General features: G+C 44.3%; 63 protein-coding genes (2 of these 63 cut by a window edge). 17 read left to right on the forward strand and 46 right to left on the reverse strand.

The window, feature by feature from the left end; all coding sequences use genetic code 11:
• The 6 genes from ACY8DT_RS02750 to ACY8DT_RS02775 all read right to left on the reverse strand — a co-directional run.
• Positions 1-1,108: the 5' portion of a glutathione ABC transporter substrate-binding protein gene (locus tag ACY8DT_RS02750; RefSeq protein ID WP_462421417.1), read on the reverse strand. Its footprint begins 470 nt before the window's first position; only the first 1,108 of its 1,578 coding nucleotides appear in the window; it begins with the start codon at positions 1,106-1,108; its stop codon lies off the left edge, out of view.
• A gap of 116 nt (positions 1,109-1,224) precedes the next feature.
• A complete protein-coding gene (locus ACY8DT_RS02755; RefSeq protein ID WP_462421418.1) occupies positions 1,225-1,662 on the reverse strand; it encodes an SRPBCC family protein in 438 nt (145 codons plus the stop codon).
• Between the two features lie 8 nt (positions 1,663-1,670).
• Positions 1,671-2,414 carry a hypothetical protein gene (locus ACY8DT_RS02760; protein ID WP_462421419.1) on the reverse strand — a complete coding sequence of 248 codons (744 nt, stop codon included), beginning with the start codon at positions 2,412-2,414 and terminating at the stop codon, positions 1,671-1,673.
• The gene (locus tag ACY8DT_RS02765; protein ID WP_462421420.1) at positions 2,401-3,309 is read right to left on the reverse strand and encodes an ABC transporter ATP-binding protein; all 909 of its coding nucleotides are present in this window, start codon (positions 3,307-3,309) and stop codon (positions 2,401-2,403) included. The genes ACY8DT_RS02760 and ACY8DT_RS02765 overlap by 14 nt, the downstream gene beginning before the upstream one ends.
• Entirely contained in the window at positions 3,309-4,478 is a 1,170-nt protein-coding gene (locus tag ACY8DT_RS02770) for a hypothetical protein (RefSeq protein WP_462421421.1), read from the reverse strand. The genes ACY8DT_RS02765 and ACY8DT_RS02770 overlap by 1 nt, the downstream gene beginning before the upstream one ends.
• A gap of 7 nt (positions 4,479-4,485) precedes the next feature.
• Positions 4,486-5,700 carry a hypothetical protein gene (locus ACY8DT_RS02775; protein ID WP_462421422.1) on the reverse strand — a complete coding sequence of 405 codons (1,215 nt, stop codon included), beginning with the start codon at positions 5,698-5,700 and terminating at the stop codon, positions 4,486-4,488.
• Positions 5,701-5,850: 150 nt separating this feature from the next.
• Between ACY8DT_RS02775 and ACY8DT_RS02780 the strand changes: the two genes are divergently transcribed.
• Complete coding sequence (locus ACY8DT_RS02780) at positions 5,851-6,273, forward strand: GNAT family N-acetyltransferase (protein WP_462421423.1); 423 nt, start codon at positions 5,851-5,853, stop codon at positions 6,271-6,273.
• 222 nt (positions 6,274-6,495) lie between these two features.
• On the forward strand, positions 6,496-7,215 hold the full coding sequence (locus ACY8DT_RS02785) for a YczE/YyaS/YitT family protein (protein ID WP_462422212.1): 720 nt from the start codon (positions 6,496-6,498) through the stop codon (positions 7,213-7,215).
• Between the two features lie 48 nt (positions 7,216-7,263).
• Here the strand turns inward: ACY8DT_RS02785 and ACY8DT_RS02790 are convergent, their stop codons facing one another.
• The 5 genes from ACY8DT_RS02790 to ACY8DT_RS02810 all read right to left on the reverse strand — a co-directional run bounded on the left by ACY8DT_RS02790 (position 7,264) and on the right by ACY8DT_RS02810 (position 11,583).
• Complete coding sequence (locus ACY8DT_RS02790) at positions 7,264-8,160, reverse strand: YitT family protein (protein ID WP_462421424.1); 897 nt, start codon at positions 8,158-8,160, stop codon at positions 7,264-7,266.
• 93 nt (positions 8,161-8,253) lie between these two features.
• Complete coding sequence (locus tag ACY8DT_RS02795) at positions 8,254-9,135, reverse strand: diacylglycerol/lipid kinase family protein (protein WP_462421425.1); 882 nt, start codon at positions 9,133-9,135, stop codon at positions 8,254-8,256.
• Between the two features lie 48 nt (positions 9,136-9,183).
• Entirely contained in the window at positions 9,184-9,561 is a 378-nt protein-coding gene (locus tag ACY8DT_RS02800; RefSeq protein ID WP_462421426.1) for a hypothetical protein, read from the reverse strand.
• Positions 9,562-9,612: 51 nt separating this feature from the next.
• Positions 9,613-11,112: a pyruvate kinase gene (locus tag ACY8DT_RS02805; RefSeq protein ID WP_462421427.1), complete on the reverse strand. Its 1,500-nt coding sequence runs from the start codon at positions 11,110-11,112 to the stop codon at positions 9,613-9,615.
• 54 nt (positions 11,113-11,166) lie between these two features.
• Positions 11,167-11,583, reverse strand: coding sequence for a hypothetical protein (locus ACY8DT_RS02810; RefSeq protein ID WP_462421428.1), 417 nt, complete (start codon positions 11,581-11,583; stop codon positions 11,167-11,169).
• A 130-nt stretch (positions 11,584-11,713) separates the two neighbouring features.
• On the opposite strand from ACY8DT_RS02810, the gene ACY8DT_RS02815 reads away from it, so the two are divergent.
• Positions 11,714-12,109: a VOC family protein gene (locus tag ACY8DT_RS02815; RefSeq protein WP_462421429.1), complete on the forward strand. Its 396-nt coding sequence runs from the start codon at positions 11,714-11,716 to the stop codon at positions 12,107-12,109.
• A gap of 53 nt (positions 12,110-12,162) precedes the next feature.
• On the opposite strand, the gene ACY8DT_RS02820 is transcribed toward ACY8DT_RS02815, so the two are convergent.
• The 3 genes from ACY8DT_RS02820 to ACY8DT_RS02830 all read right to left on the reverse strand — a co-directional run bounded on the left by ACY8DT_RS02820 (position 12,163) and on the right by ACY8DT_RS02830 (position 14,024).
• On the reverse strand, positions 12,163-12,303 hold the full coding sequence (locus ACY8DT_RS02820; RefSeq protein ID WP_462421430.1) for a hypothetical protein: 141 nt from the start codon (positions 12,301-12,303) through the stop codon (positions 12,163-12,165).
• A gap of 391 nt (positions 12,304-12,694) precedes the next feature.
• Positions 12,695-13,483 carry a class I SAM-dependent methyltransferase gene (locus tag ACY8DT_RS02825; RefSeq protein WP_462421431.1) on the reverse strand — a complete coding sequence of 263 codons (789 nt, stop codon included), beginning with the start codon at positions 13,481-13,483 and terminating at the stop codon, positions 12,695-12,697.
• Between the two features lie 76 nt (positions 13,484-13,559).
• Positions 13,560-14,024: a DinB family protein gene (locus ACY8DT_RS02830; protein WP_462421432.1), complete on the reverse strand. Its 465-nt coding sequence runs from the start codon at positions 14,022-14,024 to the stop codon at positions 13,560-13,562.
• An 84-nt stretch (positions 14,025-14,108) separates the two neighbouring features.
• On the opposite strand from ACY8DT_RS02830, the gene ACY8DT_RS02835 reads away from it, so the two are divergent.
• Positions 14,109-14,279 carry a hypothetical protein gene (locus ACY8DT_RS02835; protein ID WP_462421433.1) on the forward strand — a complete coding sequence of 57 codons (171 nt, stop codon included), beginning with the start codon at positions 14,109-14,111 and terminating at the stop codon, positions 14,277-14,279.
• A gap of 73 nt (positions 14,280-14,352) precedes the next feature.
• Positions 14,353-15,831 carry an MDR family MFS transporter gene (locus ACY8DT_RS02840; RefSeq protein WP_462421434.1) on the forward strand — a complete coding sequence of 493 codons (1,479 nt, stop codon included), beginning with the start codon at positions 14,353-14,355 and terminating at the stop codon, positions 15,829-15,831.
• Positions 15,832-15,858: 27 nt separating this feature from the next.
• Here ACY8DT_RS02840 and pepT read toward each other — a convergent pair whose 3' ends face one another.
• Complete coding sequence (pepT, locus tag ACY8DT_RS02845; protein WP_462421435.1) at positions 15,859-17,082, reverse strand: peptidase T; 1,224 nt, start codon at positions 17,080-17,082, stop codon at positions 15,859-15,861.
• A 104-nt stretch (positions 17,083-17,186) separates the two neighbouring features.
• Here pepT and ACY8DT_RS02850 point away from each other — a divergent pair, with 104 nt between their 5' ends.
• A complete protein-coding gene (locus ACY8DT_RS02850) occupies positions 17,187-18,233 on the forward strand; it encodes an LLM class flavin-dependent oxidoreductase (protein ID WP_462421436.1) in 1,047 nt (348 codons plus the stop codon).
• Between the two features lie 80 nt (positions 18,234-18,313).
• Here ACY8DT_RS02850 and ACY8DT_RS02855 read toward each other — a convergent pair whose 3' ends face one another.
• The 3 genes from ACY8DT_RS02855 to ACY8DT_RS02865 form a co-directional block, all read right to left on the reverse strand.
• Entirely contained in the window at positions 18,314-18,514 is a 201-nt protein-coding gene (locus ACY8DT_RS02855) for a hypothetical protein (protein WP_462421437.1), read from the reverse strand.
• A gap of 127 nt (positions 18,515-18,641) precedes the next feature.
• Positions 18,642-18,884 carry a hypothetical protein gene (locus ACY8DT_RS02860; protein ID WP_462421438.1) on the reverse strand — a complete coding sequence of 81 codons (243 nt, stop codon included), beginning with the start codon at positions 18,882-18,884 and terminating at the stop codon, positions 18,642-18,644.
• Between the two features lie 40 nt (positions 18,885-18,924).
• The gene (locus tag ACY8DT_RS02865; RefSeq protein WP_462421439.1) at positions 18,925-19,986 is read right to left on the reverse strand and encodes a D-alanine--D-alanine ligase family protein; all 1,062 of its coding nucleotides are present in this window, start codon (positions 19,984-19,986) and stop codon (positions 18,925-18,927) included.
• Positions 19,987-20,234: 248 nt separating this feature from the next.
• Here ACY8DT_RS02865 and surE point away from each other — a divergent pair, with 248 nt between their 5' ends.
• Positions 20,235-21,017 (forward strand): 5'/3'-nucleotidase SurE, encoded by a 783-nt coding sequence (gene surE, locus ACY8DT_RS02870; RefSeq protein WP_462421440.1) that lies wholly within the window; start codon positions 20,235-20,237, stop codon positions 21,015-21,017.
• Between the two features lie 62 nt (positions 21,018-21,079).
• Here surE and ACY8DT_RS02875 read toward each other — a convergent pair whose 3' ends face one another.
• Both ACY8DT_RS02875 and ACY8DT_RS02880 read right to left on the reverse strand, forming a co-directional pair.
• Complete coding sequence (locus tag ACY8DT_RS02875) at positions 21,080-22,831, reverse strand: L-lactate permease (protein WP_462421441.1); 1,752 nt, start codon at positions 22,829-22,831, stop codon at positions 21,080-21,082.
• Positions 22,832-22,972: 141 nt separating this feature from the next.
• Positions 22,973-23,662 (reverse strand): FadR/GntR family transcriptional regulator, encoded by a 690-nt coding sequence (locus tag ACY8DT_RS02880; protein WP_462421442.1) that lies wholly within the window; start codon positions 23,660-23,662, stop codon positions 22,973-22,975.
• Positions 23,663-23,865: 203 nt separating this feature from the next.
• Here ACY8DT_RS02880 and ACY8DT_RS02885 point away from each other — a divergent pair, with 203 nt between their 5' ends.
• The 6 genes from ACY8DT_RS02885 (at position 23,866) to ACY8DT_RS02910 (ending at position 30,520) form a co-directional block, all read left to right on the forward strand.
• On the forward strand, positions 23,866-25,545 hold the full coding sequence (locus ACY8DT_RS02885) for an ABC transporter ATP-binding protein (RefSeq protein ID WP_462422213.1): 1,680 nt from the start codon (positions 23,866-23,868) through the stop codon (positions 25,543-25,545).
• Positions 25,546-25,585: 40 nt separating this feature from the next.
• Positions 25,586-26,437 (forward strand): prephenate dehydratase, encoded by an 852-nt coding sequence (locus tag ACY8DT_RS02890; RefSeq protein WP_462421443.1) that lies wholly within the window; start codon positions 25,586-25,588, stop codon positions 26,435-26,437.
• A gap of 71 nt (positions 26,438-26,508) precedes the next feature.
• Positions 26,509-27,222 carry a gamma-glutamyl-gamma-aminobutyrate hydrolase family protein gene (locus ACY8DT_RS02895; RefSeq protein ID WP_462421444.1) on the forward strand — a complete coding sequence of 238 codons (714 nt, stop codon included), beginning with the start codon at positions 26,509-26,511 and terminating at the stop codon, positions 27,220-27,222.
• 91 nt (positions 27,223-27,313) lie between these two features.
• A complete protein-coding gene (locus ACY8DT_RS02900) occupies positions 27,314-28,018 on the forward strand; it encodes a gamma-glutamyl-gamma-aminobutyrate hydrolase family protein (RefSeq protein WP_462421445.1) in 705 nt (234 codons plus the stop codon).
• 32 nt (positions 28,019-28,050) lie between these two features.
• Positions 28,051-28,707 (forward strand): ribose 5-phosphate isomerase A, encoded by a 657-nt coding sequence (rpiA, locus tag ACY8DT_RS02905; protein ID WP_462421446.1) that lies wholly within the window; start codon positions 28,051-28,053, stop codon positions 28,705-28,707.
• A gap of 130 nt (positions 28,708-28,837) precedes the next feature.
• A complete protein-coding gene (locus ACY8DT_RS02910) occupies positions 28,838-30,520 on the forward strand; it encodes an ABC transporter substrate-binding protein (protein WP_462421447.1) in 1,683 nt (560 codons plus the stop codon).
• Positions 30,521-30,547: 27 nt separating this feature from the next.
• Here the strand turns inward: ACY8DT_RS02910 and ACY8DT_RS02915 are convergent, their stop codons facing one another.
• Positions 30,548-31,012, reverse strand: coding sequence for a small multi-drug export protein (locus ACY8DT_RS02915; protein WP_462421448.1), 465 nt, complete (start codon positions 31,010-31,012; stop codon positions 30,548-30,550).
• Positions 31,013-31,284: 272 nt separating this feature from the next.
• On the opposite strand from ACY8DT_RS02915, the gene ACY8DT_RS02920 reads away from it, so the two are divergent.
• On the forward strand, positions 31,285-32,190 hold the full coding sequence (locus ACY8DT_RS02920; protein WP_462421449.1) for an acetamidase/formamidase family protein: 906 nt from the start codon (positions 31,285-31,287) through the stop codon (positions 32,188-32,190).
• 338 nt (positions 32,191-32,528) lie between these two features.
• On the opposite strand, the gene ACY8DT_RS02925 is transcribed toward ACY8DT_RS02920, so the two are convergent.
• From ACY8DT_RS02925 to ACY8DT_RS02955, 7 genes are all read right to left on the reverse strand, one after another.
• Complete coding sequence (locus ACY8DT_RS02925; protein ID WP_197272185.1) at positions 32,529-32,864, reverse strand: DUF779 domain-containing protein; 336 nt, start codon at positions 32,862-32,864, stop codon at positions 32,529-32,531.
• Entirely contained in the window at positions 32,865-34,385 is a 1,521-nt protein-coding gene (exaC, locus tag ACY8DT_RS02930) for an acetaldehyde dehydrogenase ExaC (RefSeq protein WP_462421450.1), read from the reverse strand.
• Between the two features lie 145 nt (positions 34,386-34,530).
• Positions 34,531-35,670 (reverse strand): TIGR04053 family radical SAM/SPASM domain-containing protein, encoded by a 1,140-nt coding sequence (locus tag ACY8DT_RS02935; RefSeq protein ID WP_462421451.1) that lies wholly within the window; start codon positions 35,668-35,670, stop codon positions 34,531-34,533.
• 114 nt (positions 35,671-35,784) lie between these two features.
• Positions 35,785-36,627: an aldo/keto reductase gene (locus tag ACY8DT_RS02940; protein WP_462421452.1), complete on the reverse strand. Its 843-nt coding sequence runs from the start codon at positions 36,625-36,627 to the stop codon at positions 35,785-35,787.
• A 110-nt stretch (positions 36,628-36,737) separates the two neighbouring features.
• Positions 36,738-39,746: an efflux RND transporter permease subunit gene (locus ACY8DT_RS02945; RefSeq protein ID WP_462421453.1), complete on the reverse strand. Its 3,009-nt coding sequence runs from the start codon at positions 39,744-39,746 to the stop codon at positions 36,738-36,740.
• Positions 39,747-39,765: 19 nt separating this feature from the next.
• Positions 39,766-39,924, reverse strand: coding sequence for a hypothetical protein (locus tag ACY8DT_RS02950; protein ID WP_462421454.1), 159 nt, complete (start codon positions 39,922-39,924; stop codon positions 39,766-39,768).
• On the reverse strand, positions 39,921-40,514 hold the full coding sequence (locus ACY8DT_RS02955) for a nitroreductase family protein (RefSeq protein ID WP_462421455.1): 594 nt from the start codon (positions 40,512-40,514) through the stop codon (positions 39,921-39,923). Before ACY8DT_RS02955 ends, ACY8DT_RS02950 begins: the two co-directional genes overlap by 4 nt.
• A 128-nt stretch (positions 40,515-40,642) precedes the next feature.
• Between ACY8DT_RS02955 and ACY8DT_RS02960 the strand changes: the two genes are divergently transcribed.
• Positions 40,643-41,560, forward strand: coding sequence for a DMT family transporter (locus tag ACY8DT_RS02960; RefSeq protein WP_462421456.1), 918 nt, complete (start codon positions 40,643-40,645; stop codon positions 41,558-41,560).
• Between the two features lie 192 nt (positions 41,561-41,752).
• Here ACY8DT_RS02960 and ACY8DT_RS02965 read toward each other — a convergent pair whose 3' ends face one another.
• The 13 genes from ACY8DT_RS02965 to ACY8DT_RS03025 all read right to left on the reverse strand — a co-directional run bounded on the left by ACY8DT_RS02965 (position 41,753) and on the right by ACY8DT_RS03025 (position 52,013).
• Entirely contained in the window at positions 41,753-42,574 is an 822-nt protein-coding gene (locus ACY8DT_RS02965; protein ID WP_462421457.1) for a PhnE/PtxC family ABC transporter permease, read from the reverse strand.
• Positions 42,574-43,389, reverse strand: coding sequence for a PhnE/PtxC family ABC transporter permease (locus tag ACY8DT_RS02970; RefSeq protein WP_462421458.1), 816 nt, complete (start codon positions 43,387-43,389; stop codon positions 42,574-42,576). Before ACY8DT_RS02970 ends, ACY8DT_RS02965 begins: the two co-directional genes overlap by 1 nt.
• A 12-nt stretch (positions 43,390-43,401) precedes the next feature.
• Positions 43,402-44,280 (reverse strand): phosphonate ABC transporter ATP-binding protein, encoded by an 879-nt coding sequence (gene phnC / locus ACY8DT_RS02975; protein ID WP_462421459.1) that lies wholly within the window; start codon positions 44,278-44,280, stop codon positions 43,402-43,404.
• Between the two features lie 58 nt (positions 44,281-44,338).
• On the reverse strand, positions 44,339-44,674 hold the full coding sequence (locus tag ACY8DT_RS02980; RefSeq protein WP_462421460.1) for a type 2 periplasmic-binding domain-containing protein: 336 nt from the start codon (positions 44,672-44,674) through the stop codon (positions 44,339-44,341).
• 2 nt (positions 44,675-44,676) lie between these two features.
• Positions 44,677-45,438 carry a PhnD/SsuA/transferrin family substrate-binding protein gene (locus tag ACY8DT_RS02985; protein WP_462421461.1) on the reverse strand — a complete coding sequence of 254 codons (762 nt, stop codon included), beginning with the start codon at positions 45,436-45,438 and terminating at the stop codon, positions 44,677-44,679.
• A gap of 120 nt (positions 45,439-45,558) precedes the next feature.
• Entirely contained in the window at positions 45,559-46,362 is an 804-nt protein-coding gene (locus tag ACY8DT_RS02990; RefSeq protein ID WP_462421462.1) for a PHP domain-containing protein, read from the reverse strand.
• A complete protein-coding gene (locus tag ACY8DT_RS02995; RefSeq protein ID WP_462421463.1) occupies positions 46,359-47,054 on the reverse strand; it encodes a phosphonate C-P lyase system protein PhnL in 696 nt (231 codons plus the stop codon). The genes ACY8DT_RS02990 and ACY8DT_RS02995 overlap by 4 nt, the downstream gene beginning before the upstream one ends.
• Positions 47,055-47,065: 11 nt before the next feature.
• Positions 47,066-48,250 (reverse strand): phosphonate metabolism protein PhnM, encoded by a 1,185-nt coding sequence (gene phnM, locus ACY8DT_RS03000; RefSeq protein WP_462421464.1) that lies wholly within the window; start codon positions 48,248-48,250, stop codon positions 47,066-47,068.
• Positions 48,251-48,261: 11 nt separating this feature from the next.
• The gene (locus ACY8DT_RS03005; RefSeq protein WP_462421465.1) at positions 48,262-49,101 is read right to left on the reverse strand and encodes an ATP-binding cassette domain-containing protein; all 840 of its coding nucleotides are present in this window, start codon (positions 49,099-49,101) and stop codon (positions 48,262-48,264) included.
• Positions 49,091-49,936 carry an alpha-D-ribose 1-methylphosphonate 5-phosphate C-P-lyase PhnJ gene (locus ACY8DT_RS03010; RefSeq protein ID WP_462421466.1) on the reverse strand — a complete coding sequence of 282 codons (846 nt, stop codon included), beginning with the start codon at positions 49,934-49,936 and terminating at the stop codon, positions 49,091-49,093. The genes ACY8DT_RS03005 and ACY8DT_RS03010 overlap by 11 nt, the downstream gene beginning before the upstream one ends.
• Positions 49,936-51,021 carry a carbon-phosphorus lyase complex subunit PhnI gene (locus ACY8DT_RS03015; protein ID WP_462421467.1) on the reverse strand — a complete coding sequence of 362 codons (1,086 nt, stop codon included), beginning with the start codon at positions 51,019-51,021 and terminating at the stop codon, positions 49,936-49,938. The genes ACY8DT_RS03010 and ACY8DT_RS03015 overlap by 1 nt, the downstream gene beginning before the upstream one ends.
• Positions 51,022-51,582 (reverse strand): phosphonate C-P lyase system protein PhnH, encoded by a 561-nt coding sequence (phnH, locus tag ACY8DT_RS03020; RefSeq protein WP_462421468.1) that lies wholly within the window; start codon positions 51,580-51,582, stop codon positions 51,022-51,024.
• An 11-nt stretch (positions 51,583-51,593) separates the two neighbouring features.
• Positions 51,594-52,013 (reverse strand): phosphonate C-P lyase system protein PhnG, encoded by a 420-nt coding sequence (locus tag ACY8DT_RS03025; protein ID WP_462421469.1) that lies wholly within the window; start codon positions 52,011-52,013, stop codon positions 51,594-51,596.
• A 254-nt stretch (positions 52,014-52,267) separates the two neighbouring features.
• Here ACY8DT_RS03025 and ACY8DT_RS03030 point away from each other — a divergent pair, with 254 nt between their 5' ends.
• Together ACY8DT_RS03030 and ACY8DT_RS03035 are read left to right on the forward strand one after the other, a co-directional pair.
• Entirely contained in the window at positions 52,268-52,525 is a 258-nt protein-coding gene (locus ACY8DT_RS03030; protein ID WP_097040224.1) for a UPF0175 family protein, read from the forward strand.
• Positions 52,518-53,015, forward strand: a complete 498-nt coding sequence (locus tag ACY8DT_RS03035; RefSeq protein WP_462421470.1) for a PIN domain-containing protein — start codon at positions 52,518-52,520, stop codon at positions 53,013-53,015. The genes ACY8DT_RS03030 and ACY8DT_RS03035 overlap by 8 nt, the downstream gene beginning before the upstream one ends.
• Before the next feature lie 120 nt (positions 53,016-53,135).
• On the opposite strand, the gene ACY8DT_RS03040 is transcribed toward ACY8DT_RS03035, so the two are convergent.
• The 5 genes from ACY8DT_RS03040 to ACY8DT_RS03060 all read right to left on the reverse strand — a co-directional run.
• The gene (locus ACY8DT_RS03040) at positions 53,136-53,870 is read right to left on the reverse strand and encodes a GntR family transcriptional regulator (RefSeq protein WP_462421471.1); all 735 of its coding nucleotides are present in this window, start codon (positions 53,868-53,870) and stop codon (positions 53,136-53,138) included.
• Between the two features lie 69 nt (positions 53,871-53,939).
• Positions 53,940-54,512 (reverse strand): TetR/AcrR family transcriptional regulator, encoded by a 573-nt coding sequence (locus tag ACY8DT_RS03045; protein ID WP_462421472.1) that lies wholly within the window; start codon positions 54,510-54,512, stop codon positions 53,940-53,942.
• 349 nt (positions 54,513-54,861) lie between these two features.
• A complete protein-coding gene (locus ACY8DT_RS03050; RefSeq protein WP_462421473.1) occupies positions 54,862-56,307 on the reverse strand; it encodes an aminobutyraldehyde dehydrogenase in 1,446 nt (481 codons plus the stop codon).
• A gap of 14 nt (positions 56,308-56,321) precedes the next feature.
• The gene (locus tag ACY8DT_RS03055; RefSeq protein ID WP_462421474.1) at positions 56,322-57,374 is read right to left on the reverse strand and encodes a zinc-dependent alcohol dehydrogenase family protein; all 1,053 of its coding nucleotides are present in this window, start codon (positions 57,372-57,374) and stop codon (positions 56,322-56,324) included.
• 21 nt (positions 57,375-57,395) lie between these two features.
• A protein-coding gene (locus ACY8DT_RS03060) for an MFS transporter (RefSeq protein WP_462421475.1) crosses the window boundary here: on the reverse strand, positions 57,396-57,671 show its 3' portion. It continues 966 nt past the right edge of the window; only the last 276 of its 1,242 coding nucleotides appear in the window; its start codon lies beyond the right edge, outside the window; the stop codon is at positions 57,396-57,398.

The following is a 57,671-nucleotide window of genomic DNA, read 5'->3' on the forward strand; positions in this document are numbered from 1 at the left end:
CAGAGAAACCGTCACCATATCCCGCTTCCTCGAGTAATTCCTTTGCTGCTTCAACATCATACTCGACCGGATCGATATTATCACTGTAACCGTTCACCGTCGGGTTCAACGGTGTTGTCGCCACTTCCGGTATCCCTTCAAGCATTTCATTGATGATATCTTCTTTGTTGATCGCCATCGCAATCGCACGTCTGACATCGGCATCATCAAATGGTTCAACTTCAGTATTGAAGCCCATATAAGTCATATTCGAGCTTTCATTCTGTTCCACATATGTCCCGTCCGTGCCGTCAATCTGTTCAACATCACTCGGATTTACCGGGTAGATCAAGTCTGCATCACCTGTCGATAATTCAGCGATTCTCGTCGCATCTTCCGGTACCGCCTTGAAGGTCACCTCGGACGGGCTTGCCGCCTCTCCCCAGTAGTCATCATTTCTGATCAATGTAACGTGGTCTCCTTCAACGACTTCTTCAAATTTGAAGAACCCTGTACCTAGCGGTTTTTTGTGAACTTCTGTCAACGGATCGCCGCCCTCTTCCATCTGAGCATAATCAGCATCGATGACTTCTTTACTGATCATATGTCCGCCCGGGTGTGCAAGATGTGCAGGCAGCGCCGCAAATGGTTCATTCGTATGTATTTCAACAGTGTAGTCATCGATGATTTCCACTTCTGAAATCTCTGTGAATAAAAATTCTAAAGGCGCGCCGACTTCCTCGTCCCGGACACGGTCCAGGTTGGCCTTGACGACTTCGGCATTGAATTCACTGCCGTCATGGAACGTCACACCTTCCCTCAAAGTAAATTCCCAAGTCGTGTCCTCAATCTGTTCGTAAGACTCCGCAAGACCGGGTTCCAGTTCGAGGTCTTGATTCAGTTTTACAAGTGTCTCGTATATGTTCGTCATGACATATACGGAATAGCCGTCATTCGCTGCATGCGGATCGAGCGAACTCGGCAATGCCTGCAGACTGAAAGTGATCTCTTCGTCGGTTGTTCCCTCAGTTGCCGTACCCTCTTCAGTCGATTCCTCAACGTCGCTGTCATCTGCACAGGCTGCCAGCAGCATCAACATTCCAAATAACAAAATATGTAATATTTTCATAAATATCCTCCTCACAATGATATTATACATAGTAATTGACTAGGAATAAAGAAGATTATTCATTATTTTTGTTAAAATGAAAAAACAAGCCATTATTATGACTTGTTTTTCCGGTATCATTTTTCCATATGATCGATAAGTTTATTCAGCTCGCGGTTCATGACGATATTTACAACCGGCTTCATCGTTGTCACCAGAACTTTTGCTCCCATCTTACTGTTGCGGAGTTCTGAACGGACTGAAATGTCCACACCGCCATTATTCGGAACGACAGTGAACTGTGTCACCACATCTCCCTGCTTCAGTCTTGAGCGGACAGTGATTCTTCTGTCTGACTGATACTCAATGATTTCACTGCGGAAACGGTATGTTTTCCCTTTGACATTCAAAGTTGTACGGAATTTAGTGCCTTCGTTCCTTTTTTCAGTTGTATTATATTCAATATCATCCAGTATGCTGAAGATTTCCTGCAGTTTGGCATCATCGTTTACAAATTCAAATACTCTTTCAGGTGTTGCTTCGACATTTTCTTTTTGGTAATTATAAATTTCCATTACTGCACTCACTCTTTCTTAATTGTTATCGGATACTCTGTAATAATCATATCACCTTCATTTAAAGTGACAAGCAATTCCTCAATGTCCATCGTTTCTTCTTCGAGCAGGGGTTCATTAACGAGATAAGATGATGTCGATGAATAATTGACGTAAACGTCCTTCTCACCATCAGCACGCTGCACAGGCAGATGATCCATGACAAGCGTATATTCCCCGGACTCCAGATGTCTCCCGACTTCATGAATGCCTGCCGGGATGATAAACTGCTCATTGCCAACGGCATTCATCACCCCCTCTTCAGAGGGGACGAGCTCGATTTCAGCATCCCTCGATTTATAATCAAGCTGCATGCCTTCCGTCAGATCAAGGGTAATCTGTTCTGTGAAATAGCCCATGGCTATTTCAACGATACGTATCCCCTCTGAGTCATACGTGACCAACGCTCCCGCACTCGTATCCCCCCGGCCGATTTCATATCTGCCCTCTTCGATGTCTTCACCGATGTCATAACTGCCGGAGGAAATCATTATCGCCTCTCCAGTGCTTTCAGCGGTTCTTTCTACGGTCGTATTCAGAAAATGGAACCGGTCTTCCATACCTTCGTTTAGAAGTTTATTGTCATTCTTATACAGTCCGGCTGCCGCTTCATCGACTTCCAAAGCTTCGCCGTCATATTTCTCAGGCATGATGCCTGAAAACCCGCACCCTGAGAGAAATAATGCCATGACCAGTATACTAATTCGTCTCATAGGACTGCTCCCCTTTGTAAATGCGCAGATAATGCTCATTCGTACCGAGCGGTCCGAGACTGACGGAACGACTGCTTAAATCACGGAGTATATTGATCATTTCATTGACAGTTTCCCTGTCCAGTCCTGAAGTCGGGATGCAGATACGGTCGTTGTTCAGGTAGACCGTCCCTTCCGGCAGTGCACCAAGGTCCTTCAATTCTTCTTTATGAATGAATCCCTTGATGTATTCATCGGTTTCCTTTTCACGATTATAAGTATAATAAACGTCCTTCTGATTCAAAAAGAAGATCTCATCCGCATATTCATCCAGGTTATCAAGTAAGTGGCTTGCCACAATGATGATCTTGCCTTCCTCCTTTATTTCCTTAAGGATATTGCTGACAAGCTCGACATTCACCGGATCCAGCCCGTTCATGATTTCATCCATGAACATCACTTTCGTGTCCGCTGCGATCATCATCGCAAAGCACAACCTCTGTCTCATGCCGAGTGAATATGTCTTCACTTTGTTTTTCACATAACTGTCCATATTCAGACGGGTGATGATGTCATCTATGCTCTTTTTATCTTTATTCCAGATATCACGATACATTTCGATATGCTCATAACCGTTGAAATCTTCATAGAGCTCAGCCTGATCCGGGAAAAATGTCACAATTTTATGCAGTGCCTTAATATCTTCAGAAGTATTCTTATATTCCCTGCCGTCTATCGTAATACTGCCCTCGTGGATCGGGATGAAACGGATGATCGCATTGAAAAGCGTCGTCTTTCCCGTCCCGTTCGGTGCAACCAGGCCAATGATGGACTCGTCTTCGATATTAAAGTTCACTTCGTCCAAAACAGTATGGTCGCCATATTTGATCGTTAAATTTCTGACATCAAGTGCCATTAATTTTTCCTCCTTTCAAGCTTGCCTGTCCGTGTCGGTATCAATTTGAATATGAAATGGAAGATGATTTCCAAAATGATATATAAGATGATGAAGTTTATTATGATTCTCGGCACACTGATATTTTCCGAAATCGCATACTCTCCGCTGATGAGCGGCTGAATCTGCAAATACGTCAGCGGATTCCATTCCGCCATGGCCGGAAACTGAAGCAGTATGACCGGTATATAAAATACTGCTATGACCAGAGTGATCGTCAGATAGATGTTTCTGAATACGAAGCTCAGCCCCGTGGACAGTTTGACGATGATATAGCTCAGTATCATTGAGAGCAGGATGACCAGCAGTGAATATTCCAGTATGCTGATGTACTCCGCATTATCCCCGCCGAGTATGGATACAGGATAACGGATTGATCCCGAATCGCTGGATAATGTATTGATCCAGTAGGAAATAAAGACTCCCGCTATGACTGCAAGCCATATCAGCATCCAGGAAATAAGCGTCCTTATCCGCCACTGTGCACCCCAGGACAGCGGTATCCCCTGCGTAATACTCCAGTGATGTTCCTGGTCTCTTGAAAATCGGTCGGCCCCCAGTATCGCTGCAATAATAAATGTTACGACACCGGAAATCAGATTCACCAGATTGAACAGAACAAGCGACGGCGACATCGGGTTCCAATCGATATCCACGTTTTCTTCCTTAAGATAATTCAAAAACTGCAGATCATCCTCCAGCTCTTCTTCAGGCGGTACGAAACTGAGCAGCAGTTCCTGCGAATTAAAATCATCCGCCTCATAAAATGACAGCTGATTTTCGGTCATGGTAATGCCCTGCTCGACATAGTCTGCGACAATATCCTCCAGCCCATCGACTGTGTTGCCTTCTTTCTGATTCAATATGTAACGCTGATTTCCGAGTATTTCCTGCTGTTCGGCAAGCTTGTCATAAATTTCCTGTCCTGTTTCCGTCTCGAAATCCTCATCCGGTATGACATTGAAGATCCCGAATGTCTGATCATACTGTTCACGCGTCTCTTCGAGCGGCAGTTCTATCGAACGATTTTGATAAAGCGTCGAGAAGCTCGCTATAAATAAAAACAGTGCGATGAGAAGGATACGTACTTTCCAGTCCCTCAATATTTTCAATAAATCCCATTTAAACATACGCACATCATCCCACCGCCCTTTCAAATTTCTGACGGTCCATCCAGAAGATGATTACATATGAAATGATTTCTATGACGAGAATCGTTACTGCAAGTACGATCAATCCGTTCATAAACGTAAATTGAGCCGACATCGTCAAGTAGTTCTGCACACCGTTCAAAATAGTGCCAAACTCGAAATAGTTCTGTGGAAATATATGAGCAGGCAGTCCCAGTAACGTATCTTCGCTGCCCCCTGAATATATTCTGTTGAACGCCACCAGTAAAAATCCGATGATCATGACAACGATGTCATGCCTGAATACGAGTGAGAGCACTGCGTTTATGCGGATGAATAAATAGATTAAGATCACTGTCAGCACACCTGACTGAATTAAAAATGTGCTTAAAGGAATATCAAAGAAGTTCGTTTCCTCTCCGCGGTATCCATCCTGATAAGCGTATTGCGTCACATCCAGAGAGAGCGGACCAAAACCGTACAATAATCCCGTCACCAATATGAATAATGTAACCAGAGCAGCTGTCACAGCTGTCATGATCAAAAACACCGTGACCGACTGATAAAATATGTATTTTCTGAAGCCCAGCGGCTGGCCGGACTTTATCGTCCTGTGCTTTCTGTCGTCGGTCAAAATTTCACTTGCGACAAATATAGTAAGAAATAAAATGATCAAAGGACCGAATCCTGTAAAAAATGAATGCAGCTGTTGGAACGCACTTTTATTGTTGTAAATATGAGTATTCACACTGTCCAGTTCACCAAGTGCGGTCATCTGCTGAAACATCGCCACCCGTTCAAATTCTTTCATCTGAAAATCCCCGGCATATTTATCATCAAGATATTCAGTGACATTCTCCATCAGAAATGACGGCGTCTGAGATGTCTGCAGATCGACAAGCCGGTTAATATCCCCTTCATTGATCGATTTCAAAAAAGAATAATTCATTTCATAATTCCGTTTGGCCAAAGAGTATGTATCCACACCTGTAAAAGAATTGACCGCGATATCCCCTGCACCCAGACGTGATTCCTTCTGACCATATTCAGCATATGTTTCAAGTTCAATCTGATATTTGTCGACGGTCAGGATATTTTCATTATTGGAAACTGCCAGGCCTGAGTAAAGAACAATGCCAATTACAGACAAAATCAACATCAGCCTGTTCTTTTTATTGCGTACAATCTTTTTCGCAGTCTCCTTAAATATTGCTAAAAACATCAGCATCCCCCAAAGTAAATATAAATTTTCAATTTTCAATCAAAATTACACATATCAACTCAATTATAGAAAACGTTTTCTGAAAATACAATTACTTCTTTCATTTTTCGAACGATTACATTAAGATAGTATTACTGGGAGGAGATTGCGATGATTCAATTATCGACGGATAAATCTATATCTAAAGAATCTTTAATAGAGTTTTTTGAACCTAAAAGAATTAAAAAATATGAAAACCGTTATGATGATCTGCATCATGCTATTAAAAATTCAGATTATGTCGTCACTGCATGGGATGATGGCAGACTGATCGGTATTCTCCGCTCCTCAGGTGATCATACATTCACCCAATACGTTAATAATTTCCTGATTCATGATGATTACGTTTCCAGAGGTATCGCTTCCAAAATGTTGGATTTATATATACAGGAAGCAGAGGATGTAGAAGACATCTACGTCATTTCCGGCAAAAAAGTGACTAAATCCTTCACCATCAACTGGTTTCATCATAAAGGCTTTGAACAAATCATTTCTTTGGACGATTTTCATGTATTTCGAAGAAGTAAGAAATAAACCCTGCTCACCTGTTGCCATTACCCGGAACAGGAGAGCGGGGGTTACATAGATGCCGTTAAATTAGAGATAGAACTCAAGCCATCTGCACTCCGGATGACCTCGGAATATCACAGCCTCTACTGAGATTGAACCACACAGCTTCAAAGCAAAAAAAATCCAACATATCTGCTTCCATGATAAAATTACATACATATTGTTTTAAGCAGAAGGAGAATGACTATCAAACATGTAAATATGACCGCTAAGCGAATTTTCTTGTATGTTCTTGGCTTATTTGTGCTCTCGCTTGGTGTCAGTTTTTCAATAGAAGCGAACCTCGGTGTCTCACCTGTTTCCTCATTGGCCTATGCATTTACATTATCTTTCGGTCTGTCCATCGGACTGACGACGATAATCGCCAATATACTATTCATTATCATTCAGATTATTTTAAGCAGAAAATTCAATTTAAGAGAAGCATCTGTTCAATTATTGATTACATTCTTTTTTGGTTTTTTTATGGATTTGACTTTATTCCTCGTACAGCTCTTACCCGCGGCTGAAACGATGATGATGCGATGGATATTTTTGATCATCAGCCTGTTTGTCATTTCACTCGGCCTGCTCGCTTACTTCAATGCGAAATTCCCCTTGATGCCATATGATGAATTGACCCATGTCATCAGTGAAAGGTTCAACATGCAGTTCAGTAAGGCTAAAATCACCAGTGATATGCTGAATATCATCATCGCAGGACTAATCAGCATCATTTTCATCCGATCACTTGGATCAATCGGTGTCGGTACACTGGCTGCTGCATATTTTGTCGGTAAAATCGTCGGATGGCTGATGAAGCATTATCAGAAATACTTAATCGAATGGATCAACAAAGATCAGGATGAAATTGCTAAAAAAGACCTGATCGAACAAAAATTATTTGAAGACGGAAGTGATAAGTAGATTAAACGTAAAAAAGACAGGCTGAACGTGAGCCTGCCTTTTTCCATATTATATAAAATAATTCCCGAGCACACTGTTCACATCGTGGACGACGACAAATGCATTCTCATCATATCTCTTGATCAGTCGTTTCAACCTTGTCAGCTGTGATTTATTGATGACGACATATAGAATATCTTTATCCCTTTTGGAATAAAATCCTCTGCCATCCATGATCGTTACACCGCGTCTGATTTCCGTGTTGATCATTTTACCCAGCACTTCCGGTTTCTCGGAAATGATCGTGATCGCCTTCTTCGGGTTCATACCCTCTATGATGAAGTCCATCACTTTAGTTGCAACATACAGCGCGATGATTGTCAGAAGCCCCTGTTCGAGTGTCAGCACCGTCAGCACACCGATGGTCACGACGATGACGTCGAAGAACAGCAGTGCATAAGAGACGTTGACATCAAAAAATTTATTCGCCATGCGTGCTAAAATCGTTGTTCCTGCCGTTGTCGCACCGATGCGGATGATCAGTCCGATCCCGAGCCCGATGAACAGGCCGCCAAACACGGTATTGACCAGAATTTCGCCTGATTGGACCTGCCAGTCTTCAGTGATCCATAACATCAGCGAGGTCATCGGAATCGTAAGTATCGTATAGTACATCGCGCGTTTTCCTAAAAATTTAAACCCGACAATCAATATGAAGAAGTTGAGCACCAGGTTACTCGCTGCTGTCGAGATTCCGAATGCATAGTAGAGGATGATGGAAATACCGATGAAGCCGCCCTCACCAAGATTGCCGGCAATCATGAACGAGTTGACCCCTATTGCAAATAAAAATGAACCCACAATAATTGTCACGAAGTTAATTAAAGTCTGCATCGTAATCTTTGGATTCAAAGAAATCTTCCTTTTTTCAAAATTCGTCTTCCTGAGTTTCTTTCTGATCTTCATCGATATGCCTCCTCATTATTAGTAATCACCGGTATAGCATATAGTCTTTAGTATAATATTTCAACACAGTAAGTATAAGTTTAATTATTCTTACTAATTGCTTTGATCAAGTAAAGTGATTCCACTTTCCATGACTGACAATTCCGCATCAGTATAATCATGAAGATCGCCGTCAACATTCATATCTTTCAAGCCGATTGCAGTGACCTCCGCCTTTTTTGATGTTAAATAGGTCACTTTAGGGTGATGCGAAATTTTGCCGGCCACAGCCAGAAATATAATATTTAATGCTTCAACAAGATTGACCGGTTCGATGTTGATGATATGCAGAAGGCCGTCATCCGGCTTTGCGTTTTTTATCAGGCGGGTCAAGCTGCCGACAGAAGGCACTGTAGATACCAATGTTAAGACTGAAGAATTTTCAAATTCCACGCCATCCGTTTTAATCCTCACCTTGTATTTTTTTAGATTGAGCAGCATATTGACCCCGGCCAGGAGGTACGCAAACCGCCCCATCTTACTTTTTATGCCTGAATCGACTTTCGCAAACGCTGTCATGAATGAACCGAATGCCACTAAATAACTCGCATATGTCTCATTAAACTTTATCATATCTGCTGAAATTGTCTTTTCTGTATTCAGCTCCGCAATCGCATTCGAGGTCTTCAGAGGGATGCCATGAACACGTGCAACGTCATTGACAGTACCGGTGGGAATAACTGCTATCGGTATTTGCAGATTTTCCAGATTCAAACCTTCAATCACTTCACCGATCGTGCCGTCTCCCCCGGCAATTATCAAAATATCTTGTTCGCGGGCATATTGACGTGTGATATTCACTGCACCACTTTCCGGTGTATGTTTAATCATCACTTCATAATTTTCGCCATTCAGTCTATGGATCAGCTGTTCTTCAATTGAACCATTTTTACGCTGTCCGGCTTTTTTATTGATAATCACCAGAGCTTTCTTCATGTTATCCCTCCTCTCGTAACTGCTTTTATAATAAATATCTACCAAATCTCACAGGTATGTATGGAAAATAACAAGAAGTCGATTAGAATGGTCAGATTCGCCGACTTGCTCGTTTTCAGGCAGCCGATTCCGAGCATCTCCCATTTTCGGGATGACTTGCTCGTTTCCAGGCAGCCGATTCCGAGCATCTCCCATTTTCGGGATGACTTGCTCGTTTCCAGGCAGCCGATTCCGAGCATCTTCCATTTTCAGGCTGACTTGCTCGTTTTCAGGCAACGGATTCCGAGCATATCTCATTTTCAGGCCGACTTGCTCGTTTTCAGGCAGCCGATTCCGAGCATCTCCCATTTTCGGGCCGACTTGCTCGTTTCCAGGCAGCGGATTCCGAGCATATCCCATTTTCGGGCCGACTTGCTCGCAGCACACACGCAAATCCCTTAAAAAAGACACAGTCCTGTCCAGGACCGTGTCTGAATACTATTTAAACTGCTGTTCTGCTATATTCAGTGCCCGCAGCATAGAGGTTTTCTTATGATGGTGGTCTTCAAATTTCTTTAAAATATCATCTACGGCGTTAACACCGCTCACAATATAGTCACCCTTGTTCAGCATGATGCACTCTGCTCTTGAGCCCGCAACAACATCCGAGATTTCTGAACGTGTCGGTATGCCGCTTTTGACAAGTGATTCCAGAACTTGTGTCGCCCATATCACCGGTACATGTGCCGCTTCACATATCCAAAGCATCTCTTCTTGTATTTCACTCAGTCTTTCGTAACCGATTTCCACAGCCAGATCTCCGCGTGCCACCATGACGCCGAACGGTCTTTTCGCACTGCCGTTTGCGATGATTTCAGGTATATTATCAATCGCTTCTGCTGTCTCAATCTTGGCGACAACAGGAAGTCCCGCTTTATCTTCAGTCAGTTCTTTCTCGAGTGCATCTTCAATCGTTTCAATATCTTCGGCTGATTTTATAAATGAAAAAGCGATGACATCTGCATGTGCAGCTGCAAATTTTAAATCTCTATAGTCTTTTTCCGTCAGCACTGAAAGTCTGATATCAAGATCAGGGAAGTTGATCCCCTTCTCCGTTTTCACTTTGACGCCGTTCTCTTTAACGGTTTTCACAGTTTCACAAACGAGTCCGTCATCCCTGATTTCAACGACTTCCGCTTCAATGTGCCCGTCATCGAGTTTAACGAGCTGTCCTTTGTCCACATTGGTCAGAACTTCAGGCACTGTCGTATTGATGGCGATTTCGATGCCGTTCGATAATGTCATCGCTTCCTGGTTGGAGAGCAGGAATTTTTCTCCCACCATTAATTTGGGATTCCGTTTGGATGTGAGTAAGTTCTTGATGCGTATCTTCGGTCCGCTTATATCCATCAGTATCTGACAGTTTCGTCCGCTCTCTTTTGATGCCTCTTTAATGTTGTCGATCATTTTTCGCCACGCACTCTCATCATCATGGGCACAGTTGATGCGTGCCATGTCCATACCCGCTTCCATCAGATTTTTGACCATCTCTTTATCTGAAGCCGCTTCTGACGGCATCGTCACCAATATGTGAGTGTTGCGCTCGTCACTGCCTGCACCAAATATTTCATCTGTATGTTTATTAAGCAGATTATAACGGTTTTCAAATGTGCTCAATGAACGGTAATCGATTGTTTCATCTTCCAGTTCACTTCCTGCGACCAGGCTCAATGTTTTACTCACTGCATTCAAAGTACCCATCACATCGGCTTCCAGACGCCCGAGTGATGACACACCCCAGGGGATCAGCTCCTCCTGAAGATGCCTCATATCTTTCTGTCTGAACGCCATGTAGTTTGCCAAGTTCTGTGCACTGTTCTGATATGGTTTTCGAATGTCATATTTGAGCCAGGAATTATAGAGTTTCTCCCCATCTTCCATAACATCTGCTCTCACCTGTAATATTTCATCCAACACTTTCATTGCCCTGTCCTGCATAATCTAGCCTCCATTTAAAATTTCAAAAATACCCGCTCAAAATTGAGCAGGTAATCAATAGCCGATTTTATACATGTAGTAGATTAACTGAAAATAACCGATGTGAAATATTGTCCATAGGGTCAGCCCTATTCTGTTTTCAAATATTATCACGCTGTGCCCGATTGCCTGTAATATGAAATACAACGCAACCGTAATAAGGAAGATGACGACCGTCACAAATATATACCACGACTGCCTGTATACATAGACCGCTTTTAATAAAATCCCGATGATAATCGAAACGATCAGATGAAGACCGATCTCAGTCAAAGTATTCAACGGTCCGGAATATATAAAATCCACATTCAACAACAAATCCATTAAAGGGATGCCTGACTGAATTTGGATATATGCAAACATCAGCAAAAGCAGCAATCCGGTTATAGTTCCTATAATGCCACCTGAAATTATAATTTTGTCCATTTTCATGTCCCAATTCTTCACGATTTATGACGTAAAACTTCAAACGATTTTACATAAACTTCATTTGTAGTATACCATATAAATACGCATCATATGTCACTGCAGCATGGTGAAATAATCAGATTGGAATGATAGCATGAAGTCACTTTTACCCTTCCTCACATTTAACGGCAATGCGATGGAAGCACTGAATTTCTATAAGGATGTCTTCTATGATTTAGAAGTGGAATATTTACAGGAATACGGTCCGGAGACTCCGGAATTGACAGGAAAAATAATGCAGTCTGTCATATCTGTCAATGGACAGCAGATTATGCTGAACGACAGCAGCCTGCCTGAAGAATTCAATTTTACTCCAAGCATGTCATTTTATGTAGAATGCAGAGATCTGAATGAAATTGAACTGTATTACAGAAAGTTGAAAAGAAATGCGGCGATACTTGTTCCTCTTGACGAATACGGTCCCGGCCGCCAGTTCGCCCATGTCCAGGATCAGTTCGGATTATCCTGGCAGCTCAATTTCAGCAGATAAAATAAAGCCGCCCCTCTTCTTTTCAGGGACGGCTTTATTTTATCACTTTATAATTACAGGCTGATGATGCTTACAAGTCTGCTTGCGAAAGATTTTTTAGCTTTTTTCTTATTATCAAGTTTTGCGTTGTTCATAGCGATTGTCTTATACTCTTTAATTTTTAATTCTGCTGAATAGCGATCTGATGCGAACATTCAATCCACACTCCTTATTTTGAAATTTATTTTACTATTAGATCCCTCGACGACTTATCTTCACTTATTATAATACCAGTAATACCAATGGTTTTCAAGTTTTATGTGATTTTATTCCTAAAGTAATTCAATTTATAATATTTAGATAATTCAATTATATAATGAAATTATTAACCCTAAATTTCATTCGATATCCGTTGCATTCAATTACTTGCTTCATTGTGGATATATATGCAAATTGTTATCGTTTTCATGTATTATTTTCTTATTTTATTAACTTCACTTTGTTTTCCTTTTGGAATAATACTAAAATAAGTAGATAATTAAAACCGTTTTCATTTCTATTTTTCACAATAAAAAAAGAGGCGTCTACTCGCCTCTTCCGGGTTACCTAGTTTTTATTTTTCATAACGATGACGCTCAATTCATGGCGTACTCTGTATTTTTCATCCTTATAATTTTCTTTCAGATGTCTGTTGATTTTCTTAAGGGTTTTTTGTCTGTGCTTCTTTTTAAATTCCACCAGGCTGCGATATGTGCCCAGCCTCCGGATCCATTCTTCACGATCAAATTCAACCCTGTAATTTTTCTTGTATAAATCCTTGATGTCAAAGTTATGGTCCTGCCATTCCTGTATCCACCGGACAGGAAAGTTATTGATCTGCTGCTCTTTTTTATTTGTATGTAATCTGGTTTCCACTTTATATTTTTTTCTGTTATGTTTTATAATATTCATCGTATCTTTGAGCATGCCGGTTCTTTTTTCAATATTGATATCTGCGATGATCAGATAACCATTCGGCTTCAATATTCTCTCAGCTTCTTCAATCGCGCCTGCCCGTTTGAACCAGTGCCATGCACTGAGCACAAAAACAATATCATATGTTTTTGAAGGCAGGCCGGAGTCTTCTGCATGTCTTAAATTAAAATTCACTTTATTATTATCTTTAAATTTTTCTTTGCCGTAGTTGATAAATGTCTCCACAGGCTCGACTGCGTCCACAATACCGCCTTCCGAGCTGAGCAGATCGCTCAAAAATCCCGGACCTGCACCGAAGTCGGCAATTTTGGCACCTTCAAAATCAATTCCCCTGACTTTCAGGCTGGAAAGAAGCTCATCCGGGATGTTTTCACGATTTTTAATATATTCTGCAGCAACACCATCATATATCGCACTCATACTTTTTTCACCTCTACATTATAATAGCACCATTGATATTGTTATCATAATGTAAATGATCCATTAAATTTGTAAATTAATACTGGTTCTCAAGCAATCGCTTCATTTCCTGAATTTTTCCGGCATGAAGACTCTCATGTAGTATCACGAAACCAGCAAGCTCATAGCTTGTCTTCATTCCCATGAACGGTTCCGGCAGATTTTCTTTCAGGCTGTCTTCTGTCAGGCTGCCGTATTCCTCCTGCTGCTGGTCCAGCAATGTTTTAATTTCATCTATGGAAGGCGTCTCATCATTGAAGTCATCAGGACTTGTGCCTGTTCCAAAATGCTCTTTGAAACGTTTCCCGACATCATCATTTTTGCCCAGTAGACGGACAAGTTCACTCTCCATCAGTGCAATGACATGTCCAAACTGCCAGTGCAGATTGTTATTGAAACCTGCAGGAACGATGTCCATCAGATCATCATCAGTATCCTCCAGATGATATTTGATCCATCCTCTGACCGTCTTCAACTGAAATATAAGCAACTCTTTTTGCATAATAATCCCTCTTTCTTTATTATGGTAACAGTATTTATATATATTATACCTTTTTTCAAGTATGAAGCGAGGAGGAGGATTTTTTTGACTAAAACTTTACTGGTTTTAATATTGATGGCCATATTGGTTTTTGCACTTAATTTTATTTTTGGAATGATTCCATTGATTGCCGGATACAGTTTGCCGCTTGCCCTGTTTCTCGGAATCACTTTAGGATTTTTCATTTATACATCGATAGACAACAGGATTGGATAGGTGGAAATGCTTGATTATTTCGGCAATCGGAATATAATTATAGATATTCTATTTGTTTAGGGGATAGGTATCCATGTCATCACAAAATGAACAGAAGCCGGATTACAGATTAATCATCATTCTTCTTTCCGGTGCTTTTGTCGCTTTTTTATCCAACACTTTTTTAAACGTTGCACTGCCGTCGATCAAAGACGAATTCGGTGTGACCACTTCAACCGTACAATGGGTGACGACTGCATACATGCTGGTCTCGGGTATCGTTGTCCCGACGACCGCCTTTTTAATGCAGAAATTCAGCGCCCGTAAATTATTCTTGACTTCCATACTCCTGTTTCTCACAGGAACGATTGTTGCAGGCTTTTCACCGACATTCTCCATTTTAATTGTAGGACGTATGCTGCAGGCTTCCGGATCTGCCATTCTAATGCCGCTTCTTATGAATGTGATGATTACCAGTTTCGCACCTGAGAAACGCGGTACGGCGATGGGTGTGTTCAGTCTGGTCATGTTTTTCGCACCTGCGATCGGGCCGACACTTTCAGGTTTCGTCGTCCAGACATTATCATGGCACTGGCTCTTTTATATGATGATTCCTGTTTTACTTATTGTACTTGCAGTCGGCTACTACCAGCTGCCTGAAGTCGGTAACAAATATAATGCCAAACTGGATATTCCTTCGGTCATACTTTCCACTGTCGGTTTCGGCGGTATCCTTTACGGTTTCAGTGCTGCCGGGAACAGCGGCTGGGTTTCCTTTGATGTCATGCTGACATTGCTGATCGGTATCATTGCCGTTTATATATACGTCATGCGTCAGACGAGAATGGAAAGACCTATGCTCGACTTTAAAGTGTACACATTCCCGATGTACAGACTGTCCGCCATAATCATCGGCGTCAACAACATGGCGCTTTTCTCAGGCATGATTTTAATGCCCATTTTCCTGCAGGAAATCCAGGATGTTTCACCGCTTGAAACAGGACTTTTATTATTGCCGGGCGCCCTTATCATGGGTCTGCTCAGTCCCGTCTCAGGAAAGCTCTTTGATATATTTGGTCCAAGAAGACTTGCAGTCACCGGGCTCGCAATGGCCGCTGTCACAACTTTTTTCTTCAGCCGTCTGGAGATAGATACCGGATTCGGCTATCTGCTCACGATATACGCGATACGTGCAGTCGGTCTGACACTCGTCAACACACCTGTCATGACAAATGGTATGAACGACCTGCCGTCAAGATTGACACCGCACGGCTCATCACTTAACAGTATGCTGCAGCAGGTCAGCGGCGCAGTCGGTACAGCGCTATTAATCACCATCATGCAGAACTGGACGAATTTCAGACTGAGCGGCATCCCGGACCCGACATCGGTACAGATGAATCAGGCAATGCTCGACGGCATCAATCTGTCATTCTTCATCGCATCCGTGCTGTTGTTCATCTCAATGCTGCTGTCCTTCATGCTCAAACGTGTGACGGCAAAACAGTCGATTCAGCCGGGTCTTGCGAGAGGAAGAATCATCGAACCCGGTACACTCAACAAAAAGAAGTAGAATCCAGATCTGGATTCTACTTCTTTTTTATTTCCCTGCAGCTGATTCCGCGATTTTAATGATGACTTGTGCAGCCTTCTCCATATCGTCAGCTGAAGCATATTCAAATTTACCGTGGAAGTTTTCTCCGCCTGTAAACAAGTTCGGTGTCGGCAGCCCTTTATAGGACAACTGGGAACCGTCCGTTCCGCCTCTCACCGGTTTGATATCCGGTGTAATATTCAATGACTCCATCGCACGGCTCGCATCTTCTACGATATGCATTTTCGGTTCAATCTTATTTCTCATATTGTAATATTGATCTTCCATATATAGATCCACACGGTCTGTGCCGTATTTTTCCTGCAGCATCTTCACGTTCGTTTCCATCAATGTTTTTCTTGCTTCAAAATTTTCCTGATCGAAATCACGGATGATGAACTGCGCTTTTGATTTTTCAACATCTCCGTTTACACTGATCAGGTGAATAAAGCCCTCATATCCGGATGTGTGTTCAGGCGTATCCAGCTCATCGAACTTACAGATGAATTCTGCTGCCATTCTGCCCGCGTTGATCATTTTGTCTTTGGCAGTGCCGGGATGGACGCTGTTGCCTGTAAATGTCACCTCTGCTCCTGCTGCGTTGAAACTTTCATACTGCAGCTCACCGATCGGTCCGCCATCGACCGTGTAGGCATATTCAGCTCCGAAAGCTTCCACATCAAATTTGTGCGGCCCCCGCCCTATTTCCTCATCAGGTGTAAATGCAATGCGGATCTTACCATGTTTGATTTCAGGATTGTTCTTCAAGTGCTCCACCGCGGTCACAATTTCAGCGATGCCCGCCTTGTTGTCTGCACCGAGCAGTGTCGTGCCGTCAGTCGTTATCAGTGTATGACCGATATATCTTTTCAGTTCAGGGTATTCATCCGGTGACAGGACAATGTTTTGGACTTCATTCAGAACGATGTCCCCGCCCTCGTATTCAACAACCTGCGGTTTGACATCCGTACCTGTGAAATCAGTTGCAGTATCCACATGTGCCAAAAATCCGATGACCGGAGCATTTTCTGTATTTGCAGGTAATGAAGCAAATAGGTATCCCTGGTCATCCAATGTGATTTCTTCCAGTCCGATTTCTTCCAGCTCTTCTCTTAATGCCTTCAATAAATCCCACTGTTTGTCAGTGGAAGGCGTCGTACTACTTGCCGCATCAGATTGTGTATCATATTTTGCATAACGGACCAGTCTTTCAATCAGTTTATCTTTCATTCAATTTTCACTCCAATTGTCTTTTCTTTTATTTTATCATAAGCAGTATCACTCTCATTTGAATATACACATGTTAAAATGAGGTAAAATAGTGGAGGTAAGTTATGGAACTAGGAATCAACACTTTTGGTGATGCGATATTTGATCCTCAAACAGGTCAGACGATCAGCCACGGCGAAAGACTCAGGAACATGGTTGAAGAAATTGAGATGGCGGATAAAGTCGGCCTCGATATTTTCACAGTGGGTGAACACCACAGAGAAGATTATGCGGTCAGTTCGCCTGATGTTGTGCTTGCTGCTGCAGCTTCCCGGACGAAAAACATACGACTTTCAAGCGGTGTTACGGTACTATCATCCGATGACCCGGTCAGAGTTTACGAACGTTTTTCCACCTTGGATGGTCTTTCGGGCGGACGGGCTGAAATCATGGCCGGACGGGGTTCATTCATCGAATCTTTCCCTTTGTTCGGCTATGACTTGAACGACTATAACGAGTTATTCGACGAGAAACTGGATCTTTTATTGACGCTTCAAAAAGGCGGTAAGATCAATTGGAACGGTAATATGAGAGCATCGCTTCAGAATGTGGAGATTTTTCCGAAGCCGGTCCAGGATGAAATTCCGATCTGGATTGCCAGCGGCGGCACCCCTCAGTCCGCTGCAAGAGCGGCTCAGCTCGGCCTGCCTTTAGTACTGGCCATTATCGGCGGCAGTCCGTTCCAGTTTGCGAGAGTCGTTGATTTTTACAAACAGATGGGCATAAAAGCCGGACACTCTGAAGATAAATTGAAAATCGCAACGAACAGTCACGGATTCGTTTGGGATACGGACCAGGAAGCGAAAGACATGTTCTTCCCGGCAATCTCGCAGTCGATGACGAACATCGGCCGTGAACGCGGCTGGGGAGCGTATTCAAGAGATAATTATGAAAGAATGATCGAACCCGACGGCGCACTTTATATCGGCAGTCCTGAAACAGTCGCTGCCAAGATCATCGATCTTAAAAAACGCATGGGCATCGACCGCTTCACACTCCAGACACCAGTCGGCACAATGCCGCACGAACAGGTTTTGAGGACGATCGAACTGTTCGGGACGAAAGTCGCACCGATTGTCAAAGAAGCAGTCAAAGAAATGGATCGAAAATAATAAAGAACCCGCTCTGAAATGACGGGTTCCCATAAAACTCTGATTGGCACCGCATCAGCGGTGCTTTTTTGATTTCATTACTATTCTTCGACCTTGACCAATACCGCTTTGACCACTTGATATTTCGTCAATTCAACAATCTGTCCGGATTCATTTTCGACAGGAATGAAATCATTCGCAATACCAGAATAATTTCCGCTGATCGGCCCCTTCATGCGCACATTTTTAAATACTTCACCGTTTGACATCATAATATCGTATATGTGTGTTTTCTTTGCCATGATATCCCCTTCCGATTTTGATAAAACGCTTTCACATCTTCACCATTATTTTAACATACAGTCACAAGACTTTTTTCACACTCACGCGGCCTAAATGAAAGATCGCACGACCCATCAAAAATCGGCATCATCGTGCGATTCCCGCTTCCAATTTCGCACGACCCATCAAACATCGGCATCGTCGTGCGATTCCCGCTTCCAATTTCGCACGACTCATCAAACATCGGCATCGTCGTGCGATTCCCGCTTCCAATTTCGCACGACCCATCAAAATCCGGCACCATCGTGCGATTCCCGCTTCCAATTTCGCACGACCCATCAAAATCCGGCACCATCGTGCGATTCCCGCTTCCAATTTCGCACGACTCATCAAACATCGGCACCATCGTGCGATTCTCACATTCTTCAGCCTAACTGAAATCCGTCGTCAGCCCCGCTTCCAGTTCATGTCGTTCAACTGCCAGGCTGATCAGACGGTCAACGAGTTCCCCGTAGCCTATGCCCGATGCTTCAAGCAGCTTCGGATACATGCTGATGCTCGTGAAGCCGGGGAATGTATTCACTTCATTTACAAAAATACGGCCGTCTTCACACAGGAACATGTCCACTCTCGCCATGCCTTCGCAGTCGAGTATCCCGAATGTTTTCAGTGCGACATCCTGCAGATTTTTAAGTGTCTTCTGATTCATCTTCGCGGGAATTTCAAGCGCAGCGCCGTTTTCATCAGTATACTTGGATTCATACGAATAAAAACCATCATCCGGAATGATTTCACCCGGCACCGATACGAACGGATCGGAATTGCCGAGTACGGACACTTCGACCTCACGTCCGACGAGCGCACTTTCGATAATCACTTTCGTGTCGTAGTTGAAAGCAAGCGCGAGCGCCTCTTTGAAACTGTCTTCATCCGTCACTTTGGAAACGCCGACGGATGACCCCTGATTGACCGGCTTGACAAACATCGGCAGGCCGAGCTTCTCTTCCACTTCGGCAAAGTTCACATCATCTTTCTGATGATGCTTGAACAGCACAGACTCCGCAACACCGATTCCTTCCAGCTTCAACAGACGCTTTGTCATATCTTTGTCCATACATACTGCGGAACTTCTGACGTTACACCCGACATACGGAATTTCCGCGAGTTCCAGCAGTCCCTGTACCGTACCGTCTTCACCGAATGTACCATGGAGGACGGGCATGACGACATCCAGTTTCACATCTTCAGGCAGGCCTGAGAGCTGTCTGGAAGGATGGATCGTCAATTTCTTCGCCGCCGCATTTTCACTCAAATCGACAATCTTCTCGTTACCGGCGGCATACAGCCACTCCCCGTCTTTAGATATATGGATCAGTATTATATTATATTTATCTTTATCAAGCACGGTTAAAATACTTTCAGCTGAACGCATTGAAACTTCATGCTCCGTTGATTTTCCACCGTACAGCAGACCGATATTCAATTTTGTCATTTGAACCACTCCCGATTTAAAATATCTCTATATCATCTCATACAAAACTTTTCTCAATAATATTATCACATTACCCGTTTACAGTCGCCGTTTTCTATTATCCTCCGTAAAACAAATGTCCATTTACATTCAAATTTACAATATGTAATTGCAGCTTCATATAAAATTAATAATCATCCTTTACAATGGTCGGTACGGTATATGAATTAATCATCAATTATTGTTTTACAGGAAGGGTGTTATTTATTTTGAAAATACTTATCACCAATGAAGATGGCATATTTTCAGCCGGCGTGATCGCATTAAGCGAACTGCTCAGCCACTTCGGTAAAGTTACGGTCATCTGTCCACAGAACAGTGACTATATCAACAATGTGAAATCGTCACTCAACAGGCCGCTCAGCCTGAAAAAAGTGGAGTATCCGGATGCCATTGATGCTTATACTGTAAATGCTTCACCTTCAGAATGTGTCAAGCTCGGCATTGAGGAAATTACCGACGGCTATCCTGACTTTGTCTTTTCAGGCATCAATCTCGGTGCGAATGTCGGTCGCGATGCTTTTAAATCACCTTCCACAAGAGCGGTAGAAGAAGCTTTCTTACATGATATACCGGCTGCGGCGATCGCAATTGACGAATTCAATGCATGCAATATCAATTTCTCGAAAATAAAAGAAACCATATATGAATTGTTATCATACATGATGTCAAAAAAACTGACCGGCACACCTGTATTCAATATCAACATCCCTAATGATACAAAAGGCGGCATAAAGGGAATAAAAGTGCTGCCGATGGATACAAATGTCTCAAAATACAGATTTAAAAAGCTGATATCCCTCAACTCGGATATATATTATTTTCTAGAAGATACGAAAGACAATTTTCAATACAACAGACGGTCTGATGTATTCTACATACAGCAGAACTACATTACCGTATCCCCGATAGTGATCAGAAACACATGTGAAAATGATCTTGAAAATTATCAGAACTGGTTCGAAGAGCTTCAGCATGAATCCACACATTAAAAAATATGACCGGGCGGACGCCGGTCATATTTTTTAATTTCATTCAGTAATCCAATTCTATATTATTCATTAGTATTCAAGCCGACTTTTCTATAAGAACGCAGTATGAATCCTATTATAACAACCAACATGATTAAAACGATGATCGTTCCGATATTGAAGCCGATACCATTTATCCATACAAAGCCGAGTGCACCGGCAAATACGAGATAAAATGCTGTCGGAATCAGAAGTTTCGCAATAATCGTTCCTTCCTTACCGATCATGCCGACTGCTGCACTCGCAGCGACTACATTATGCACACATATCATGTTGCCTGCAGCACCGCCGACTGCCTGAAGCGAGACGATGATGAGCGGATTCGCATTAATCTGGTCCGCTACTCCAAACTGGAACAGGCCAAACATCATGTTACTGACTGTATTACTTCCTGCTGCGAACGCACCCATGGCTCCGATTGTCGGAGAAATCAGCGGCCAGCTGTCACCAAACAATCCGGCTGCAGCCTGTGCGAGAACGAGCGGCATCGATTCAAGCCCTGCATCATTGATGCCTGAGTTGATGAAGACCTGTACAAGCGGTACAGATACAATCAAGGCGGCCATCGCAGACAATATCGTTTTCCCAGAGACTTTAAAAGCATCGCCCATGCCGCCCATATCGAGCTTATGTATCCATCCTGTCAATATGGCGACGACGATGAACACAACACCCGGTATCATCAGCGGTGTGAAACTGTGTTCTATGCCTGTACCAAGAATGTCATCGAAGGCAACAGACCAGGCTGAAAGCAATGCATTCAGACCAAGTGCTTCGATTCTGGTCACTACAAGGAGCAATGCAACAAGAACATACGGCAGCCATGCTTTGAACATGGAGATTTCCTTTGGAGATCTTGCTTCACTTTTCATATCACTGATCCAGGACGTATCCCAGCTTTTACGCGGTTCAAAATCAAAAGTATCTTTTGGCATCAGGAATCCTTTTCTTGCCAGCGGAACGACAATCGCCAGACCGACAAGTCCACTAATGATCGATGGGAATTCAGGTCCGAGGAAATTTGCAGTAAGCGAAAATGGAATGACAAATGAAAGTCCTGCAAATATCGCAAACGGCCAAACTTTCAAACCTTCAAGAAAGCTTTTATTTTTCCCGAAAAACCTTGTCAGCATCGCAGACATTAACAGTGGGATAAAGAGCCCCACCATGGCATGGAAGATGGAGACCTGACCGCCGACATTGAATATGAATGATGACAATTCCATCCCTTCCCCGTCAAGGAATGAATTGACCACCGGCTGATTTTCAAGGCTGGTGTTCACACCGACAAGGATTGGTGTACCCACCGCACCGTATGATACAGGTGCAGACTGCAGCATCAATGCGATCATTACAGCCGCAAGTGCCGGAAAGCCGAGCGCAATGAGCAGCGGGCCGACTACTGTCGCCGGCGCGCCCCATCCCGCAGCCCCTTCAAGGAATGTCCCGAATAACCATGCAACGATGATCGCCTGAACGCGCCTGTCGGGAGATATGCTCGTGAACGATGCCCTTATGGTATCTACGGCACCACTCTCCTTTAAGACATTAAGCAGCAACACTGCGCCAAATACGATGACACCGACTTCGAGTGCGGTCATCACTCCTTTGATTGATGCTGCCGTAATCTCAACAACACCCATCTGCCAACCGAAAAACGCAACAAGAATGGTGATGATGAAACTGTATAACATTCCTTTCTTTGCTGACCATCTCATGATGACCAGAAAGAAGAATATAGCCAAAATTGGTAAAATACTTAAAAATACCAGCATAATGCCGCCCCCTTCATTTATAAACGCCGAACTTTAGTCATCTGATGACTAGATGAATTATGGTATGTGCCCATTTTATGTAATCGTTTTCTATATGTCAATTGTTTTTTAAAATATTAAGGAATCCCAATACGGGATTCCTTAATATTGTGTCACCAGCAGATCCTCTACTTCCTTCAAGTGTCTATACATGTTGCTGCCGGCCGCTTCCGCGTCTTTGTCTTTTACCGCCTTTAAAATCGATTTATGTTCATCGTAAATTTTCTGTATTGATTTCTTGTTTTCATATAACCATATTCTTCTGGTCTCTTTCATCGTACGGATCATAGTATCCGAGACATCTTCCATCAGATTTATCAGCAGGGGGTTGCCGGTCGCTTCTGCTATCGCCATATGGAAATCATAATCCGCCTGTTCGCCGAGCTCATTATTCTCGACTGCTGTCCGCATTTTCTGAAGCGCATTTTCCATCTTTTCCAAGTCTTTCAATTCCGCTTTTTCACATGCACTCCTTGCGCAGCCTACTTCTATGATCTTCCTGAGATCAAGCAGATTTTCTATATCCGCTTTGGTGATGATTTCGAAGTTCTGTTCGAAACCAAGCGGCATCTGCTGATTGACGAATGATCCATGGCCGTGTTTTACATGAATGACATCGAGCACTTTCAGCCTGTTCAGCGCTTCTCGGATAGATGCCTGTGAAACCCCGTATGAATCGGCCAGTTTTGTAATCGCAGGCAGTTTGTCACCGGGTTTTAATTTTCCCGATTTTATTTCAGCCAGAATGATATCAGATACCTCTTCGTAAATTTTTTTTCTTGAAATACTCACTTAAATCACATCCGGTAGAGTTATTTTGAATTCAATAATAGCATATATTATACGAAATAAATTTCTCCAGTCCATATCAGAGCATTTTTTTATTTCGGTCACCTGCATACTCCAATCTCCGTGCTATAATAATCTTTACACTACATAATGAAAAAGAGGTTATTTCAGTGCGGAGATTCTTTTCTTATTACACACCATATAAGATGTTATTCTTTGTCGATTTTTTCTGTGCAGTTCTCGTCGGTCTCCTGGAACTTGCATTTCCATTGATCGTCAATCTGTTCATAGATGAACTTCTGCCTTCAGGAAACTGGCAGTGGATCATCCTTGCGGCTGCAGGGCTGCTTTTGATCTATGCCTTCAATACTTTCATGCAGTTCATCGTGACATATTGGGGCCACATGCTCGGGACGAATATCGAACGGGACATACGCAATGATCTTTACGCTCATATCCAGAGGCTGTCCCACCGCTTCTTTGATAACACCAAAACGGGGAAATTGCTCACTCGTCTGACTAATGACTTGATGAATGTCGGTGAGATGGCCCATCATGGCCCGGAAGACTTGTTCATTGCTGTCATGACTCTGCTCGGCGCTTTTGGTATCATGTTATCGATACATGCTGAACTTGCTGTAATATCATTCATCATCGTGCCATTCATCCTGATCATTGCGATTTATTTCAATAAAAAGATGACGGTGGCATTCAGGGAATTATTCTCACGTGTATCCGACTTCAACCATATGATCGAAGATAAGATCGGCGGTATCCGCCTGGTACAGGCTTACGCTAATGAAGATCGTGAAATGGACAACTTCAGACGGTTGAATGAAGCGTTCAGAGCGACAAAGTTGAAAGCTTATAAAATTATGGCGCTGAACACTTCATCCACTTATATGCTGATGCGTCTGGTTACCGTATTCATACTGATTGCCGGTGCATACTACACAATGCAGGGCGAGCTGACTTTCGGAGAGTTTGCTGCTTTTATACTGATTTCAAATATTCTTTTCAAGCCGCTTGAAAAAATCAATGCTGTCATCGAACTGTATCCGAACGGCATCGCCGGCTTCAAGCATTTCACTGAAATTTTAAGAGAGGTGCCCGACGTTCAGGAAAAGGAAAACGCAATCCCGTTGTCTGACGTCAGAGGTCATATCGAATATGACAATGTTACGTTCGGATATGAAGAGAAAAAAGTGCTGAACAATATTTCACTGATGGTTCATCCGGGTGAAACGATTGCTTTTGTCGGCCCGAGCGGTGCGGGCAAAACGACGCTCGGGGCACTTTTGCCGAGATTTTATGATGTTTCGGATGGACAGATCAAAATAGACGGCACCGATATCCGTGACTACACCCTGCCTTCGCTCAGGGAGAGCATCGGAACGGTGCAGCAGGATGTCTTTTTATTCTCAGGTACGCTGAGGGATAACGTGGCCTACGGCAAACCGGATGCTACAGACGAAGAAGTTTATGATGCAATAGAAAAAGCACAGTTGAAATCATTGGTCGACGGCTATCCGAGAGGACTCGATACGATTGTCGGAGAACGCGGCGTCAAACTGTCCGGCGGTCAGAAACAGCGCATTTCGATTGCACGCATGTTCCTTAAAAATCCTCCAATCCTTATCCTGGATGAGGCGACAAGTGCACTCGATACCGCAACGGAACTCGAAATTCAAAAAGCACTCAATCTGCTGTCAGAAGGACGTACAACACTGGTCATTGCACACAGGCTGGCAACGATCAAAAATGCAAATCGTATTATGGTTGTGACCAATGATGGTATTGTAGAAAGTGGTACACATGATGAATTATTAAACATCGGCAATGGTGAGTACAAAGCTCTGCATGAAGCTCAATACAGGTTTTCATAAAATAAAACCGTCAGATTTTGTGATTAAAGGAGAGAATTATATGATTATCGGCTATCAAGGTGTTGAAGGCAGCTATTCGACAGTTGCCTGTAAAAATTTCGCAGAGGGAGAAGATTATGAATCCAGAGGTTATCTTACATTTAAATTATTAGTGGAAGCTCTGGAAAATAATGAAGTGGACTATATCGCCCTGCCGGTTGAAAATTCCACAAGCGGACCCATTACAAGAACGATCGACCTGATGAAGTATTTGGAAGTTGAGGCAGTCAGTGAAATCTACGTAAAAATCGATCATGCTTTAATCACTAAAAATCCGATTGAAATGTCGGAAATCACGAAAGTCTATTCACATCCCGAAGCTCTTGAACAGTGCTACACGTATTTGAGTCAATATCCGAATATTGAAGTACTCGAGTTCCAGGACACTGCGGGTGCTGTACAGATGGTCAAAGAATCACCGGATGAAACGATTGCGAGTATCGCAGGCAGCCACGCTGCAAAGTTATACGGCATGTCCGTAATAAGGGAGAACATCAGTGACAATCCGCTCAACACGACCCGGTTTTTATTTTTCAAAAACAGGAATGGCTCTTCATCCGACTTCAAGAATAAAACATCACTGTACATTGAAACGGATCACAGCACAGGTTCTTTGAACGAACTCCTCAGCATTTTCAAGGTAAATGATGTCAACCTCGTTTATCTGATGTCGAGACCCATTCAGAACAAACCCTTTTCCTACGGATTCTTCATCGATGTCGAAAGCGGCATCGATGAAATGGGGCTTCGGAATGCATTGGATAAGATTACATCGAAAGGTGCTTACGTAAATGTACTCGGCAGTTTCGAACGAGGCAGCATACCCTCTTATGACGGTATTGTAGAGAACTGACGGATGGATTAAATCATTCGGTAAAGGGTATCTATCATTATATGAATAACTTTTAAAATGAGGGGAAAATTATGACATTACCTATTATCGGACTGACGACTGAAGTCGTTGACGGCGATCATCATCTTGAACTCCGCTCGACTTTCATCTACTCCATTTCCAGGCTGGGCGGTATTCCACTGCTCCTTCCTAAAGTTGAAAATGATGATGTGATCAAAGGTCAGCTTGAGCATATCGATGCACTTTTTCTGACCGGCGGCAGTGATATCGATCCTTCCACCTACGGTGAGAATCCACATCCGAAACTTGAAAAGGTTGAAGCGGGGCGGGACAAGTATGAACTTGAACTGATCCGTCTCGCACTGGAAAAGGATATACCCATACTTGGCATCTGCCGCGGCAGCCAGCTTTTGAACAGTGTCGCAGGCGGCACGATGTACCAGGATCTGGATTCGGAATATGGAGAAGATCTCATCCAGCATAGACAGACTTCAAACAGAGATTTTCTGAATCATAAGATCGAAGTCATGGAAGGGACGAAACTCCATGAAATCGTCGGCACGACCGAAATGTCGGTGAACAGCTTCCATCACCAGGCCAATCACGATATCGGCGCTTCATTCGAAGTTGCCGCCGTGGCGCCTGACGGGGTCATCGAAGCGATTGAAAGTAAGGAGCATGACTTTGTCATGGGGCTGCAGTTCCATCCGGAAGATGCATTCGAGTTCGACGATTCTTCAAGAAAAATCATGGAAGCATTCATCAACGCTGCTGCAAAAAGGTAAGGCTGAATAATCAGTCTTACCTTTTTATGTTTGTCCACCCGGCGAGATCTGTGCTACCCTTTGTTGTAAATATATATAAAGGGGAATCAGCATGTCTCAGCCAATCATTGGAATCACTACATTTATCTCAAGTAAGGGACTGACGCTGCCGACGACATATATCGATGCAGTCAACGACTCGGACGGCGTACCGATGGTACTTGCCAAAACGTTGGACCCTGGGAAAATAAAGGCCCAGATTGATCGGATTGATGCTTTGCTCCTGACCGGTGGAAATGATATCGAACCTGCCCTCTTCAATGAAGAGCCGCACCAGCAGCTCGGTGAAATAGAACCCGGACGGGATGAATACGAAAGCGGCCTTATAGAACATGCATTGACAAAAGGCATACCTGTACTTGGAATCTGCCGCGGCGCACAGATTTTGAACATTCAGCAGGGCGGCACGATGTATCAGGATATTTACGACCAGATTGACGGTACGGTAAACCAGCATACACAGAAAGCTGCCAGAGATTATCTGGCGCATACAGTCAATATTGAAGACGGGTCTTTATTACATAAGATTGTCGGTGAGACGAAGATCAAGACAAATACTTTCCACCACCAGGCCAACAAAGATGTACCGGATCATTTCATCATCTCCGCCACTTCGCCTGACGGCGTCATTGAGGCAGTGGAAAGCACCACCCACGATTTCGTCATGGGTCTCCAGTGGCATCCGGAAGGCACTTACTTCAATGATGATGCATCAAAGGAAATTTTTCATGCATTGATTGAAGCTGCCAGGAAATAAGTTCAGTTCCATCAACAGAAAGGTGTTGTTTTATGAAGCACGTCCATGATTATTTAAATCAGCACATTCGTAATCAGTCGATCATCGGTATGGGGTCCGGTTCAACGATTGAAGCATATATCCCCGAAGCCGCCGAATATATCCGGCAGCATGATCTTGATGTGACTTTCGTCCCTACTTCCGGGCGGACTGAAAAAATTCTGAATGAATACCGCCTCACCACATCGCTCGAAATCAAAAATATCAACCTGACGATTGACGGGGCCGATCACTTCACACCGTCACTGACAGCAATCAAAGGATACGGCGGCGCGCTGCTCCGGGAGAAACAGATCGGTTATTTTTCAAAAGAGATTATTATCATTGCGAAAGAGGATAAAAAGACGGATTCTTTTGAAGGTCTTAAAATCCCGGTGGAAATCAACCCATTTCTGTTTGAGCTGACCAAAATTCAAATTGAAGAACTGGGAGAAGTCATGATCACAGATCGAACAGACGGCGAGGCGTTCTTTATTACCGATAATGGGAACTATATTGCAGACTGTAGTTTCGACTCCATTACGGCGATTTCATCACTTCACAACAATATAATCAATCTCCCAGGCGTTGTCGAAACCGGTATATTCGACCGTTATATCAGTAAAATCATTTCATTTAACGATTCAGATTTTATCATTTATGATAAATAGCTCTTAATCAGAGACGGCTACGGCCGTCTCTGTTTTTAGATATTGAATATACTGAATATTCGTAATAAATTTTGTAAATCATTTCGACATCCGGTATAATAAAATTACATTGAAACAAGGGGGAAATCAGATGAGTAAAAAGTTTTGGTTCATTCCATTGATGCTGATCTTGATGATTGTAACCGCAGCATGCAGTGATGACAGTAATGTGGATGAACAGGCTGAAGGGGAAAATGTTTCAGAAGGCGGCCAGGGGGGAGACTTGACGATCGGTATGACTAACGAACCGGTCACGATGGACCCGCATACTTCAAACGACATTCCATCCGCTCAGCTCAGAACACAGATCTACGATACGTTAGTCGCACAGGATCTTGAGATGGAAATCGGAGAAGGACTTGCGACGGAATGGGAACAGATTGATGACAATACTTGGAGTTTCAAATTAAAAGAAGATGTCATTTTTCATAACGGCTCTGAATTTACAGGAGATGATGTGAAAGCGACAATCGATCGTCTGCTCGATCCTGCTGTAGGGTCATCAGTAGCGTTCATGTTCGAAATGGTCGAGGAAGTGGAAGTCGTGGATGATCATGAAGTCCATTTCCATACTGAATATCCGTTTGCACCACTGCTCAGTCATCTCGCACACAATACAGCGGGTATCATGAGTAAGGAAGTCATCGATGAAGATTATCAGAACGCACTGGACAATGCGGATTCAGATGTAACATTAGAGGAATATTATGAAATGAGAGAAGAAGGCGGAGATGAATTCGAAGAACTGTCTGAAGAAATTTCTTCAGATCTCGGACAGGTCATTGCTGAAAATCCGGATGGTACAAACCATCTTAAACTTCAAGAACGAAACCCGGGAGAGAATGTCGTCCTTGAAAAATTCGATGATTTCCACGGCGAAGAAAGAAACTTTGATACTGTGACTTACAGAGTCATCCCTGAAAACCAGGCGAGACTCGCAGAACTGGAAACCGGCGGTATCGCTGTCAATGACAGTGTCGATGCTGAAAATATGCAGCGTGTCAGAGATCACGAAGATACGGATATCATTGATCAGCAAGGTCTGTCCATGACATACCTCGCATTCAACTACGAAAAAGAACCTTTTGATGATGAAAATGTAAGACAGGCAATATCACACGCAATCGACCGTGAAAGCATCATCAATGAGATGTTGGACGGCCGCGGTGTACTTGCCTCGACACATATTTCACCGACAGTCATCGGTCACGATGAGTCACAGGATAAGATGGCATATGATCTGGACCAGGCACGTGAATATTTGGAACAGTCCGAACACCCGGATGGTTTCGATGCTACAATCTGGATGTCGGATGACGAAGTGAACAGAGATATCGCACTCTTTATGCAGGACAGACTGGCTGAAATCGACATCAACCTGGAAATCGAACAGTTCGAATTCGGTGCATTTCTGGAAAAAGCGGAACAAGGTGATCATGATATGTTCATGCTGCAGTGGATTACCGTAACCGGCGATCCGGACTACGGTCTCTATCCGATGTTCCATACAGAAAGCCAGGATGGTTCCGGTAATCGTTGGAACTACTCCAACCCTGAACTTGATGAAGTACTTGAAGCAGGCAGACAGGAAAGTGATGAAGGCACACGCGATGAACATTATGCCGAAGCACAGGATATTCTGGTGAATGACCTGCCAATCACCCCGCTCTACTATGGTGAACTTGGACCAGGTGTCAATACTTCACTTGTTGAAGGCGTTGAAATCGATCCTGTCGGTATCATCAGACTTGAGAATGTATCATTTTCAGAATAAATTAAAAAGGGCCGTCAAGGCCCTTTTTTAATTCAAATATTTCTTTAGGAACTGAATATCTTCAAGTCCAAGTAAATCCAGACCGAAATATGCAAGTACTGCGAGTGTCACCGTCCAAATAATTATACTTACAGTGACATAGACTACCGTCTTCATCTTCGCTGCGCCGAAGGATACCGCGGCAAGCGCTGTGACATGCGAACTGAGCAGTATCGGTCCCAGTAATATAAAACCGTAAAACCCGAACTTTTTCCATATACCTTCTGCACGTCTGTTTCTTTTTGATTTTTTATTCCTTATAAACCAGTTTCTGACCTTTTCACTGAAAATCACGACAACCACGATAGTCAGGAAATTCCCAATCACTCCCGCAATTAAAGTCAGAAAAAGATTCATCCCACCTAAAATTCCGAGAGGCACTGCAAATGTCGCTTCAAAAAATGGTACGGCAGCCGCTATTAATATTGTTAGATAAACGACAATTTCAGACATTGTTCAACACTTCTCCCTATTTCCTGTATATATAATAACTATAGCAAGCCCGGTCATCACTCAATTCCATCCGTTTTTTCTGAGTGCCGTCAGAAATTATTCTGGTTTATCCACTCAGACATATTTTTTAATCTTCCAGTATATTTTATATTACCTTGGACGTCTTAGTCCATGATAAGCATTGTTTAATTCTAAAAACTTCAAATTTTCATATTTTAAAGGTATTCTAGATGTATAATATTAAATTTTCAAATACATATTGGAGGGGTATCATGCATCATAATTTAAGCAGAGACAACAAATTTTATGCAATGGACAAGAATAACTCACCTGCAATTTACGTGGACTCCGGAGATACAGTGACACTGGAAGCGCACGACTGTTTCACCGGCCAGATTACAGTTGAAGAAGATACTTCGAGCGGACTGAACTGGGATGAAATCAACCCGGCAACAGGACCCGTCTATGTCAACGGCCTCGAGCCCGGAAATGCTTTGAAAGTCACCATCGAGAAAATTGATATCGGTGACCAGGGCATCGTGGTCACAGGGCCTGAGTCCGGCGTCATGGGTGATGAATTGACTGAGTTTACGAGAAGGATTCTGCCGATAGATAAAGAGAATAACACTGTTGATTTTGACGGTTTTATTATTCCTGTCAATAAAATGATCGGTGTCATCGGTGTAGCGCCTGAGGGTGATCCTGTAAATAACGGCACGCCTGGAGATCACGGCGGCAACATGGATTCCATTAAAATAACAGAAGGCGCAACTTTGTACCTTCCGGCTTTCCACGAAGGCGGATTATTTGGACTCGGTGATGTGCACGGTGCCATGGGCGACGGTGAAATCGGTGTGTCCGGTCTCGAAGTGGAATCCGAAGTGACAGTCAAATTGGAAGTCGTTGAAGATATCGATATCTCACATCCACTGCTCGTCAATGATGAAGGTGCATTCATGAACGTCTCCGATGAAGACTTGAATATCGCCGTCGATCAGAGCGTTAAAGAAATGATCAAGTTCCTGCAGCCATATACCGGTAAAAACTTGAATGAAATGGCGAAGCTTATGAGCCTTACCGGCCACACACAAGTCAACCAGGTTGTCGACCCTAAGAAAACCGGGAGATATTTCGTACCCAAATTTGTCCTGGACCATTTTGAAGTACCGTTATACTGATAATCAACTCCCTGCAGGAACTCGTGAGTGCTGCGAATACCTATTAAACTCCCTGCAGGAACTCGTGCGCGTTGGATTTCTATTACATGTTCGCGATGTGAACGAGCATGCGTTGAAGCTCTATTACATGTTCGCGTTGTGAACGAGCACGCGTTGGAGCTCTATTACACGTTCGCGATGACAACGAGCATGCGTTGGAGCTCTATCACATGTTCGCGTTGTGAACGAGCACGCTTTGGATCTCTATTACATGTTCGCGATGTGAACGAGCATGCGCTGAAATCAAAAACCTGCAGCTTCTCCTTACAAAAGGAAGCTGCAGGTTTTTATTTACATATTTACTTAGGTTCACTCCGGATATGGAATCTGACACCGCGTGGGCCTTCCACACTGAACATGCCGCCATTGCCTTCGACTACATCTACTGTCAACTTGGTGTGTTTCCAGTATTCGTATTGCTGGTGGTGCATGTAGAACTCAACGCCTTCTATTTCTCCAAGCTTCACATCAGCCGGACCAATTATAATCATATCCTTTTTCAAACACATCGGACTGGAACCGTCACAGCATCCTCCGGACTGGTGGAAGACAAGTTCGCCGTGCTCTTCCTTCAGCTCTTTGATCAAATCTTTGGCAGATTGAGTGGCATCGACAGATTTGTTATCCGTCACCATTTAGAAAAATCCTTTAGCTGTCTCACTATAGCTGATCAGCAGGTTTTTCGTCTGCTGGTAATGACTTAACATCATCTTATGGTTCTCTCTTCCGATACCACTCATTTTATATCCGCCAAATGCAGCATGTGCCGGGTAATCATGATACGTATTCACCCATACACGTCCTGCCTGAATGCCACGCCCAAAGCGGTATGCTTTGTTCTGTGACCTCGTCCATACGCCTGCACCCAGTCCGTACATTGTGTCATTTGCGATTTCCAGAGCTTCGTCGTCATCTTTATAAGTTGCGACTGCAAGCACCGGCCCGAAAATCTCTTCCTGGAAGATTCTCATCTTATTCGTGCCTTTGAAGATTGTCGGCTCGATATAGTAGCCCTCGCCGATATCGCCGTCCATCTCTATGACATTGCCGCCTGTTAAAATTTCAGCGCCTTCTTTTTTACCGATATCAAGATATGAAGTGATCTTTTCTTTCTGTTCCTGTGAAGTCTGTGCACCCATCATCGTATCCACATCCAGCGGGTTGCCGACTTTGATCTGCTCAACTCTCTTTATGACTCTTTCCATGAATTCATCATAAATATCTTCATGGACCAGTGCACGTGACGGACATGTACATACTTCACCCTGGTTCAGAGCAAACATGACAAGCCCTTCGATCGCCTTGTCCAGATAACCGTCATCTTCGTCCATCACATCTTTAGCGAAGATGTTCGGCGACTTGCCGCCTAGCTCCAATGTGACTGGAATGATGTTCTGACTCGCATTCTGCATGATGATGCGTCCTGTCGTCGTTTCACCCGTAAATGCAATCTTGTTGATATCCTGGTGCGTTGCAAGTGCCTGACCCGCTTCTGCCCCAAAACCGTTCACTATATTCAGAACGCCTTTAGGTACAATGTCCTGCACGAGTTCCATGAAATGCAGAATCGTTGTCGGTGTCTGTTCAGCCGGTTTCAACACTATGGAGTTGCCTGCTGCAAGCGCCGGTGCAATCTTCCACGAAGCCATCAATAACGGGAAGTTCCATGGAATGATCTGTCCGACCACGCCGAGCGGTTCATGGAAATGGTACGCAACAGTATCTTCATCAATTTGCGAAATACCGCCTTCCTGCGCACGGATGACGCCTGCAAAATATCTGAAGTGATCCACGACAAGCGGCAGGTCCGCATTCAGCGTTTCCCGTACAGCTTTGCCGTTTTCAAACGTTTCAAGCACCGCCAGCTCTTCCAGATGTTCTTCAACCTTATCAGCAATTTTAAGCAGCACGAGACTTCTTTCAGTCGGTGAGGTTTTCCCCCATTCGACCTGTGCCTTGTGTGCAGCTTTGACCGCGTTATCCACATCCGCCTGTTTTGAGCGCGGCACTTTTGATACGACTTTTCCGGTCACCGGTGATTTATTGTCAAAAAACTCACCGTCTGCCGGATCCACCCATTCTCCCCCGATATAGTTCTGGTACTTCTCTTTAATTTTGTACTGAGCATTATCTAAGTTTGGAAATTCAAATGCCATTCAACACACCCCTTTATATAATATACTTCAATTTTATCCCATTATTTTCAATGTTACAAACATTATGTATCCGCTTCCATAAAATTTTCTGAAAATAAAAACCCGGTGAGTTTATGGCCCGCCGGGTGCGTCAATATCTATCCGCTTAAGGTGTCAGCTGCTTTTTCTTTCTCCACTCTTTTGGTATGTAGACGCAGTACGGTTCACTTTCCATATAGTCACCGGTGGCTGCATAGGCTCTGGACCTTGAACCGCCGCATACATATCTGAATTCACATACGCCGCACTTGCCTTTGAATTTATCAGGGTTTCTGAGATTCTTAAGAATCGGGGATCCCCTGTAGATTTCAGACAGCTTGCGTGCACGGACGTTGCCGCAGTTGACCGGCAGCAGTCCACTCGGATATACATGGCCGATATGCGAGATGAATACAAAGCCGTTGCCGTCATTGACACCTTTCGGTGCACGGCCGAGTCCATCGATGGTTCCTGTCTTGCCTGCGCTGAGTGCATCCATATATCTGATCTGTGCATCTTTGTCCGTCTTGTTCTTTCTCATCTGATCCTGGATGACTACACGGCGGTAGTGCTGTGCAGCTGTCGTTTTAATATCAAACGGCACATCGTCTTTTATTTTGTTCAGCCATCTGAACACCTGCTCATGCTGGGCGGGTGTGATCATATCTTCATTCTTGCCGCGCCCTGTCGGCACGAGGAAAAACACGCTCCACAGCACACAGTTCAGCTCTGCTACCATTTCTTTCATCTCTTCCAAATAATCGATATTATAATTGGAAATGACAGTGTTGATCTGCAAAGGCATTTCAAGTTCATTCAAGTATTTGATTGCCTGCATCGTCAGATCAAAGCTGCCTTCAGTGCCCCTGAAATGGTCATGGATCTGTTTATTGTGACCGTCAATACTGAACGCCCATCTGCTGAGTCCGACATCTTTCGCCTTCTGCATCGCTTCTTTAGTCACATTCGGTGTCGCACTCGGCGTCATGGACACTCTGACACCTTTACCGACAGCATACTCGGCAAGTTCAAAAACATCCGCCCGCATCAAGGGGTCCCCGCCGGTAAACACAAGCATCGGATATTCCATCGCGGCAATATCATCTATCAGTGCCTTCCCTTCTTCGGTGGATAATTCATAGGGATTCCTCGTCGTCTGCGCTTCTGCACGGCAGTGCAGGCAATGCAGTTCGCATGCCCGTGTCAATTCCCAAATGACTATAAATGGCACCTCATTAAAATCTGGTATTTTAATATCCGGTTTCATTCCGTTCACTCCTTTATATATTCAATATAAAGGAATACGCAGCTTTAAACATATATATTATTTACATCTTTATGAACAAATCAATGCCGCATGTAAAATGCCTGCGGCGTCATTCTAAAACTCTTCATATTCGATCGGATCCTGGTTGCCGATTCGTCCGTCATCTTTAGTCAATCCGTTGATCTGATCCATCTCTTCCGCAGTCAGTTCAAAATTGAAAATATCAAGATTTTCCTTCTGGTGGTTTTCACCGGCCGCTTTAGGAATCGGCACGACACCCTGCTGGATATGCCACCTTAAAATGATCTGGGCGACAGTTTTATCTTTATCTTCGGCAATCTTTCTCACGGTGTCATCATGGACGACCGTCTGACCTCTGGATAACGGGCTCCACCCCTGGGTGATGATATCATTTCTCTGATTCCACGCATGCATTTCCTTCTGGCTGAAATAGGGATGCAGCTCAATCTGATTCACCGTCGGCAAAACCGATGTTTCATCAATCAGACGTTCGATATGTTCAGGTAGAAAGTTCGATACACCGATGGATTTCACGTAACCCTGCTCTTTCGCTTCGATCAAAGCGCGCCATGCTTCCACATACATATCCTGTTTCGGATTCGGCCAGTGAAGCAGTATCAGATCAAAATAGTCCAGCTGCATTCTGAATAAGGATTCCTCCACCGCCTGAATCGCTTCATCATAGTCGTAAAATGAACCCCGCAGTTTAGTCGTCACATACAACTCATCTCTTTCTATGCCGCTCCTCCTGATGCCTTCCGCCACCGAACCTTCATTATCATATTTCATCGCCGTATCAATTAATCTGTAACCGTTGTTTATGGCATTTTTAATTGATTCTGCACCGGATTCACCTTTCATATAAACGGTGCCATAACCGATTACAGGGATGGATCCGCCATCATTCAAAGTAAACCTGCCCACTTCATTTGCCATTTCAATCACCTTTTTTTATATGTCTTATCCGTCTCTACCTCTTTCTTCTACATATAAAACTCCAAAAAATAAAAACCATCCCCTGCCTGAAGGACAGAAGATGGAATTTATCAGTTCTTGTATTTTATTTTATAGTAGATCATATACAGGCTTGGTGTCACAATCAGTGACAGCAGCGATGAAAATGCGATTCCGGCAATGATCGTCACCGCAAGCGGTTCGAATAGTGCGTCTCCGCCGAGCGCAACCGGCAGCAGTGCGATGATTGTCGTGATAGTTGTCAGGATGATCGGTCTCAGCCTTGCACGGCCGCTCTCGATGATCGCTTCATTGATGTCGATATTGTTCTCTTTTCTTCTCTGCTCGATGAAATCGATCAGTACAACCGCATTTCTGACGACGATTCCGGCAAGGGACACCATCCCCATGACTCCCATGAATGACAGAGGTGTCTGGGTGACGAACAGGCCGATGAAGCCGCCGCTGATTGACAGGAAGATGCTGAATACGATGAGTAATGGCAGTACCAGTGAATTGAATTCAAATGCGATGACAAGATACACAAGCACTACGATTACTGCGAACAGCACCCCGATTTCAATGAAGAAGTCAGTCTGGTCGGTTGCTTCCCCGCCGACTATGGTTTCAGTACTGTCGTCAATATCTGAAGACAGGCCGTCCATTATTTCCTCGACCTTCTCTTCTTCGAGGTTGTACACTTCTGCAGCGACCTGGCGGTCCCCGTCATCATGGGCAATCGCCTGATATTCATTCGTTTCCTCAAGGTTTACGAAATCGTCCAGCGGGAACGTTTCCGGTTCCTCTCCGGAAAACTTGATGATTTCAATATCTTCAATATTGTATTCATCCGCATATTTCATATTGGACTGGATCTGCTCATCGTCGACGATGATTTCCTGGACAGGGATGCCCTGGCCGATCAGGTTCAGTTCATTCTTCACCTGCGAGACGGATAATTCCGCATCTTCAAGTGCCGATTCATCAATGGAGTAGTTGACCGTCTCGACCGGCTGTCCGAGGTTCGATGTCACGATTGCACCTTCATCCTCCAGTGCACCCCGGACGGTGTCGAGGTCCTGTTCCAATATATCCAGATCATCATTAGAAAGATCAAGAGTGACAGGTGCACCTTCCGGTGGCCCCTGGACGATCGTATCCATGAATATTTTCGCTTCCGGGAACTCTTCCCTCAAGTCTTCTTCATAAGTCTCGATGACTTCGGAGGCGCTCATCTGTTCTTTGTCGATGAAGAGCGCAAGCTGTGCCGTATGTGAACCCGTCTGATCCAGGGAGGCGCCGAACAGGTTCGGCAGGCCTTCACCGGTGAACAATGTCGCCCCTTCAAGATTGTCTACCGTGTCATTCAGATAATCGACGATTTCATTTGCACGGTCGTGCGTCTCTTCGATTGTCTGTCCATTATCATAGATGATATCCACCGTGACTTCGGAACGGTCCGCTTCCGGGAAGAACTCGAAAGGTGTGAACCTGAAAAGTCCAAGTGACAGAAGCGCGATGACCAGCACGATGCTGAAAGTGATGACCGGTCTCTTGATGAATTTCGGTATCAATTTATCTGCATACCAGTTTGAAACTTTGGTGAACGTCTTACCAAATATACCTGCATCCTGCGGCACTTTCTTAGTACCGACCAGATATCTGATTGCAGGGACCAGGAAGATTGCGAGTACCGTTGAAACGATCATCGTCGTAATCAGAATGCTCGGCAGTGCACTGATGAAATCTCCGTTCGCTCCGGATAGGAATAGGAGCGGCGAGAATGCAAGCACGATGGCGATAGTCGATGCGATGACGGAAGGTGCCACTTCCCTGACACCGTTATACATCGCATCCAATCTGCTGTCACCGGCGACAAGCCTCCGCTCGATATTGTCATTGACGACGATCGAGTCGTCGACCAGAATACCGAGTGCGATGATCAGCCCGATGACTGAGATCTGGTTCAGATCGACACCCAGCCACGGCAGCGGAATCAGCCCGATGAGTATGGACAGCACCACTGTGATCATGACGGCCGCTGAACCGATGAATGACAGTCCGAGCGATGTACCGATGATGACCGCTACGAGCGCGATCAATAATGAAACGTACAGTCCGGTGAATATGTCTTCGACGTTTTCACGTTCTGATGAAATGACAGATACTTCAATGTTATCGGCAAACTGATCGGTGTGCTGTTCCACAACAGCTTCGACATTTTCCGAAGTCGAAGGCACATCTTCACCCGGACTCAGGAATACCGTGAATGCGACACCCTCTTCGCCCATATGCTCGATGATGTCTTCCCTTTCTTCAGGGACGAGTTCAATTTCAGCAATGTTGGTGAGCGGCGTGTCATCATCACCCACTCTGATGTTTTCAAAAGTTTCGAGCGGTGCCGTGTCCTGGAAGCTGAGTCTGATGCTTTCAGTATCTTCTTCCTGTGTACCGAGCACAACAGGATTGAAAGACTGGTCAATTTCCTGAATGATCTGATCCGGAGTAATCTGGTTATCTTCCAGTGTCTCACGGTCAAGGTTGATATTGACCGTCTGGTCGTCATAACCCTGGACGGTCACATTATTGACGCCTTCCATCTGCGTAACATCAAGAGCAAGATCATCCACCTGGCTCTTAAGATCTTCGAGTCCGTCTCCGTTTTCACTTTGGAATATGTAACTCAGCAGCGGAAATGCGTTGCTCACACTGTCCACCTGCGGCTGGGCTGCATTTTCAGGCAGATTCCCTGAAACCTGGCTGACCAGATTATTAATGTCATTCTCCACCTGGTCGGGTTCTGCGCCATCCGAAAGTTCCAGCGTGACGACTGAAATATCATCCTGTGATACCGACGATACATTTTCTATACCTTCGATTCCGAATATATCACTTTCAATCACGTTGGTGATACTGGTTTCAACATCCGCTCTGTCGGCTCCCGGCCACGGAGTCGTGATGTTGATGATATTCACTTCAACCTCGGGTATTTCCCGGTTTTCAATGGTTAAAAATGTATAGACTCCTGTCAGTGCGATGGTGATCACTAAAATTATAAGCAAAAGACTACGTTTCATTAAAATATCAAATATATTTTTCACTTTCTAATCTCCGTTTTCCTTAAAGTTCAGCTGAATAGCTCATATACAGACCGACGATGAATAACAGGGCCACACCAATATATGAGGGTATGATCCAGAGTTCCGGAATGATCGTCATCGTTCCGAACATCAATAATGTACCTAAAAAGAATAAAACCGCTGCTAGAATTTTTCTCATTGTCCGGATTCACCAGTAATCCATTCTGTTTTTTCCTGATGCGGGATTCTGTTGACTTTGACATCTTTCCTCATAGCGGACTCACCTAAAAATACCGCTCCTAAAATTTCTTCGTCCTGTCGGAGATTGAAGAAGTCTTTTACAGGTTCCGCCTGATATGCAGGCCCGCTCTTCCAGATTGCCCCGATACCCTTGCTGTGGGCTTCAAGCAGAATATTCTGGGTGGCCGCTGCCACTGCACACACATCTTCAGTGTAGATCGCTTTTTTATTTTCCAAATCTCTGGATAACGCCACAATGATTATGGTCGGTGCAAGAAGTGGTTTCGCACCGACTTTCATGATCCGTTTCTGGGCTTCTGGCGAGTCCGGGTCATCCGCTTTTGCAGCGGCCCATTTTTTCATGACATCCGACAGCTGTTTTCTGCCTTCACCTTCCACTACGAAAAACTTCCACGGTTCTGTAAAATAATGATTGGGCGCCCATGTCGCCGCTTCAATCAGACTTTCCACAGTTTCCTTGTCCAGAGGTGCCGTGTCTTTAAAAATCTTCACACTCCGTCTTGTTCTGATAGCATCTGAAACATTCATATTATCTCTCCTATGATGAGTATCATCACTCCATTCTACTCAAATAAATTATCAATCACAACATATATTATACAAATGTCATATTATTGCTATAATATGCATATCATACGATGAAAGAAGGATATTCAGTGTATTTCCTCATACTGTTAGGTATTTTAGGCGGGATGGCTGTACCATTGCAGACTTCCATCAATGCAGAGTTCTCAAGGTTTTCCGGAGCTGTCTTCATCACCTCATTCTATTCATTTCTGGTTGGGACGACCGCCCTGTTTTTTGTCAATCTTTTTTTAAATGCCGAAAAATTTTCTTTTGTCTTTTTCGGCGCCCAGGATTACTCATACATATGGTTCGCAGGCGGGCTGATGGGCGTCGTCTTTCTGACCGCCAACATACTGCTGCTGCCGAGGATCGGTGCAGCCTTAACGGTGATTGTCACCGTAACCGGACAGATGATCATCGGTATCATGATCGATACTTTCGGCTGGTTTGAAGCCGCACCGCAGCCTTTTCATCCGATGCATCTTATCGGTGTACTGCTGCTGATTTTTGGAATCATCTATATGAATGCCAATAAAAAACTTGCAGTCGAACGCCGGCATTCCAGAGCATGGGTCCTTCTCGGATTATTCACAGGCATGCTGCCCCCGATGCAGACTGCAATCAACAGTGCACTCAGCCAGGAAACAGGTTCGGCGATATTTGCAGCGTTCATATCATTTTTAATCGGAGCAGTCTCTTTATTTTTTATTGCACTCGTTGTTCATAGAAGATTATCTTTCAAGTTCAAGGTTGAAGGCACAACCCTTAAACCATGGCTCTTTTCAGGCGGGGCGCTCGGAGCCGTATATGTCGGGATGAACATTCTTCTGATGCCGCATTTAGGCGTGACTCTGACGATGATGGCAGCCATTTTCGGCCAGATCCTCATGGGTCTCCTGATCGATCACTTCGGCTTGTTCAAATTACCGAAGCAGCCGGTCGACAGAAGGCGGATCATTGCTGTGGCCGTTATTGTCGGCGGGATTTTAGTGCTGCAGATTTACTGAGTATTAAAATTTTGCGATAAATTTTATTTTTATTTATGTATTCCGGTCTCCATCGGTCAAACCGCTTTTCACTTGGACGATTGAACGGCACTATCGGCCAAACCGCTCTCCACTTGGCCGATGGAACGGCACACATAAAAAAGCTGTCCACCCGGCGCAAAAGCAGGCGACGGACGGGCAGCTTTTTCAAATCTATGCGTTTGCTTTCAACTTATTGGATATCAGTTCCATAAAAATCGCTACGACCAGGATGATGATGGTGATCATGCCCACTTCGTTCATATCATAATAGAATGTACTGGATAGGAACAGATGATAGCCGATGCCGCCGGCCCCTGCTGCTGCTCCCATGGCCACTGCCACGCCGAAGTTTATTTCAAAGCGCAGGAAGGTCCATGAAATCAGGTAGCTCTTCGTCTGGGGAATCACGACCTGGAAGAGGATATGCGGGTAGCTTGAACCTGTCGCGCGCAGCGCCTCGATCTTGCCTTCATCGATCTCTTCAAAAGCTTCCGAATAAGCCTTGACCAGATACGCAACCGAGTGGAACATCATGCCGATCACAGCTGCGATGGAGCCGAGTCCTGCCGCAATGGCAAATATCAGCACCCACAGTACCGTCGGTACTGCACGGAAGATTGTAATCACGCCTTTGATCAGTGTACTCAGCCACGGCGTCGATAAGTTGACGGCGGTGCCGAATGCGAGAAATATGGAAATGACTGCACCGAGTATCGTCGCGAGAAATGCAAGCGACAATGTAATCAGTACATTATACAGCGCCGTCCCAAAGCCGACCTGTGACAACGCCGGCCGGAGGAACATTTCACGAAGGTTCGCAAGAGTATCGACGATCGCCTGGGAAAGGACGAGCCCGCTGTAATCCATCAGGAAAAATCCGATAACCGTAAATATCCCCGTTGCGATCAATATCCATTTCAGGGATTTCTGTCCTCTCGTCGGACGGCTGATCTTTATTTTCCCACTGCCCGTACGGTCTAATTGAACGTCCATTATATGATCTCCCTTCTGATTACATTGGAAATTGCTTCAATGATCAATACCGCAACGACAATCGATAATGTAATCAATGAAACCATTTCATAATTCAGCTGCTTATAATAAAGATCGAATAAGTATCCGATACCTGTACCGGTCAACAGACCGACCAGCGTTGCGCTTCTGATATTCGTCTCGATCATGAAGAGTGTCCAGCTGAACAACTGAGGCATGCTGCCCGGCAAAACCGCCTTAAAAATCATCTGGGGATATGTAGCGCCTGTTGCCCTCAACGCTTCAACAGTATCACTCGACGCTTCATCAATCGTTTCGATATATGCCCGGACCAGAAAACCGAATGTCGCGAAGAATAGCGCGAGGAATCCCGTCGCCGAGTTCGTACCGAAGCTGACGACGAGAATCAGTGCCCATGCAACGACTGGAATGTTACGGCTGACGGATGCAGCGAATTTTGCCACATACATCAGGACTGTGTTGACGCTCGTCAGTTTCGAGCCCAGCAGGGCGAATACCAGTGCACATACCGAAGCTGTCGTCGTCGATACGATGGAAATCAGAATCGTCTCCCAGAGCAGTCTCATGACCGTCGGGAAATTTGCCATCGTCTCAGCAGAGAAGTACATGTTCGAAATCAGCCATGGAATCGCTGCAGGGATGCTCATCAGACCGTCTATATGATCATACTCGGCGATTACGCCTGCACCGGCAATCAATGCAATGATGATGACGGCACCGATTGTCGTTCTGATATGTTTCCTGCGGATAATGTTCACCTTGGATAAGTGTTGTGTTGAAGATTTACTGCTCATTGATTTTTCACCCTACTCCACTATTAATTCATCGGCTTTGGAGCCATAGACCTTATTGATTGAAATCTTATCCATTTCAGCCGGAACATCGTTGAAAATGATTTCTCCGTCGTTCAGACCGATCATCCGGTCTGAATACTTTTTGGCAACATCCACCTGGTGCAGATTGACGATGACCGTAATGCCGCGTTCACGTGAGATCCGCTTCAAATATTCCATGATTACCATCGATGCCCTCGGATCCAGTGAAGCGATCGGTTCATCACACAGGATGATCTTCGGATCCTGGATCAGTGCCCTTGCGATCCCCACACGCTGTTTCTGGCCGCCGGAAAGCTCATCACATCGTTTATAGATGTGATCTCCGATTCCCAGTTCCGCGATGATGTTAAGCGCCTTTTCCTTCTCCTCTTCCGTATAGAGCGAAAAGATGCCCTGCAGACTGTTTTTCGTGCCCAGCAGGCCGTGCAGTACGTTTTCAAATACGCTCAGACGTTCAACCAGATTATAATGCTGGAAGATCATGCCGATATCCGTACGCATTTTCCGGAGCTTCTTGCCTTTCAATGTCGTAATGTCCCTATCGTCAAATGTGATGCTGCCGCTCGTCGGCTCTATCATCCGGTTGATGGAACGGAGCAGAGTCGATTTCCCCGCACCGGAAGGGCCGATGATGGACAGCAGTTCGCCTTCTTTAATGTCAAAATTGATGTTTTTCAACACCTGCTTGCCTTTGGTGTAAGATTTATTCAAATCTTTGATTTCCATTATTACAGGGAGGTCTCTTGTGGCCTCCTTATGTTCTTCCTGTTCCGCGTCCGGAAAATTGAAAACGACCGGATCCGTTTTTTTACTTTCTTCAACCGTACGGGTCCTTTCTTTGACAGGCATGGTATTCCTCCTAATTAAAAAAGGGAGAAGTCTCCCTTTTTTTCAAAATTCTTTTATATTAATTACTGCTGAGTTCTCTGATCGGATCGAACCACGCGTCTTCCACAGTTACAAATCTTTCGTCACCGGACTTCGTGAATAATGCAGGCGCGTCGGAATCTTCCGGAACGAAGATCTTTTCGTTTTCAGCCACTTCATCGGAAGTCATCATTTCTGTCAGATTGGAAATTTCCTCTTCAGACAATGTACCCGTATTCATCATGAATGGTGCGTTCAGAACCGGCGTTGCCGAAATCAGTCCGAACTGCTCGCCGCCCATTCCATCGAAAGGCTGCGCCGCATCTTCAGAAATTTCATATATTGACCCTGCCGTGTTTTCTTCTCCTTCAGCCACTTCTACGTATTTTCGACACATGTATCACAGAATGCCGCTATATCCGCTCTGCCGTTCAAAAGGTTCACAGCCGAACCCTGGTGCGTATTGCCGAACATCACTTCGTTGAATAAAGTGCCGCTTTCTGCCAGATCTTCACCTTCCAGGTCTGCGTATTCTTCCTGCTCACTGAAATGCGCAACTAAAGTTGAAGATGGTACTCTGAATCCTGAAGTGGATGATGAAGATACGAATGAGAAGTTCTTATCTTCAAAGTTATCCAGTGAGTAGCCGCCCTCGCCGTCTTCATACTCGCTCATGTTCTCTACCGCTGTAGCAAACCAGCTGTAGTACAGTGCATCCTCTTCCGTGCCTGACGGACCGGATGGCACAGCGAGAGGCTGGATTGCGTCATTTCTTTCATTTGCCTGGATATATCCTTCAGCTCCGCCGAAAAGAAGGTCTGCATTATCATTGACGATACTTTCAATCGCGATCGCATAGTCCGTAGTCAGTTCATGCTCGACCGGACGTCCTGTCGCTTCTTCTATCACTGCGCCGATTTCATCTCGGCCGTCTTCAAGTTCATTGCCGGATTCGTTCGGGTACCATACAAGAACGACGGGTTCATCGTTTGATGCTTCCGCACCTTCATTTTCTTCCGAGCTCGCTTCGCCGTTTGCATTATCTTCTGAACCTTCCGTCGTCTCTGAAGCGCCTGAATCATTTCCGCATGCTGCCAGGAAAATAGTTAAACCGAGTAAAAGATAAATCAAATTTTTCATGAATGATTGCTCCTTAGAAAATGTTTGTTTTGAGTTCCTACTTCATTAAAAGCTATATGATCAGCATAGTAAACACGATTTACCATCTCTTAACACACCTTAGGAATATCCTAATAATCTCTAACGGAATCTTAACAATCCACCGTCCACACCAATGGACGATTCCGCCCCGAAACTGCCGTGGTAATCACTGCCGCCCGTCAGTTTCAGTCGATATTCATTTGCAAGTTCAGTAATCCTCATATGGTCTTCCTCAACATGATCCGGATGCAGCAGCTCGATGCCGTCGATACCAGAGTCCATGTGCTCTTCAATCATTTCGTAGCTGTCCAGCTGACCCGGGTGCGCAATGACGACGAGACCGTCATCTTTCTTTATCGCTTCAATCGCATCTTTAACATCAATGTATTCAATATCTCCTGCTGCAGGACCGTCTCCTTTAAACAATGTTTTATATAATTTATGATAAGCATCGGAATTATAGTCGTCATCGGTCAAATGCTTCATGATATGCTGTTTGTAGATCACCTTTGAAGGTTCGGCAATTGCTCTGACAGCACCGGCATCCACGTCATAGCCGTGTGCCCTGATGTTTTCCATCTGACGCAGGGAATGCGCATGCCGTCTTTCGAGCAGTTCTTCTGTCAGTTTTTTGATGTTCGGGGCTTTAAGGTCATAATGATACCCCAGAACGTGCACTTTCCTGTCCCGCTTAAAATCATATGCTGAAATTTCTATTCCCGGAATCAGCTCTATCCCGTATGACCGAGCCGTGGGCAATGCCTTTGCATAAGTTTCCGTAGTATCGTGGTCGACGAAGCTGAGTACTTCGACACCTGCCGTGCGCGCTTTTTCCAAAACGGTCTCTACACTGTCGGCACCGTCAGAGTAGTGGCTGTGTACATGCAGATCGACAAGCATCATTCAGTCTCCTTCACTGCTTTTTCCGACATGTCAAAAACTTTGTCACACAACCCTTCCATGAACTCAAGGTCATGGAAGATGCCTATCAGCGTCGTCCCGCTGTCCTTCAGCTTGGAGATGGCTTCCCTCACTTTGAGTTTGGATGCATGATCAAGTGATGCCGTCGGTTCATCCAGTAATAGAAGCCTCGGTTCCTTGACGACAGCGCATGCGATGTTCAGACGCAGCTTTTCACCACCTGAGCATGTGTTCGGATAGTTATTCCACAGCGCTTCCGGCAGATCGAAATGACGCAGTGTTTCCTTGGCCGTCCGTTCTGCCTCCCCGTACGCCACCCCCATTTCGAGCAGTGACAGGATGACAAGTTCAAGTGATGTCGTTCTCGGCATCACCTTTAAAAATTGCGACACATAGCCGATTTCCGTTTTGCGCAGTCCGATCAGGGCATTATCTTCAATTTCATGAAGGTTCACTTTCCCGAACATTTCCGAATCATAAAGGATTTCCCCCTGATTCGGCTTATACGTACCGTAAATGCTTTTTAAGACAGTTGATTTACCGCTCCCGCTTTTACCGATGATTCCTAAAAACTGACCTTTTTCAACTTCAAAAGAGATGTCTTCAACTGCCTGCCTGGTCTGATTCAAATGATGTGTTGTAAAAGTCTTGCCAAATTCTTTGACTGTCAGCATGCTGCTCCTCCTCAATCCACTCTGTAATGGTACCGGCTCACTGTAAAACCGTTGACGATGCATTCAGTGATTATGGGATAATCGCCGTCCATCCGGATGACGTTTATATCCGCTTTTTTTCCTACTTTGATAGAACCGATTTCATCATCCATATTGACTGCTTTTGCAGGATTTATCGTGATCAGTCTGACGGCATCTTCAAGCGGAAAATCACACTGCTGATGCAGTTTGAAGACGCCGTGCAGCATCGAGGCCGGATAGTAGTCACTGCACAAAATTGAAATGCAGCCTTCTTCTATCGCTTCCCGTGCATTCAGATTCCCTGAATGAGAACCGCCAAGCATGATATTGGGGGCGCCTGCCAGTGTATGGATTTTTTCCTGATGGGCATATTTTGCCACATTCATGTAGATCGGGAATTCACTGATTGTCGTGCCCAACCGTTTTGCGAGTTCGATCTTTTCAGTTGAATCGTCGTCATGAGAAGCGACTGCGATGCCCTTACGGGTCGCAAGGTCTGAAAGTTCCTTCATATCTTCAAATGACAGCGTGTCATGGCTTTTCTTCTGCTCCATCACCTGGACGATCTGGGCATCGGATATATTCTGATAGCCTTTCATCGTCTTCAAGTACATTTCTATATCCCTGTACTGTCCCTGTCCCGGCGTATGGTCCATAAAGCTGAGCAGATGAACACGGTCCTGTTCAATATGTTCTTTGATCATAGGCAGCTGCTCGACCGAGTCGATTTCAAAGCGTGCATGCAGACGGTGTCTGATCAGACGTTTTTCGTTATGTGTCTGATCGATTGCCCGGATCAGCTTGTCCACATTTTCCGGAGAACGGATCGGTTTATGTCCAAACATGTCTTTTTTATAAATGGAAAGGGAATGAAACATCGTTGAAATCCCGTGGGAACTTAAAATACGTTCAGACTCACGGATGCCGAGATTGAAATCCATCATTGACGTCGGTCTCGGTGCGATAATCCCTTCTATATAGTCAGAATGGATATCGATGAAGCCGGGTGTGACATAACCGCCCCCCGCATCGATGACCGATTTTGCGTCTTTGATGTAATTGCCCGCTTCTGCAGCAGGCAGAATATCGATGATGATATCCTTATCGATGACGACTGCGCCATTTTCCATCATTTCGTCTTCTAAAATAATGTTGCCGTTAGTAATTACTTTCAAAATGGTTCCTCCTAAAGAATCGAGTAGACAAGCTGCTGGGTATATTCATGCTGCGGATCTTCCAGTATCTGATCTGTAATGCCGTTTTCTATGACCTGTCCGTCCAGGAGGACCATCGTCCGGTCACAAAGCATGCGGATGATGGCGAGGTCGTGGGAGACGACGATCATGCTGACACCCATCTCCCTTTGAATTTCCTTGATGAGTTCAAGCACATCCGCCTGCACCGACAAGTCAAGTCCCGTCGTCACTTCATCCAGCAGTAATATCGGCGGATAGTTGGACAAGGCTTTTGCAATCTGGACACGCTGCTGCATACCGCCCGAGAAATTTTTAGGCGCTTCAAATTTCCTTGACAGCGGTATGCGCACTTTATCTAAAAACATTTCACCGCGTCCCGTCATTTCAGCGACGTTCCGGCTGCCGCCAGCGATCAGCTTCTCTGCGATGTTCGTCATGGATGAGAAATTTATTTTCAGACCGTGCAATGGATTCTGGTAGACCATTCCGAGCTGCCCGTTACGTATTTCACGCTTTTTCTGCGAAGAGACGTTAAAAACATTTTCCGCCCCGTTTTCATATGATTCTATAAAATAATCGCCCGAAGTCTGTGCCTGGTCAAAGTACAGCATTTTCATCAGCGTACTCTTGCCGCTGCCGCTCTCACCGACGATGCCGAGTATTTCACCTTTGTATAGATCAAATGAAACATCACGCACTGCATGGACAGTGCCGCAGTGCAGACATATGTTGCCGTCAAGGCTCGAACGGTCTTCCCGGCATATATCACAGCCTTCGCCAAATCGTTTTGATAAATCGCGGATGGACATTACGATATCGTTATTTGACATGCTCTTCCTCCTTGTTCAGTATGTCGATCATGTAACTCGTATCATTCGTGACAAAATATTTTTCGCCTGTTTCAGAATCGACGAGCTCATCCATGAACACACCACTCGCACCGGACTCCCGGCAGACCTTGTCCGAAAAGTCTTCGACTTCAAACGGATGGTCGTCGAATGCAAGGGATGCCACATGCGTATGCGGCGGCACTGCATAGATCTTCTTCTCACGGCCGGCCCCGAGCAGTATCAGCCCTTCGTTGTCGTTCATCTTCGGGTTGTCGAACCTCGGGATCGGGCTCGGCGCCATGACATAGCGGCCGTTCACGAGCACCGGATAATCCGCGTCATCCGTGACATGGCCGTACTTCATGATCTGTTCGAACATCTTGATCCATGCACCGCTATATTCCTTGTCGCCGTGCAGCGCCTTCGTCACCCGTTCGGACGGTTCGACCGCACGGAGCGGTTCCGGCATCGGGACCTGAAGCACGAGTATCTGTGACGGACGGAGCGGCACCTCGGGTATCCTGTGGCGTGACTGGACCAGTGTCGCCTCATGCATATCGATCGTCTCATCGACGCCGGTCGTGTCCTGGATCAGTTTCCTGATGTTGACCGCGTTCACGGATTCATCGGAGCCCTGGTCGATCACCTTGATGATGTCGTCCTGCCCGATGAGTGAGAGCGTCAGCTGCAGCCCGCCTGTGCCCCAGCCGCGTGCGATCGGCAGCTCCCTTGATGCGAACGGCACCTGGTAGCCCGGTATCGCGATCGCCTTCAATGTTTTGCGGCGGATCTCCTTTTTAGAATGTTCATCGAGAAATGCAAAATTTTGAACCATTATTCCGACTTCCTTCCCGACTGCCTCATGCGGTCCAGCTTCGACTGGAACGTCACGTAGTGCGGCAGCTTCAAATGTGAAATAAAACCCGTCGATTCGACTGAATCGATGTGGTACAGCACGAATTCATCGTCCGTCGTCGGTGCATTCTCCACCGGGTGCGACAGGCTGTAATCGAGCACGCTCATCGCGATCGCCTTCGTTTCATTCTGTCCAAACGTAAGGCCGTAGCCGATATTGAACGTCATCTCCGACTGATGATCCTCTTTATCCGAACTCTCTTTTTCATCCGGCAGGAAAGCATCGATTTCGGTGAGTTCGATATCCCCGATGAAGTATTCCTCCCCGTCCATGTCCTCGATATGGATTGGCTGGTCTCCGACGCGGCATTCGCCGATGTTCGGATGCGTTGAAAATCCGTAGCCCCTGATCTCTGCGTAACCGAGCGAAGTGACCGCACCTGTCTGACCGCGTGTGAGCGACTGCAGCCGTTCACTCCTCGATGACGGATACTCTATCGACTTCTTCGTGATGTCGTCCGGCGGTGTATCATCGATTTCAGGTTTCGAATAAAGACCTTCCGCCTCCAGGTAGTCGATGACTTTCGGCAGTGCATCAAGCTTATACTCATATTCGATCTCTTCCTGCGCTTCATCCGTCACATAGTCCGCAAGCGTCTGCAGCCCGAGGAGCGCATCATCCAGCAGGCGGTGGGTGTAATCCGGGGAAGCGCCGAGTATCTGGCCGCCCGGTATATCCTTGAAGCTCGCAGAAACGCGCCTTTTGACGAACATTTCCCGTGAATTGGTCACAGTTGAGTAATATAACCTCGGCAGTGTCGAACGGTGGGCACGCATCAGGAAGACCGCTTCCTCCATGTTCCCTTCCGCCTGTTTGATCGCGAGCGCGCACAGATCCCTGTCGTAGAAGCTCGCTTCCGACATCACCTGGTTGATGAGCTGGCGCATGTTCGTCTTTATGGTTTCGACTTCGATGTCGCGCCCTTCCCTGAAACGTCTGGATTTATACATCTCAACGGATTTTTCAATGGCTTCTTTTCCGCCTTTGACAGCAACGTAACCCATTTATATCACCTCGATTTTCGTAGTTCTCGGTATTGCCAGCATATTATTCGCACCATCTGCAATTATCATGTCCACGCCGAGCGGGTATTCTTTGCATTTTTCATTTCTGAGTCCGATCCAGCGGGGCTCCAGTGAAATATTGATGATTGTTTCTTCCTTTATGCCCGGCCCCGTCAGACGGTACCCGCTGCCTTCGTGCAGCGAGTCCGCTTCGATGATGAGCGTGGCCGATTTTTCAGGTGAAGCAAGTGTGCCTGCTGCCGCCTCTTCAAAAATAGGGGCTTCCAGATCTTTCTCCTTCACGATCAGATAATCCGAGCTTTCAATGTCCGCCCCCGGTTCACTCCCCGTCAGAAGGGAGATCTCCTGGCCGTCGCTCTTGAATGTTGTATGGAATGTCACTTCGTTGTCGAGCAGCGTCACCGCCGTCATCAGCACCCCGTCACCGAATGTGCTGTAGTTATCCATGCTTTCCATCGTTGCGGAAATTTTGCCCGGATAGCTGAATATGTCGACGAGTGTCCTGTAATGTTTTTGCGTCTGATGGATTTGTGTATTCAATTGACTGCCTCCTAATCGTTCATCATGTCGAAATTCACTTTAGTACGTAGAATTTCCTGTGTTTTTTTATGCACCGCTTCTGTTTCACGGTCTTCCAGATCACTTAAGATGTTGTTCAGGGTATCGGTGAACTGATCTGTCTTGAAGCACAAATCGATGAATGCGAGCGCGGTGCTGAGTTCCGGCTCGTCGCCTTTCACGACACCGAGACCGATTTCCTTCCCGTGCCTGAGCTTCGTTTCGGTGACCCGCACTTCACCGAGGTAGAACAATGAATTCTGTGCATGTTCCCGCACCTTGATCATCGTGAGTCCCTCTATCGGTCCCGAGACCGTTGTACATTCCATCTGATCTTTATGTAAGGCGTAGAATTCCGCCGCTTCTTTTTTTCCATAACGGATAAATAAGGTTGTCCATTTTTTCTTGTTCATGTCATCCGCCTCCCTCATGAATAATGCTAACTTGTTGCCAAGCTGAAAACATTTAAGAGTCTGTAAAGTATGTAAAGACTGAAATACAATCAGCGGATAACATGAAAAAACGGACACAAAATCTTTACAATGAGATTTTGCGTCCGTTGATGATTCCATAGATACTCCATATTGGACTCGAGCTATGAAAGACAAAAATATTCTGACTTCAGTAAATTTAAGGTATAATGGTATTATGAAAGGACGTGATTTTTATGGAATATAAAACGAAGATCACCATTCCAGAAGACATAGTGCTTTCCTTAAGAACAAGCGATGAAGATATTGTAAAAGATATGAAACAGACACTGGCAGTGAAGTATTACAAAGAAAGAAAACTCTCCTTGGGGCAGTGTGCTGAACTTGCTGAAATGCCAAAGGAGGATTTCATCAAGTTACTGTCTTCAAATGAAATCTCCATATTCAATTTTGAAGATGATGAAGAGCTATTGGAAGATATCAGAAATGCGTAAAATAGTGGTGAATTCAACTCCGCTGATTGCACTTAATAACATTGGACAGTTGGATTTACTTGAAAAAGTATATGGAGAAGTAATAATCCCAACGGCTGTTTATGAGGAAGTAATATTAGATGTAAAGACTGTTAAACCCAATGATTTTATTAGAGAGAGTGGCTTCATTACTATTGCTGATATAAGAAATGAAGAAGCGAAAAAAGTATTTGAGACAAGCCTTCATAAAGGTGAAGTAGAAGTGATGATACTTGCAAATGAGATAAAAGCAGATCTTTGTATAATAGATGATTTATTAGCCCGCAAATATGCAAAATACCATAATTTAAAAGTGACAGGAACTATAGGTGTACTGTTAAAATCAAAACAACTTGGTATAGTAGAAAACGTGAAGACATTGTTGGATGAATTGATTAATGCCGGTATGTATATTGATACAAAACTATATAGTAAAGTTCTTGAAATAGCTGAGGAAGATAACAATTCATAAATAAAAAATATCCAGACCTTGATACACATCATCAGGGATCTGGATATTTTAATGAAAAAAAGTCTTATGAAATTCAAAGCGCTTATCAAAGTCTTTTGACAGAGCAAATCAATATTACTTTTACTGAGTTGTAATCAGTTTATGTTTGAAAAGGTCACTTCTGTAGAGAATGCGGACAAATTCGAGCTGGATACCTCTTTCTTCTTCGTGAGTGTCCGTTTCGTATATGAAGAGCGGCACCAATTCGTTACACTTTAATATTTGCTGCTCATCGATTGTCGGAAATGCCGTAGAAATGACGGATGTCTTTGATTTTAAATTTGTAAAACCTTCTTTTTGGTAATATCCGAAGACCGAGTCGAGTTGATTTTTATCCCTTTCGATATCGGGCACGAACTTCTCCCGGATGTACGAGATATGAATGGCACAAGGGATATCGTAGACGATCCTGAGCCGTGCGACTTTGAATATCCGCTCATCCGGATCACAGTTGATGCGGTCGGCATACAGCCGGATCTCTTCGTCGGATGCATAATCGGCATGGATCACTTCGCTTCTATATGGAAGGTTCTGGCTTTTCATCTTCTCGGAGAAGCTGACACGCCCGGAAATATCCAGTTCAATCGTCGGTATCTTCTTCTTGATGAAGCGCCCGACCCCCTGCCTGCTTTCAACAAGACCCATCTTCTCCATAGTCACCAGGGCGTTTCGGACCTCGATCCGTTTCACCCCGTATTCATCGGCGAGTGCATTTTCACTCGGCACTTTATCCCCCGGCTGCAGTGTATGATTGATGATCTGCTCCTGCAGTACATTCCTTATGATGTTCTCTTTAGAAATATGGAGTTCATCCATAAATATCGTCACCTTTTAAAATAAGTTTATGTAACCGGCAGCAAAATAACACTGAAGCAGAGCCCAGTGTTATTTTTTATAACCATCTTCTAAATTATTGATATATATATCAATGATTTCCTGCTTGGACAGCCTGCCGCCTTCATGATACCACTGATAAATCCCATTGATCATGCTGATGATGCCCATAACGGTTACATAGCCATCCTGATCTTTGAAAATGCCCTTTTCCTTACCTTCATTATAAACGTCTACAAACATTTTCGTATAGGTATTCATTCTTTCATTTAAAATCTTGCTGTCCTCACCATTCAATTCTTTTTGTTCATGATAAAATATGACGTTCAAAGATTTGTTGTTCATGACGGCGCTGGCATGGCTTTTCACAAGCATTCTCAACTTCTCTTCCGGAGTTTCAAATTTCTTGATTGCTTCCTCTGCGGATTCGATATAATGATCCATTATCTCATCAAAAATCATCCACAGAATTTGGTATTTATTTTTGACATAATAATACAGGGCAGGCTTGGAAACTCCGAGTTGGGAAGCGACATCGTTCAGCGTGGATTTCCGGTAGCCTTTTTCCGCAAAAACCTTTGCAGCTGTATCTACGATAGATGTTAAACTTACACCATTACTCATTAATTTCTCCTTTCGTCCTTATTAAAAAGTAATCCCTGTTCTCTTATCAGAATCAGGGATCACTCGCTCGTGGGGGTCAATTTTCCTAATCAATGTTAGCATTTACTTACTAGAAAGTAAAGAAGCTCGAATGATGCACATATTGCAGCCGTCGCCAATCATATTAAAACTAATGGGGGTCGTGGTCGAACCTCTTGTAGTATTTTTGAGTTATGGGTTGAGTGAGCAACCAAGTTTATGGAGTGGATACTTCTCTTGATTATACTAAAACATGATATTAGAAAATTAGTACTTTGTATTGAATATGTGGTTTTGTTATGATACTAAGCAAACTAAGATAATTTTCTTATCACTCGGCGTTATTAAACATTACATGTTTGATTTGAGTATATTCTTCTAAAGAATGTATTGATTGTTCATTACCATGTCCTGATAACTTGGCTCCTCCATGAGGCATTTCACTAGTGATTACCATATGGGTATTAACCCATACAGTACCAGCTTGTATTTTTTTAGTAGCAGTCAGCGCTCTCGAAAGGTTAGTGGTCCATACTGAACTTGAGAGTGCATACTTACTGTCATTAGCAAGCGCATAAGCTTCTTCTTCCGAAGAAAAAGGTATAACAGTAACTACTGGACCAAACACCTCCTCTTGAACAATCTCATCGTCTTGTTTTACTCCTGTTATTACAGTCGGTTGGTAGTAATAGCCGCTTCCTACTAATATATCTCCTCCAATCAAGATGTCAGCATGAGGACTCGACTTAACCCTGTTTACAAAACTTGCTACTCTGTCAAGCTGTTGACGTGATACAAGAGGGCCTACTTCCGTCTCTTTTTCAAGCGGATTCCCTACTTTGATTTTCGATATCTCATTAACTAGATTTTTTAAAAACTCATCATAAATTTCTCCTGAAACATAAATACGGGTTGCAGCTGTACAATCTTGTCCAGAATTACAGAAAGCAGCTACTCGAATACTTTTTACAGCTTCAATTATATTAGCATCTTCAAAGATTACTACAGGCGCGTTTCCTCCTAACTCCAAATGTGTTTTTTTCATCGTTTCAATCGATTGTTCAGCGACAGACTGGCCAGCTTTCACACTTCCAGTTAATGATATCATTTTTACTTTTTCATTATTAGTTAGTAATTTCCCTACATTATCTCCAGCACCTGTAACAATGTTAATTACCCCTGGGGGTATTATCTCCTTAGTAAGTTCAGCTAACAACAATGTTGTTAAGGGGGTATATTCTGAGGGCTTCAATACAACCGTATTCCCGGTAATCAATGCTGGCCCTATTTTCCACCCTGCCATCATTAACGGGGCGTTCCATGGAGTTATTGCGCTTATTACTCCGAGTGGCTCCCGACGAGTAAAGCTAGTGTGATCTTTAACATATTCCCCGGCCCCCAACCCTGACAGGCTTCTCCCTGCACCTGCGAAAAAACGCATATTATCAATGAAAACCTCTACGTCTTCTTTCGCATATTCCAGGGGCTTTCCTACATTCTGGGATTCCAGCAAAGAAAATTCTTCTTTATTATTTTCTACTATTTCTGCGACCTTCAACAAAATTAAACTTCTTTCAGAGACAGGTTTAGCGCTCCAGTTTTCAAAAGCTGTTTCTGCAGAATCAATGGCAGCTAAAACGTCTTCTTCTGTACAAATCGGTATTTGCGCCATAATTTCTTCTGTAGCTGGATTTATAACTTTGAAAAATTCACTACTGGAGCTTTTTTTAAATTCTCCGTCTATAAAAAAACAGTTTTTCAACTTTTCATAATCCATGATTAACCTCCTGTTTAAAATCTATCAATTATTGTGACACCCACATTTTTATTGGCATTCATTTCTTCTATTATCGATCCAGCATCCTCGATGGAGATTGTTTGAGTAATCATTTTTCCAGGATTCAAAATCTCCTTTTGAATCATTTGAATAATAGAGGGATATTTAAATGATTGGATACCTACAGATCCAACTATAGTTATCTCTTTCATTATAATTTCGTCTATCGGCACAGCTACATAGCCTTGCTCTTCATTGGTAGTCATACCGATTTGTAAATGTCGTCCTCTATTCCTTAAGCTTTTAAAAGAATTTTGGACAGTCACTTTAGACCCTAAAGCATCAATTGATACGTGAGCTCCCCCTTTAGTTAATTCGACTATTTCAGAAGGGGCATCTTTGCTGCGGCCATTTATAGTGATTGAAGCTCCCATTTCTCTAGCTAATTTTAAAGACTCTTCATTTATATCTACAGCAATTACGACTGCCCCGATAGCTGAAGCTGTGTTAATTGCAGATAAACCGATGCCACCACAACCATAGACAACCACCCACTCACCGGGCTGTACTTTTGCACGGTCTACCACACCGTGATAAGCAGTAGGGAACCGGCATCCTAACGATGCTGCTTCCACAAAGTTTATTTCTTCTGGTAAAGGTGCTAAACTCGTATCCGCGTTAGGTACATGTGCATATTCTCCAAATCCACCCCAGCTGGTGATCCCTATTTCAATATGGTCAGAACAGACATTAGGGTGGCCTTCATTACAATCTTCACATGCACCACACCCATGGATAAAAGGTACAACCACCCTGTCACCTTTCTTAAACTGTGCGACATTTTTTCCAACTTCTTCTATTACACCAGAAAATTCGTGACCTAACACATGGGGTAATTCCATTTCCATTCCTACCCATTTGAGTCCGCCCTCCCAAAGGTGTAAATCACTTCTGCATACACCGCTTGCTTCCACTTTCACTATAACACCATCAGGTGTTAATTCAGGATCAGGCATATTTTTTATTTCTAAAGGTTTATTGAATTCTGTAAGTACCGCTGCTTTCATAGTTAATCTCTCCTTTTCAATTTAAAGTTTTTTAGTCTGTAGCGCCATGCTGTCGGGACTTTTAACTTTTGAACCTCTTAATAAAAACATGTTCAAAATACTAAATATCAATAAGTATCCCGCTATAATCAAAAATCCCACTGTATACTCACCTGTAACGTCTTTGACACTACCTACAAGATACGGAACAAGTAAGCCTCCGACGATCATTCCTCCCCCGATTACAAAGCCATTCGCCAGACCTGCTTTATCGTGCCCGACATCTCTTCCAACCAGTGAGTAAACAACTGCTGCACC

Source organism: Salinicoccus sp. Marseille-QA3875 (assembly GCF_054950095.1).

Coding starts and splice junctions, on each gene's coding strand:
- ACY8DT_RS02755 (WP_462421418.1), bottom strand. CDS start 1,662: ATGGAAATTTATAATTACCAAAAAGAAAATGTCGAAGCAACACCTGAA.
- ACY8DT_RS02760 (WP_462421419.1), bottom strand. CDS start 2,414: ATGAGACGAATTAGTATACTGGTCATGGCATTATTTCTCTCAGGGTGC.
- ACY8DT_RS02765 (WP_462421420.1), bottom strand. CDS start 3,309: ATGGCACTTGATGTCAGAAATTTAACGATCAAATATGGCGACCATACT.
- ACY8DT_RS02770 (WP_462421421.1), bottom strand. CDS start 4,478: ATGTTTAAATGGGATTTATTGAAAATATTGAGGGACTGGAAAGTACGT.
- ACY8DT_RS02775 (WP_462421422.1), bottom strand. CDS start 5,700: ATGTTTTTAGCAATATTTAAGGAGACTGCGAAAAAGATTGTACGCAAT.
- ACY8DT_RS02780 (WP_462421423.1), top strand. CDS start 5,851: ATGATTCAATTATCGACGGATAAATCTATATCTAAAGAATCTTTAATA.
- ACY8DT_RS02790 (WP_462421424.1), bottom strand. CDS start 8,160: ATGAAGATCAGAAAGAAACTCAGGAAGACGAATTTTGAAAAAAGGAAG.
- ACY8DT_RS02795 (WP_462421425.1), bottom strand. CDS start 9,135: ATGAAGAAAGCTCTGGTGATTATCAATAAAAAAGCCGGACAGCGTAAA.
- ACY8DT_RS02805 (WP_462421427.1), bottom strand. CDS start 11,112: ATGCAGGACAGGGCAATGAAAGTGTTGGATGAAATATTACAGGTGAGA.
- ACY8DT_RS02810 (WP_462421428.1), bottom strand. CDS start 11,583: ATGAAAATGGACAAAATTATAATTTCAGGTGGCATTATAGGAACTATA.
- ACY8DT_RS02815 (WP_462421429.1), top strand. CDS start 11,714: ATGAAGTCACTTTTACCCTTCCTCACATTTAACGGCAATGCGATGGAA.
- ACY8DT_RS02820 (WP_462421430.1), bottom strand. CDS start 12,303: ATGTTCGCATCAGATCGCTATTCAGCAGAATTAAAAATTAAAGAGTAT.
- ACY8DT_RS02825 (WP_462421431.1), bottom strand. CDS start 13,483: ATGAGTGCGATATATGATGGTGTTGCTGCAGAATATATTAAAAATCGT.
- ACY8DT_RS02830 (WP_462421432.1), bottom strand. CDS start 14,024: ATGCAAAAAGAGTTGCTTATATTTCAGTTGAAGACGGTCAGAGGATGG.
- ACY8DT_RS02840 (WP_462421434.1), top strand. CDS start 14,353: ATGTCATCACAAAATGAACAGAAGCCGGATTACAGATTAATCATCATT.
- pepT (WP_462421435.1), bottom strand. CDS start 17,082: ATGAAAGATAAACTGATTGAAAGACTGGTCCGTTATGCAAAATATGAT.
- ACY8DT_RS02850 (WP_462421436.1), top strand. CDS start 17,187: ATGGAACTAGGAATCAACACTTTTGGTGATGCGATATTTGATCCTCAA.
- ACY8DT_RS02855 (WP_462421437.1), bottom strand. CDS start 18,514: ATGGCAAAGAAAACACACATATACGATATTATGATGTCAAACGGTGAA.
- ACY8DT_RS02860 (WP_462421438.1), bottom strand. CDS start 18,884: ATGAGTCGTGCGAAATTGGAAGCGGGAATCGCACGATGGTGCCGGATT.
- ACY8DT_RS02865 (WP_462421439.1), bottom strand. CDS start 19,986: ATGACAAAATTGAATATCGGTCTGCTGTACGGTGGAAAATCAACGGAG.
- ACY8DT_RS02875 (WP_462421441.1), bottom strand. CDS start 22,831: ATGCTGGTATTTTTAAGTATTTTACCAATTTTGGCTATATTCTTCTTT.
- ACY8DT_RS02885 (WP_462422213.1), top strand. CDS start 23,866: ATGTTATTCTTTGTCGATTTTTTCTGTGCAGTTCTCGTCGGTCTCCTG.
- ACY8DT_RS02890 (WP_462421443.1), top strand. CDS start 25,586: ATGATTATCGGCTATCAAGGTGTTGAAGGCAGCTATTCGACAGTTGCC.
- ACY8DT_RS02895 (WP_462421444.1), top strand. CDS start 26,509: ATGACATTACCTATTATCGGACTGACGACTGAAGTCGTTGACGGCGAT.
- ACY8DT_RS02900 (WP_462421445.1), top strand. CDS start 27,314: ATGTCTCAGCCAATCATTGGAATCACTACATTTATCTCAAGTAAGGGA.
- rpiA (WP_462421446.1), top strand. CDS start 28,051: ATGAAGCACGTCCATGATTATTTAAATCAGCACATTCGTAATCAGTCG.
- ACY8DT_RS02910 (WP_462421447.1), top strand. CDS start 28,838: ATGAGTAAAAAGTTTTGGTTCATTCCATTGATGCTGATCTTGATGATT.
- ACY8DT_RS02915 (WP_462421448.1), bottom strand. CDS start 31,012: ATGTCTGAAATTGTCGTTTATCTAACAATATTAATAGCGGCTGCCGTA.
- ACY8DT_RS02920 (WP_462421449.1), top strand. CDS start 31,285: ATGCATCATAATTTAAGCAGAGACAACAAATTTTATGCAATGGACAAG.
- ACY8DT_RS02925 (WP_197272185.1), bottom strand. CDS start 32,864: ATGGTGACGGATAACAAATCTGTCGATGCCACTCAATCTGCCAAAGAT.
- exaC (WP_462421450.1), bottom strand. CDS start 34,385: ATGGCATTTGAATTTCCAAACTTAGATAATGCTCAGTACAAAATTAAA.
- ACY8DT_RS02935 (WP_462421451.1), bottom strand. CDS start 35,670: ATGAAACCGGATATTAAAATACCAGATTTTAATGAGGTGCCATTTATA.
- ACY8DT_RS02940 (WP_462421452.1), bottom strand. CDS start 36,627: ATGGCAAATGAAGTGGGCAGGTTTACTTTGAATGATGGCGGATCCATC.
- ACY8DT_RS02950 (WP_462421454.1), bottom strand. CDS start 39,924: ATGAGAAAAATTCTAGCAGCGGTTTTATTCTTTTTAGGTACATTATTG.
- ACY8DT_RS02955 (WP_462421455.1), bottom strand. CDS start 40,514: ATGAATGTTTCAGATGCTATCAGAACAAGACGGAGTGTGAAGATTTTT.
- ACY8DT_RS02965 (WP_462421457.1), bottom strand. CDS start 42,574: ATGGACGTTCAATTAGACCGTACGGGCAGTGGGAAAATAAAGATCAGC.
- ACY8DT_RS02970 (WP_462421458.1), bottom strand. CDS start 43,389: ATGAGCAGTAAATCTTCAACACAACACTTATCCAAGGTGAACATTATC.
- phnC (WP_462421459.1), bottom strand. CDS start 44,280: ATGCCTGTCAAAGAAAGGACCCGTACGGTTGAAGAAAGTAAAAAAACG.
- ACY8DT_RS02985 (WP_462421461.1), bottom strand. CDS start 45,438: ATGAAAAATTTGATTTATCTTTTACTCGGTTTAACTATTTTCCTGGCA.
- ACY8DT_RS02990 (WP_462421462.1), bottom strand. CDS start 46,362: ATGATGCTTGTCGATCTGCATGTACACAGCCACTACTCTGACGGTGCC.
- ACY8DT_RS02995 (WP_462421463.1), bottom strand. CDS start 47,054: ATGCTGACAGTCAAAGAATTTGGCAAGACTTTTACAACACATCATTTG.
- ACY8DT_RS03005 (WP_462421465.1), bottom strand. CDS start 49,101: ATGTCAAATAACGATATCGTAATGTCCATCCGCGATTTATCAAAACGA.
- ACY8DT_RS03010 (WP_462421466.1), bottom strand. CDS start 49,936: ATGGTTCAAAATTTTGCATTTCTCGATGAACATTCTAAAAAGGAGATC.
- ACY8DT_RS03015 (WP_462421467.1), bottom strand. CDS start 51,021: ATGGGTTACGTTGCTGTCAAAGGCGGAAAAGAAGCCATTGAAAAATCC.
- ACY8DT_RS03025 (WP_462421469.1), bottom strand. CDS start 52,013: ATGAACAAGAAAAAATGGACAACCTTATTTATCCGTTATGGAAAAAAA.
- ACY8DT_RS03030 (WP_097040224.1), top strand. CDS start 52,268: ATGGAATATAAAACGAAGATCACCATTCCAGAAGACATAGTGCTTTCC.
- ACY8DT_RS03035 (WP_462421470.1), top strand. CDS start 52,518: ATGCGTAAAATAGTGGTGAATTCAACTCCGCTGATTGCACTTAATAAC.
- ACY8DT_RS03040 (WP_462421471.1), bottom strand. CDS start 53,870: ATGGATGAACTCCATATTTCTAAAGAGAACATCATAAGGAATGTACTG.
- ACY8DT_RS03045 (WP_462421472.1), bottom strand. CDS start 54,512: ATGAGTAATGGTGTAAGTTTAACATCTATCGTAGATACAGCTGCAAAG.
- ACY8DT_RS03050 (WP_462421473.1), bottom strand. CDS start 56,307: ATGGATTATGAAAAGTTGAAAAACTGTTTTTTTATAGACGGAGAATTT.
- ACY8DT_RS03055 (WP_462421474.1), bottom strand. CDS start 57,374: ATGAAAGCAGCGGTACTTACAGAATTCAATAAACCTTTAGAAATAAAA.